General features: G+C 65.5%; 49 protein-coding genes and 1 tRNA gene (1 of these 50 running past the window's edge). 28 read left to right on the forward strand and 22 right to left on the reverse strand.

The features are described from left to right. The 4 genes from GM672_RS11475 to pepN all read right to left on the reverse strand — a co-directional run. A partial coding sequence (locus tag GM672_RS11475; protein ID WP_155470664.1) for a type VI secretion system Vgr family protein occupies positions 1-1693 on the reverse strand: 1693 nt, incomplete at its 3' end. 340 nt (positions 1694-2033) lie between these two features. Beyond that, positions 2034-2109 (reverse strand) — tRNA-Thr (locus GM672_RS11480). 176 nt (positions 2110-2285) lie between these two features. Beyond that, positions 2286-3287 (reverse strand): class 1 fructose-bisphosphatase, encoded by a 1002-nt coding sequence (locus GM672_RS11485; RefSeq protein ID WP_155470665.1) that lies wholly within the window; start codon positions 3285-3287, stop codon positions 2286-2288. Between the two features lie 58 nt (positions 3288-3345). Beyond that, positions 3346-5979 carry an aminopeptidase N gene (gene pepN / locus GM672_RS11490; protein WP_155470666.1) on the reverse strand — a complete coding sequence of 878 codons (2634 nt, stop codon included), beginning with the start codon at positions 5977-5979 and terminating at the stop codon, positions 3346-3348. Between the two features lie 197 nt (positions 5980-6176). Here pepN and GM672_RS11495 point away from each other — a divergent pair, with 197 nt between their 5' ends. Next, positions 6177-6833, forward strand: a complete 657-nt coding sequence (locus GM672_RS11495) for a DUF4136 domain-containing protein (protein ID WP_155470667.1) — start codon at positions 6177-6179, stop codon at positions 6831-6833. Positions 6834-6875: 42 nt separating this feature from the next. On the opposite strand, the gene GM672_RS28320 is transcribed toward GM672_RS11495, so the two are convergent. From GM672_RS28320 to GM672_RS11510, 4 genes are read right to left on the reverse strand one after another with little or no spacing between them, the layout of a single operon-like run. Then, positions 6876-7016, reverse strand: a complete 141-nt coding sequence (locus tag GM672_RS28320; protein ID WP_170300023.1) for a hypothetical protein — start codon at positions 7014-7016, stop codon at positions 6876-6878. After that, the gene (locus tag GM672_RS11500; RefSeq protein WP_155470668.1) at positions 7016-7993 is read right to left on the reverse strand and encodes a quinone oxidoreductase family protein; all 978 of its coding nucleotides are present in this window, start codon (positions 7991-7993) and stop codon (positions 7016-7018) included. The genes GM672_RS28320 and GM672_RS11500 overlap by 1 nt, the downstream gene beginning before the upstream one ends. A 13-nt stretch (positions 7994-8006) precedes the next feature. Beyond that, positions 8007-8408: a methylglyoxal synthase gene (locus tag GM672_RS11505; RefSeq protein WP_155470669.1), complete on the reverse strand. Its 402-nt coding sequence runs from the start codon at positions 8406-8408 to the stop codon at positions 8007-8009. Between the two features lie 37 nt (positions 8409-8445). Continuing rightward, the gene (locus GM672_RS11510; RefSeq protein WP_155470670.1) at positions 8446-9369 is read right to left on the reverse strand and encodes a DMT family transporter; all 924 of its coding nucleotides are present in this window, start codon (positions 9367-9369) and stop codon (positions 8446-8448) included. 224 nt (positions 9370-9593) lie between these two features. On the opposite strand from GM672_RS11510, the gene GM672_RS11515 reads away from it, so the two are divergent. From GM672_RS11515 to GM672_RS11565, 12 genes are all read left to right on the forward strand, one after another. Further along, the gene (locus tag GM672_RS11515; RefSeq protein ID WP_170300024.1) at positions 9594-10493 is read left to right on the forward strand and encodes a DUF4214 domain-containing protein; all 900 of its coding nucleotides are present in this window, start codon (positions 9594-9596) and stop codon (positions 10491-10493) included. Between the two features lie 89 nt (positions 10494-10582). Further along, the gene (locus tag GM672_RS11520; RefSeq protein WP_155470672.1) at positions 10583-11308 is read left to right on the forward strand and encodes a YebC/PmpR family DNA-binding transcriptional regulator; all 726 of its coding nucleotides are present in this window, start codon (positions 10583-10585) and stop codon (positions 11306-11308) included. Between the two features lie 181 nt (positions 11309-11489). Further along, positions 11490-12758, forward strand: a complete 1269-nt coding sequence (gene purD, locus GM672_RS11525) for a phosphoribosylamine--glycine ligase (protein ID WP_155470673.1) — start codon at positions 11490-11492, stop codon at positions 12756-12758. Between the two features lie 23 nt (positions 12759-12781). Beyond that, positions 12782-13693, forward strand: a complete 912-nt coding sequence (gene hemF / locus GM672_RS11530) for an oxygen-dependent coproporphyrinogen oxidase (RefSeq protein WP_155470674.1) — start codon at positions 12782-12784, stop codon at positions 13691-13693. Positions 13694-13701: 8 nt separating this feature from the next. After that, positions 13702-14370: a nicotinate (nicotinamide) nucleotide adenylyltransferase gene (gene nadD / locus GM672_RS11535; protein ID WP_155470709.1), complete on the forward strand. Its 669-nt coding sequence runs from the start codon at positions 13702-13704 to the stop codon at positions 14368-14370. A gap of 6 nt (positions 14371-14376) precedes the next feature. Further along, positions 14377-15099, forward strand: coding sequence for a ribosome silencing factor (gene rsfS, locus GM672_RS11540; RefSeq protein ID WP_155470675.1), 723 nt, complete (start codon positions 14377-14379; stop codon positions 15097-15099). A 6-nt stretch (positions 15100-15105) separates the two neighbouring features. Further along, on the forward strand, positions 15106-15576 hold the full coding sequence (gene rlmH, locus GM672_RS11545) for a 23S rRNA (pseudouridine(1915)-N(3))-methyltransferase RlmH (RefSeq protein ID WP_155470676.1): 471 nt from the start codon (positions 15106-15108) through the stop codon (positions 15574-15576). Positions 15577-15742: 166 nt separating this feature from the next. After that, complete coding sequence (locus GM672_RS11550; RefSeq protein ID WP_155470677.1) at positions 15743-16363, forward strand: Maf family protein; 621 nt, start codon at positions 15743-15745, stop codon at positions 16361-16363. Then, positions 16360-17823 carry a ribonuclease G gene (rng, locus tag GM672_RS11555; RefSeq protein ID WP_155470678.1) on the forward strand — a complete coding sequence of 488 codons (1464 nt, stop codon included), beginning with the start codon at positions 16360-16362 and terminating at the stop codon, positions 17821-17823. The genes GM672_RS11550 and rng overlap by 4 nt, the downstream gene beginning before the upstream one ends. A gap of 10 nt (positions 17824-17833) precedes the next feature. After that, a complete protein-coding gene (locus GM672_RS11560; protein ID WP_155470679.1) occupies positions 17834-18157 on the forward strand; it encodes a low molecular weight protein tyrosine phosphatase family protein in 324 nt (107 codons plus the stop codon). An 81-nt stretch (positions 18158-18238) separates the two neighbouring features. Further along, a complete protein-coding gene (locus GM672_RS29555) occupies positions 18239-18361 on the forward strand; it encodes a hypothetical protein (RefSeq protein ID WP_260098938.1) in 123 nt (40 codons plus the stop codon). Positions 18362-18466: 105 nt separating this feature from the next. After that, positions 18467-18664 carry a YqaE/Pmp3 family membrane protein gene (locus tag GM672_RS11565; RefSeq protein ID WP_155470680.1) on the forward strand — a complete coding sequence of 66 codons (198 nt, stop codon included), beginning with the start codon at positions 18467-18469 and terminating at the stop codon, positions 18662-18664. A 130-nt stretch (positions 18665-18794) separates the two neighbouring features. Here GM672_RS11565 and GM672_RS11570 read toward each other — a convergent pair whose 3' ends face one another. Together GM672_RS11570 and GM672_RS11575 are read right to left on the reverse strand one after the other, a co-directional pair. Beyond that, positions 18795-19328, reverse strand: a complete 534-nt coding sequence (locus GM672_RS11570) for an FxDxF family PEP-CTERM protein (RefSeq protein ID WP_155470681.1) — start codon at positions 19326-19328, stop codon at positions 18795-18797. A gap of 326 nt (positions 19329-19654) precedes the next feature. Beyond that, entirely contained in the window at positions 19655-20008 is a 354-nt protein-coding gene (locus tag GM672_RS11575) for a hypothetical protein (protein ID WP_155470682.1), read from the reverse strand. A 148-nt stretch (positions 20009-20156) separates the two neighbouring features. Between GM672_RS11575 and GM672_RS11580 the strand changes: the two genes are divergently transcribed. Further along, complete coding sequence (locus GM672_RS11580; RefSeq protein ID WP_155470683.1) at positions 20157-20603, forward strand: SRPBCC family protein; 447 nt, start codon at positions 20157-20159, stop codon at positions 20601-20603. Here the strand turns inward: GM672_RS11580 and GM672_RS11585 are convergent. Genes GM672_RS11585 through GM672_RS11595 form a run of 3 tightly spaced genes read right to left on the reverse strand, consistent with a single transcriptional unit; the run spans position 20593 to position 24250 of the window. Further along, a complete protein-coding gene (locus tag GM672_RS11585) occupies positions 20593-22134 on the reverse strand; it encodes a sensor domain-containing diguanylate cyclase (protein ID WP_155470684.1) in 1542 nt (513 codons plus the stop codon). The genes GM672_RS11580 and GM672_RS11585 overlap by 11 nt on opposite strands. Positions 22135-22179: 45 nt before the next feature. Continuing rightward, on the reverse strand, positions 22180-23241 hold the full coding sequence (waaF, locus tag GM672_RS11590; RefSeq protein WP_155470685.1) for a lipopolysaccharide heptosyltransferase II: 1062 nt from the start codon (positions 23239-23241) through the stop codon (positions 22180-22182). A gap of 1 nt (position 23242) precedes the next feature. Next, positions 23243-24250 carry an O-antigen ligase family protein gene (locus GM672_RS11595; RefSeq protein WP_229427728.1) on the reverse strand — a complete coding sequence of 336 codons (1008 nt, stop codon included), beginning with the start codon at positions 24248-24250 and terminating at the stop codon, positions 23243-23245. Between GM672_RS11595 and GM672_RS29950 the strand changes: the two genes are divergently transcribed. The 3 genes from GM672_RS29950 (at position 24239) to GM672_RS11605 (ending at position 25918) form a co-directional block, all read left to right on the forward strand. Continuing rightward, positions 24239-24478: a hypothetical protein gene (locus GM672_RS29950; RefSeq protein WP_229427727.1), complete on the forward strand. Its 240-nt coding sequence runs from the start codon at positions 24239-24241 to the stop codon at positions 24476-24478. The genes GM672_RS11595 and GM672_RS29950 overlap by 12 nt on opposite strands. A gap of 65 nt (positions 24479-24543) precedes the next feature. After that, positions 24544-25416 (forward strand): glycosyltransferase family 2 protein, encoded by an 873-nt coding sequence (locus GM672_RS11600; protein WP_155470687.1) that lies wholly within the window; start codon positions 24544-24546, stop codon positions 25414-25416. 271 nt (positions 25417-25687) lie between these two features. Continuing rightward, positions 25688-25918: a DUF6139 family protein gene (locus GM672_RS11605; protein WP_155470688.1), complete on the forward strand. Its 231-nt coding sequence runs from the start codon at positions 25688-25690 to the stop codon at positions 25916-25918. A 1-nt stretch (position 25919) separates the two neighbouring features. On the opposite strand, the gene GM672_RS11610 is transcribed toward GM672_RS11605, so the two are convergent. The 3 genes from GM672_RS11610 to dnaE form a co-directional block, all read right to left on the reverse strand. Further along, entirely contained in the window at positions 25920-27128 is a 1209-nt protein-coding gene (locus GM672_RS11610) for a hypothetical protein (RefSeq protein ID WP_155470689.1), read from the reverse strand. Between the two features lie 2 nt (positions 27129-27130). Beyond that, positions 27131-28663, reverse strand: a complete 1533-nt coding sequence (locus tag GM672_RS11615; protein ID WP_155470690.1) for an MBOAT family O-acyltransferase — start codon at positions 28661-28663, stop codon at positions 27131-27133. Between the two features lie 147 nt (positions 28664-28810). Next, entirely contained in the window at positions 28811-32368 is a 3558-nt protein-coding gene (gene dnaE, locus GM672_RS11620) for a DNA polymerase III subunit alpha (RefSeq protein WP_155470691.1), read from the reverse strand. Positions 32369-32560: 192 nt separating this feature from the next. Here dnaE and GM672_RS11625 point away from each other — a divergent pair, with 192 nt between their 5' ends. Further along, a complete protein-coding gene (locus tag GM672_RS11625; protein ID WP_155470692.1) occupies positions 32561-33478 on the forward strand; it encodes a sulfurtransferase in 918 nt (305 codons plus the stop codon). A 68-nt stretch (positions 33479-33546) separates the two neighbouring features. On the opposite strand, the gene GM672_RS11630 is transcribed toward GM672_RS11625, so the two are convergent. The 6 genes from GM672_RS11630 to GM672_RS11655 all read right to left on the reverse strand — a co-directional run bounded on the left by GM672_RS11630 (position 33547) and on the right by GM672_RS11655 (position 44313). Further along, positions 33547-34881 carry a TolC family outer membrane protein gene (locus GM672_RS11630; RefSeq protein ID WP_229427726.1) on the reverse strand — a complete coding sequence of 445 codons (1335 nt, stop codon included), beginning with the start codon at positions 34879-34881 and terminating at the stop codon, positions 33547-33549. Further along, entirely contained in the window at positions 34882-36240 is a 1359-nt protein-coding gene (locus GM672_RS11635) for an HlyD family type I secretion periplasmic adaptor subunit (RefSeq protein WP_155470693.1), read from the reverse strand. A 2-nt stretch (positions 36241-36242) separates the two neighbouring features. Continuing rightward, complete coding sequence (locus tag GM672_RS11640) at positions 36243-38096, reverse strand: type I secretion system permease/ATPase (RefSeq protein WP_155470694.1); 1854 nt, start codon at positions 38094-38096, stop codon at positions 36243-36245. A 227-nt stretch (positions 38097-38323) separates the two neighbouring features. Beyond that, positions 38324-39946, reverse strand: a complete 1623-nt coding sequence (locus GM672_RS11645; protein WP_170300025.1) for a DUF4214 domain-containing protein — start codon at positions 39944-39946, stop codon at positions 38324-38326. A 134-nt stretch (positions 39947-40080) separates the two neighbouring features. Then, entirely contained in the window at positions 40081-42645 is a 2565-nt protein-coding gene (locus tag GM672_RS11650; protein WP_155470696.1) for a DUF4214 domain-containing protein, read from the reverse strand. Positions 42646-42993: 348 nt separating this feature from the next. Then, positions 42994-44313, reverse strand: a complete 1320-nt coding sequence (locus tag GM672_RS11655; protein ID WP_170300026.1) for a FecR family protein — start codon at positions 44311-44313, stop codon at positions 42994-42996. 172 nt (positions 44314-44485) lie between these two features. Between GM672_RS11655 and GM672_RS11660 the strand changes: the two genes are divergently transcribed. The 10 genes from GM672_RS11660 to GM672_RS11705 form a co-directional block, all read left to right on the forward strand. After that, positions 44486-46348, forward strand: a complete 1863-nt coding sequence (locus tag GM672_RS11660; protein WP_229417687.1) for a CHASE2 domain-containing protein — start codon at positions 44486-44488, stop codon at positions 46346-46348. Then, a complete protein-coding gene (locus tag GM672_RS11665) occupies positions 46345-47598 on the forward strand; it encodes an AfsR/SARP family transcriptional regulator (protein ID WP_229417688.1) in 1254 nt (417 codons plus the stop codon). Before GM672_RS11660 ends, GM672_RS11665 begins: the two co-directional genes overlap by 4 nt. A 63-nt stretch (positions 47599-47661) precedes the next feature. After that, positions 47662-47982, forward strand: coding sequence for a VanZ family protein (locus GM672_RS11670; protein WP_229417689.1), 321 nt, complete (start codon positions 47662-47664; stop codon positions 47980-47982). Between the two features lie 33 nt (positions 47983-48015). Next, positions 48016-48750: a Crp/Fnr family transcriptional regulator gene (locus GM672_RS11675; protein ID WP_155470699.1), complete on the forward strand. Its 735-nt coding sequence runs from the start codon at positions 48016-48018 to the stop codon at positions 48748-48750. 166 nt (positions 48751-48916) lie between these two features. Then, on the forward strand, positions 48917-49717 hold the full coding sequence (locus GM672_RS11680) for an ABC transporter permease (protein ID WP_155470700.1): 801 nt from the start codon (positions 48917-48919) through the stop codon (positions 49715-49717). Beyond that, on the forward strand, positions 49714-50991 hold the full coding sequence (locus GM672_RS11685) for an ABC transporter ATP-binding protein (RefSeq protein WP_155470701.1): 1278 nt from the start codon (positions 49714-49716) through the stop codon (positions 50989-50991). Before GM672_RS11680 ends, GM672_RS11685 begins: the two co-directional genes overlap by 4 nt. Positions 50992-51003: 12 nt before the next feature. Next, complete coding sequence (locus tag GM672_RS11690) at positions 51004-52053, forward strand: FkbM family methyltransferase (protein ID WP_155470702.1); 1050 nt, start codon at positions 51004-51006, stop codon at positions 52051-52053. After that, a complete protein-coding gene (locus GM672_RS11695; protein WP_155470703.1) occupies positions 52050-53381 on the forward strand; it encodes an FkbM family methyltransferase in 1332 nt (443 codons plus the stop codon). The genes GM672_RS11690 and GM672_RS11695 overlap by 4 nt, the downstream gene beginning before the upstream one ends. 5 nt (positions 53382-53386) lie before the next feature. Further along, entirely contained in the window at positions 53387-56527 is a 3141-nt protein-coding gene (locus tag GM672_RS11700) for a glycosyltransferase (protein ID WP_155470704.1), read from the forward strand. A 62-nt stretch (positions 56528-56589) separates the two neighbouring features. Next, positions 56590-57671, forward strand: the 5' portion of a protein-coding gene (locus GM672_RS11705) for a UbiA family prenyltransferase (RefSeq protein WP_155470705.1). The gene runs 364 nt beyond the window's last position; only the first 1082 of its 1446 coding nucleotides appear in the window; it begins with the start codon at positions 56590-56592; its stop codon lies off the right edge, out of view.

A 57671-nucleotide genomic window follows, 5' to 3' on the forward strand; every position in this document is an offset into this window, starting at 1 on the left:
CCGACGGCGCGTGGTCGCCGGCCGGCTGGAAGACGGCCGCCGGGTCGTCACCGTCTGCCGCTTGCCCACCGGGCGTGGGGGCGTGGCCGCCCTCGCCCTGGCCGTTGTACAGGGCGCCGATGACGATCGGGCGGTCGATGTCGTTCTCGATGAACTGCACCAGCACTTCCTGGCCGATGCGCGGCAGGAACTGGCTGCCCATGCCGCCGGCGGCGGTTCTCTGCGCCACCCGCACCCAGCACGAGGCGTCGCTGCTGTCCTGCCAGTGGTAGCGGATGCGGATGCGGCCCAGCGCGTCACAGTACAGTTCATCGGCGCCGCTGGCTTGATCGCTGCCGTCGGCACCGATGACGATGGCGCTTTGCGCGCCGTGCGCCGTCGGTTTCGGGTGGCTGCGGGCGTCGCTGCCCGGCAGTTCCGGGCGCCACGGGACCTCCGCCGCCAACGCGTCGAAGCGGTTGGCGTAGCCGAGTTTGCGGGCCTGGTCGATCACCAGGGCCATGTCCTCGTCGGCCAGGTCGGCTTCAAGGAGCACGTCTTCCAGCAGTTCCGGGATGGGGCCGAACAGTTCGGCCAGGGCCCGCACGGCCGGTGACGGCAGGTTGTTTACGCCGACGCTGGTTACGCGCAGGATCGTGTAGCTGGCCGGGGCGTCGCCGAACATGGCCAATGGCCCCTGCGTGACGTCAATGCGGGTGCCGGCGGCCAGCGTGCGCACGGTCGAACGGCCTTGCCAGGGCTGGCTGCGTGCCTCGCGCGCTTCCATCTGCAGTTCCGCATAATGCTGCGCCAGGGCGCCGCTGGCAAACGCGTACTGGCCCGGCACGTCGTAGCTCTCCAGCACCGGTAGCTTGGCGTACTGTTGGCGCGACGGGACGCTGGCACCGACGGCCTTCTTGGCCTTGTAGTCGTAGCTGAGGAGGGTCGCCAAGGTCGAGACGACCTTGCGGCGTTTTTGCAGGGCCTGGATGCTGTCCTGCTTTTCCGCCGTGCGGGCGCCGTGGAAACGGATGCCGCCGTTGGCGGCGCTGCTGGCATCTTCCGGCACCGCGCAATGCTGCGTGCTGTCGGCGAACAACACCATGCACGAGCCTTCCGTCGCCTCCTCGAAGCGCCAGGCCAGGCCCTCCTCAGACAGCAGGCGGCGCACGAAATCGTAGTCCGATTCCCGGTATTGGCAGCAGTAGCTGCGTGCCGGCACGTTGGCAAGGAAAGTATTCGTCTCCTCGCTCCAGCGCCACTGGGCCAGCGGTTGGTAGGCCGACAGCACGTCGTCGACGATCTCGACGACCGCCTTGTCTTGCCACACGCGACTGTTCCGGACCTGGCTCAGCCGCCACAACCACGGTGTCAGCCGCAGCCGGTAGCGCGCCAGGCCGCCTTCACTGCCCAGCGCCGCGGTCTCTGTGATATCGCCGGAAAAACTGGTGCGCGTGCCGTCGGCAAGGCTGACCTGGAGACTTGCGGAACGGCCCAGCAGGCCAGGCAAATCGACATTGGCGCTGGTGGACAGCACGATCAGGTCACGCGGCCCCGTTTCCTGGAGCGCATCCATGGCAACAAACGCCTCCACCAGCAAGCCGCCGCTGCCGAGATCCGCGTCCACGGAGGGAATGGCGAGTTCGTACAAGCGGGTCGCGCTACTGAATTCCGCCAGGGTGGCAAAAACTTTTTCGACAAGAGAAGTGCTCATGTATCGGCCTGTTTTCCGCTACCGTCGCAACGCGCAGCTTGGTCTTCAGGTACTGGATACGCATTCCAGCACCGCGTGGGTCCAGAATTATAATTCGAGCAAGACAACCCGTGCTAGTGGCGCACTCGACGGTTACATTTGACGGGGTTTTCGGGCGACTGGCAGCCTGGTAATGCACGGATATGCGATTCCAGATCTGCGCTTACCGACCGGGACTCGCGTGCACGTCAAAAAACCGGCGCAACTGGACGACAGGACGAGATGCTCGGATATTCGCACCCGAAAAAGCAAAAGGGCTACACGCATGAACGTGTAACCCTATGCTTTTACAACCAAATCTTGGTGCCGCTGACCGGAATCGAACTGGTGACCTTCGCATTACGAATGCGCTGCTCTACCGACTGAGCTACAGCGGCTAAACCTGAAAACCTGTCTAGCTTTGTTTCCTTCGATCAGTGCTGCATCGAAAGAGGCCACATTTTAGCAACAGATCCGGCGGTTGACTAGGGTGTGTAGCGAATATTTTTGCTGGCGGCGAAAAAAAGCACGGAAACCTGCCTGGAAAGCGCATGCGCCCGTGCCTTTGTTGCCCTTACTCGTGGTGGTAACCCGTTACCACCGCCACCTCGTCACGCGAGCCCAGGAAGACTGGCACGCGCTGGTGCAGCTTTTCCGGCTGGATGTCCATGATGCGGTGCTTGCCATCCGTTGCCATGCCGCCGGCCTGTTCGACGATGAAGGCCATCGGGTTGGCTTCGTACATCAGGCGCAGCTTGCCGGGTTTGCTCGGGTCGCGGATGTCGGCCGGGTACATGAAGATGCCGCCGCGGTTCAGGATGCGGTGCACGTCGGCCACCATCGAGGCGATCCAGCGCATATTGAAGTCGGTGCCGCGCGGGCCCGTCGTGCCGGCCAGCAGCTCGTTGATGTAGCGCTGCACGGGCGGGTGCCAGTGACGCTGGTTCGACATATTGATGGCGAATTCCTTGGTTTTCACGGGAATCTGCATGTTGCGCTGCGTGAGCACCCAGGAGCCCATCTCGCGGTCCAGGGTGAAGCAGTTGACGCCGTTGCCGGTGGTGAGCACCAGCATCGTCTGCGGACCGTAGACGGCGTAGCCGGCGGCGACCTGCTTGCTGCCGGGCTGCATGAAGTCCTGCTCGGTCGGGTTGGCCATGCCTTCCGGTGCCTTCAGCACGGAGAAGATGGTGCCGATCGACACGTTGACGTCGATATTCGACGAGCCGTCCAGCGGATCGAACAGCAGCATGTATTCGCCCTTCGGATAGCGGTTCGGAATCTGGTGGATCGATTCCATTTCTTCCGACGCCATCGCCGCCAGGTGGCCGCCCCACTCGTTCGCTTCCAGCAGGATTTCGTTGGAGATCACGTCCAGCTTCTTCTGCACTTCGCCCTGCACGTTTTCCGATTCCAGCGCGCCCAGCACGTCGCCCAGCGCACCCTTGCCGACCGAGTGGCTGATGGTCTTGCAGGCGCGCGCCACGACTTCGATCAAGAGGCGCAGTTCGGCCGGGATCGTGTTGTGCTGGCGTTGTTCTTCCACCAGGTGTTGCGTGAGGCTGATTCTTTTCATGGATTCCCTTAGTTTGCTTAACTTATGGCTTGGACTTCTGTTTCTTGATTCAGGCGCTTCAGTTCGACAGGGCCTTGCTGACCACTTCCAGCACGTCGTTCGACAGCTTCGGCGCGGCGGCGACCCGCTCCAGCGCCGTGCGCATGTGCACCTGCAGGGCGGGGTCGTAACGGCGCCAGCGGTCCATGCTGCGGGCCAGGCGCGCCGCCACCTGCGGGTTCAGCGCGTTCAGCTTGATGACATGCTCGGCCCAGAATTCGTAGCCGCTGCCGTCCGGCGCGTGGAACTGGGCCGGGTTGCCGTTGCAGAAGCTGAACAGCAGGCTGCGGGCCCGGTTCGGCGTCTTCAGGGTGAACGACGGATGCTGCATCAGCTCGCGCACGCGCGCCACGTCCGTGTTCGGTGCGCCGGCCTGCATGGCGAACCACTTGTCGATCACCAGCGCTTCGCCGTCGAACTGCTGGTAGAACGCTTCGAGCTGGGCGTCGACATTGGCGCCCGTGTGGATCAGGGCGACGAGGGCGCTGGCCCGGTCCGTCATGTTGGTGGCGCCTTCGAACTGGCGGAATGCCAGGGTCAGCACGTGTTCGTCCGGCGCGGCGCACAGGTAGGCCAGGGCCAGGTTCTTCAGGCCGCGCTTGCCGGCCGACACGGCATCCGGGCTGTATTCGCCGGGAGTGTCGTTGGCCGCATAGGCGTTCAGCAGCTCGCTGCGCAGCACCGTGGCGATGGTCTTGCGCATGAACTGGCGCGCCGTGTGGATGGCACGGGGGTCGACCACTTCCATGCGGTCGGCCACCACCGATTCGGACGGCAGGATCAGGGCCTGCTCGCGGAAGGCCGCGTCGAGCGTGTCGTCCAGCAGCAGCGCGCGCTGGGCGGCGATGAAGCCGTAATCGAGTTCCAGGCCGGCGCCCTGCTGCACGGCGGCCGTCAGGTCCAGCAGGCGCGACATGGCCAGGCGCTGGCCTGCTTCCCAGCGGTTGACGGGGTCGCTGTCATGACGGAACAGGTGCACCAGTTCCTCGTCCGTGTACGGATACTCCAGGATCACGGGGGCCGAGAAACCCCGCAGCAGCGACGGCACCGGCTGTTCGGCGATGCCCTCGAAGCGGAACACTTCGCGCTCGCCCATCAGCTCCAGGATCAGGGTGGTGTCGCCGTCGGCATTGAGCGGCAGGTCGCTGCCCTGCGCGCCCAGCAGGCCGAAGGCCACGGGAATATGGAAGGGCAGCTTGGTCGGCTGGCCCGGCGTGGGCGGGCATTGCTGGGCCAGCGTCAGTTCGTAAACCTGGTTTTCCGCATCGTAGGTGCTGGTGGCCGTGACGACGGGCGTGCCGGCCTGGCTGTACCAGCGCTCGAACTGGCTCAGGTCGCGCCCGCTCGCATCGGCCATGGCCTGGCGGAAGTCGTCGCAGGTGACGGCCTGGCCGTCATGCCGGGCGAAATACAGGTCCATGCCCTTGCGGAAGGCGTCGCGCCCCAGCAGGGTCAGGTACATGCGCACCACTTCGGCGCCTTTTTCGTAGACCGTGACGGTGTAGAAGTTGTTGATCTCGACGAACGAGTCGGGCCGCACCGGGTGCGCCATCGGGCCGGCATCCTCGGGATACTGGGCCTGGCGCAGCGTGCGCACCTGGTCGATGCGGGTGACGGCGCGGCCGCTGTCCGTGCCGATCATGTCGGCCGAGAATTCCTGGTCGCGGAACACCGTCAGGCCTTCCTTCAGCGACAGCTGGAACCAGTCGCGGCAGGTAACGCGGTTGCCGGTCCAGTTGTGGAAGTACTCGTGGCCCACCACGGCCTCGATGCCGGCGTAGTCGACGTCCGTTGCCGTGGCCGGATTGGCCAGCACGAACTTGGTGTTGAAGATGTTCAGGCCCTTGTTTTCCATCGCGCCCATGTTGAAGTCACCCACGGCGACGATCATGAAGCGGTCCAGGTCCAGTTCCAGCCCCCACCGTTCCTCGTCCCAGCGGATCGAGTTCTTCAGCGACTGCATGGCGTAGTCGGTCTTGTCCAGGTTGCCGTCCTCGACCCACACCTGCAGCAGCACCTCGCGGCCCGACTTCAAGGTGTAGCGCTCTTCCTGGCACACGAGGCGCGCCGCCACCAGGGCGAACAGGTAGGAAGGCTTCTTGAACGGGTCCTCCCACTTGGCGTAATGACGCCCGTCCGGCAACGTGCCCTCTTCCACCAGGTTGCCGTTCGACAGCAGCACGGGGTATTTTTCCTTGTCCGCGCGCAGCATCACCGTGTACACGGCCATCACGTCGGGGCGGTCGGGGAAATACGTGATGCGGCGGAAGCCCTCGGCCTCGCACTGGGTGTAGAAGCTGCCATTGGAGACGTACAGGCCGGACAGGGTGGTGTTGTCCTGCGGCGCGCACAAGGTCTCGATTTCCAGCACCACGTTCAAGGGTGCGCCCTTGATGGTCAAGGTCGTCGCCCCCAGTATGTACTGACCTGGGTTGAGCTCGGTGCCATTCATGCGGATGGCGACCAGTTCGATGTCCTCGCCATGCAGCACGATATCGCGGTTCTTGCTGTCCGGGTTGTGGCGCATCGTGACGCGGTTGGCGACGATGGTGCGGGCGGGATCGAGATCGAAGCCCAACTCCACGGTTTCCACCAGGTAGCTGGGCGGGGTGTAGTCTTTACGGAAAATCGTTTGCGGGCTGTCGGTTCTCATGAGAGTGGCCAGGGAGAGGACAAAAGGATATTTTACCAACACCGCCACCGGGCGACGTTCGTTTCTTTTCAGCTTATCCACCAGCCGTAACATTCTGTAATAATCGCGTAGCGCCAACGGGCCGGATTTACACTCATTTTGCGCTAATTGTGAATTTATTGAGTAGCGTCAGCACAGACATCCATTGGGAGCAGATCATGAAAAGTTTAGCCATCCTTGCCGCAGCGGGCACCCTGCTGCTGACCGGGTGCGCGACGACTATCCGCAGCGACGTCACCGTGTTCCACCAGTGGCCCGCGCAGTTGCAGGAAAAATCGTATGTGTTCGGCACGCCGGCGCCGGCCGAGGACACGCTGGAATACCGTAGCTACCAGCAGTTGGTGGCGGCCGAACTGAACACCCTCGGCTTCGCCCAGGCCCCATCGCCGGCGCAGGCGAAGCTGCGCGTCGAGATGGCCTTCTCGACGACGGACCGGCCCACCCGCCACCTGCAGGCGACGGACCCGTTCTGGGGCATGTCGCCCTACTGGGGCCCGTATGGATGGCCGTACCGGGGTTATTACCCGTCGCGCTACCGCTACCGCCATTTCGGCTTCCGCCCGTATTACGACCCGTGGATGTACGGCCCGATGGAGTTCCGCGAAGTGATCGTGCACAACTACGAACGCAAGCTGAACGTGACAATCAACGACATGGCCGGCGCCAAGCTGTATGACGTGACGGTGCAGAACACCAGCCGGCGCCAGTCGACGCCGCAGGTGATGCCGCTGCTGGTGAAAAGCGCGTTCGCCGGCTTCCCCGGCGAAAGCGGCAAATCGAAGCGGATCGAGCTGGAGCTGCCGCCGTCGCAGTAAACATTGCTGCAAAAATGGGGTCTGTCCCCATTTTTGCGGCAACTATTTCACCCATGCCTCGCTGGCCACGGTGATCACGCCGATCAGCGCCACCGCCAGCAGCAACACGATCAGCAGGCGGCCGAACTTCGGGCTGCCGTCGCTGTCGTCGCTGTCGTCCTTGTTGTCGGTCGGCGTACCCATCAGTGCGGCAGCAGGATCGACGAACCGGTCGTCTTGCGCGACTCCAGGTCCGTGTGCGCGTGGCCCGCGTCCTGCAGGCGGTAGCGCTGGTTGATGGCGACCTTCACCTCGCCGCTGGCGATGACGCCGAACAGCGAGCGGGCCGTCGCTTCCAGGTCTTCCCGTCTGGCCACGTAGTGCACCAGGGTCGGGCGGGTCAGGAACAGCGAGCCGCGCGATTGCAGTTCCGACGGCGCGAAGGCCGGCACGGGGCCGGAGGCGTTGCCGAAGCTGACCATCAGCCCCAGCGGTTTCAGGCAATCGAGCGAGCCCGTGAAGGTGTCCTTGCCGATCGAATCGTAGACCACCGACACGCCCTCGCCGTTCGTCAGCTCGCGCACCTTCTCGGCGAAGTTTTCGCGCTTGTAGTTGATTACGTGGGCGGCGCCATGCTCGATGGCCAGCGCCGCCTTTTCTTCCGAACTGACGGTGCCGATCAGGTTCACGCCCAGCACCTTGGCCCACTGGCAGGCGATCAGGCCGACGCCGCCCGCGGCGGCATGCCACAGCACCGTGTCACCCGGCTTCAGGTGGGCCGTGCGGTGCAGCAGGTACTGCACCGTCATGCCCTGCAACATCGCCGCGGCAGCCGTCTCGAAGCCGATATTGTCCGGCAGCACGACGAGTATGCCGGCCGGCACGTTGCGCGCCTGGGCATAGGCGCCGTTGGGCCGGGCCGCGTAGGCCACCCGGTCGCCCACCTTGACGTGGGTGACGCCTTCGCCCACCGCTTCGACGGTGCCGGCGCCCTCCTGCCCCAGGCCGCTGGGCAGCGCCTGCGGGTACAGGCCCGTGCGGAAGTAGATGTCGATGAAATTGACGCCGATGGCCTCGTGCCGCACGGTGGCCTCGCCCGGCCCGGGCGCACCGACATCGACGTCGACCAGTTCCAGTACTTCCGGGCCGCCCGTGCGGCTGAAACGGATTGCCTTGCTCATCACAGTACCTCCATCAGGTTGGGGTTGCTTCCGGGCCCGCCATCGCCGCCTCCAGTTGCGACAGCACCAGGTGAGCCGTCGCCACGTTCGTTGCACACGCCACGTTGTGGACGTCGCAGGCGCGCACCAGCGCATTGATGTCCGGCTCGTGCGGCTGCGGGGTCATCGGGTCGCGCAGGAAGATCACGGCGTCGATGCAGCCCTCGACCAGCAGCGCGCCGATCTGCAAATCGCCGCCGAAGGGGCCGGAGTGCTTGCGCTCGACCGCCAGACCCAGTTCGTTGACGAGGCGCCCGCCCGTGGTGCCCGTGGCCGTCAAGGCGCAGCGGCGCAGGAAGTCCACATATTCGCCGGCCAGCGCGATCATGTCGTCTTTTTTCTTGTCGTGGGCAATCAGGGCGATGCGTGGAATCATGGTGGTCTCGTCGTTGTGGTTATCGTTATCGTGAAATTCAGGTGGCGCGCTTGACCCGCGACAGCAGGTAGATGCCCGTCAGCACCAACGCCGTGCCGGCCAGCTGCCAGCCCGTGATGGCCTCGCCCAGGATCACGGCGCCCAGGAACAGGGTCGAGACGGGGCCGATCATGCCGGCCTGCGACGCGATGCCGGCGCCGATGCGCTGCACCGCCGTCATCGTCATGAACACGGGCGCCACCGTGCATAAGAGGCCGTTGACGAGGGACAGCCAGTACACGGGCGCAGGCTGCACCAGCATGCCGGCCGGGCGCAGCAGGAAAAACTGCAGCAGGCACGCGGCCGTCGACACGCACATGGCATAGGCGACCAGGCGCAGCGCGCCGATGCGCTGCACCATCTCGCCGGACAGCAGCAGGTAGACGGCATAGGCGGCCGCCGAGCCCAGTACCAGGAGCGAGCCGAGCATGACGTTGCCGCCGCCCTGCAGGTCGTGCACGAACACCAGCACGATGCCGCCGTAGGCGATGAGCAACGCCAGCCACTGCAGGCGGCCGATATGCTGCTTCAGCAAGGTGGCCGACAGCAGCAGCACGAAGGTGGGCGTGAGGAACAGGATCAGGCGTTCGAGCCCGACGGTGATGTATTGCAGGCCGAGGAAGTCGAGCAGGCTGGACAGGTAATAGCCGACCAGGCCCAGCCCCACGATGCGCCAGCGATCCGGCACCGACAGGGGCGGTCCCGCGCGCATCTGCCACACGGCGACGAGGGCGAACACGGGCAGCGAGAACAGCATGCGGAAGGCGATCAGGGTAACGGCATCGATGTGGTAGCGATACAGCAGCTTGGCGATGACGGCCTTGGTGGAAAACAGGATCGCGCCGCCCACGGCCAATGCCATCCCGCCCAGGTAACCGGCCTTGGCAACCGGCACGGCCTTGTCCGCTATGCTTTTTGTCATCCGGCCATTGTAAGGCCAAATCGGCAACGTCGCTGGCGGCTGCCCGGCGCCCCGACGCCGCGCCCCGATGTTGTGATTTTACAAATTGCCCAGCCGGCTTTTCGAGGGTGAGACGCCCGCCCGGAGCTCATGCACGATTGAAAGCCAGTCGACGCCCCGGCGATTTCAAGGTAGGCTGTGATTACAATTATGATATTTTGATTTTATTAACAAGGATTACGGATATGGCAGATACTTTCGGCAACTTCCCCGGCGGCGCAGGCAACGACTTCTTGCCGGGCACCAATAACGCAGACATCATGATCGGTAATGGCGGCGCCGACACGCTGCTGGGCAACGGCGGTGATGACCAGCTGTGGAGCGGCTCGACCGACGACAAGGCCGGCAGCTTTGACACGATCGGCGACTTGCTCGACGCCGGCAGCGGCAACGACCAGGTCTACGGCGGCGCCGGCAACGACACCTTGCGCGGTGTGGACGGCAATGACACGCTGACCGGCAACGCCGGTAACGACTCGCTCGACGGCGGCAACGGCGACGATATCCTGATCGGCGGCAGCGGCAGCAATGTCTTCAGCGGTGGCGCCGGTCTGGACAAGGCAATCTTTGCCGGCACGCGTGGTGACTTCACGATCGCGCTCAAGGACGGCTCGGTGGGCGTGACGTCGGCTGCGGGCGGCGTCAATACCCTTGATGCGACGGTGGAACGTGTCGTGTTCGACGATAGCGCCATGGCCTACGACATCAATGGCAATGCCGGCAAGATGTTCCGCCTGTACCAGGCAGCCCTGGACCGCGCACCGGACGTCTCGGGCCTGGGCTTCTGGATCAGTGGTGCCGACCGCGGCGCGGAATGGGAAAAACTGGCGGAAGGTTTCACCCACAGCGCCGAATGGAATGCGAAGTACGGCGAAAACTCGAGCAATGAAAGCTTCCTGACCAATCTCTACCAGAATGCCCTGCACCGCGATCCGGACGCCGGCGGCTTCTCGTTCTGGTTGCGCGCGCTCAATGAAGGCTTCTCGCGCGAGCACCTGCTGGTGCAGTTCTCCGAAAGCGCGGAAAATCACGCCCAGGTGATCGGCAGCATTCAAAACGGCATCGAATACGTGCCATACGCGTGATCGCAAGCCTTCCCCTGGCGGCGTAATCGATGGAGGGCGGTATGCTAGAATACCGCCCTCGATTGCACACCGTCTAAGGAAGAGTGAACATGGCTGGACACAGCAAATGGGCCAATATCAAGCATAAAAAGGCTGCAACGGACGCGAAACGTGGCAAGATCTGGACGCGCCTGATCAAGGAAATCACGGTTGCCGCGCGCATGGGCGGCGGCGACATCAACGCCAATCCGCGCCTGCGGCTGGCAATCGACAAGGCGGCCGACGCCAATATGCCGAAAGATAACGTGCACCGCGCGATCACGCGCGGCACGGGCGGCGAAGACGGCGCCGCATACGAGGAAGTGCGCTACGAAGGCTACGGCATCGGCGGCGCGGCCATTATCGTGGACTGCATGACGGACAATCGCGTGCGCACGGTGGCCGAAGTACGCCACGCTTTCAACAAGCACGGCGGCAATATGGGCACGGAAAACTCCGTGTCCTTCATGTTCAAGCATTGTGGCCAGTTCCTGTTCGCCCCCGGTACCGACGAAGCAACCCTGATGGAAGCGGCCCTCGAGGCAGGCGCCGAGGATGTCGTGGCCGACGACGAAGGCGGCTTCGAAGTGCTGTGCGCACCGAACGACTTCGCCAGCGTCAAGGATGCACTGGAAAAGGCCGGCTTCAAGGCCGAAGTGGCCGAGATCATCATGAAGCCCGCCACCGAAACGGTGTTCACGGGCGAGGATGCGGCCAAGATGCAAAAGCTGCTCGACGCGCTGGAAAACCTGGACGATACCCAGGAAGTCTATACCAACGCCATCGTCGAAGAATAAAAGACCGGCCGCGCGCGCAATGGCAGCATGCCTGCGCGGCCAAACGATACGGCGGCCCACGGGCCGCTTTTTTAGCTCATGGAGCGCGTTCCCCCGGGCCGCTCCGGCAAGCGTTTTCCACATGGCGTGCCCCCGCTGGCCATGTTGAAGAAGCTTCCCCAAACTTGAACGAACGGTCCCTATGAAAATCCTGGTAGTCGGCTCCGGCGGCCGCGAGCACGCGCTGGCTTGGAAATTGGCGCAATCGGAACGTGTGCAGATGGTCTTCGTCGCCCCCGGCAACGGCGGCACGGCGCGCGACCAGCGGCTGCAGAACGTGGCGATCACCGACCTGAACGAACTGGCCGACTTCGTCATCCGGGAACACGTGGCCTTCACCGTGGTGGGCCCGGAGATTCCGCTGGCCGGCGGCATCGTCAACCTGTTCCGCGCGCGCGGCCTGAAGGTGTTCGGCCCGTCGAAGGAAGCGGCGCAGCTGGAATCGTCGAAGGACTTCGCCAAGGCCTTCATGAAGCGCCACGGCATTCCCACGGCCGAATACGAGACCTTCAGCGATGCGGCCAAGGCCCACGCGTATATCGACGCCAAGGGCGCGCCCATCGTCATCAAGGCCGACGGCCTGGCCGCCGGCAAGGGCGTGGTGGTGGCCGAGACGCTGGAAGACGCGCACCAGGCGGTCGACCACATGCTGTCCGATAACCGCTTCGGCGACGCCGGCGCGCGCATCGTCATCGAGCAATTCCTGGCCGGCGAGGAAGCGTCGTTCATCATCATGTGCGACGGCAAGAATGTGCTGCCGCTGGCCACCAGCCAGGATCACAAGCGCCTGCTGGACCAGGACCAGGGCCCGAACACGGGCGGCATGGGTGCCTACTCCCCTGCCCCCATCGTCACGCCCGCCATGCATGCACGCGTGATGCGCGAGATTATCAACCCCACCATCCAGGGCATGGCGAAGGATGGCATTCCGTTCTCCGGCTTCCTGTACGCGGGCCTGATGATCGACTCCGCCGGCAACCCGCGCACCCTGGAATTCAACTGCCGCATGGGCGACCCGGAAACGCAGCCCATCATGGCGCGCCTGAAGACGGACCTGGTGACGGTGATGGAACATGCCGTCAACGGCACCCTGGACGCGGTCGGCCTGGAATGGGACCGCCGCACCGCCGTGGGCGTCGTGCTGGCCGCCGCCGGCTATCCGGACGACCCGGTCAAGGGCACCCCGATCGACGGCATCCCGGCCGACACGCCGGAATCGGTGACGTTCCACGCCGGCACGGCCGACGCGAACGGCCAGCTGGTCACCAGCGGCGGGCGCGTGCTGTGCGTCGTCGGCCTGGGCGACTCGATCAAGATGGCGCAGAAGCAGGCTTACGAGACGGTCGAAAAGATCCACTTCGACGGCATGCAGTACCGCCGCGATATCGGCTGGCGCGGCCTGAAGCACTGATCCCACCGACGGAAAGAACCAGCATGTCCCAGCCCGCCCCGGAACTCGTCAAGACCTACCTGCTCGACCTGCAGGCCCGCATCGTCGGCGCCCTCGAAACGCTCGACGGCAATGCCTTCCTGCGTGACGCATGGGAGCGCCCGGAAGGCGGCGGCGGCGTGTCGCGGCTGATCGAGGAAGGCGCCGTGCTGGAACGGGGCGGCTGCAATTTCTCGCACGTGATGGGCGCGAAACTGCCGCCGTCGGCGGCCGCGCACCGCCCCGGCATCGGCGGCCGGGCATGGGAAGCGATGGGCGTGTCGCTGGTGCTGCACCCCCGTAATCCGTATGCGCCGACGGTGCACATGAACGTGCGCTTCTTCTCCACCAGCGCCGAAGACGGCACGCCCGTGTGGTGGTTCGGCGGCGGCATGGACCTGACGCCTTACTACGGCAACGAAGACGACGCGCGCCACTTCCACCGCAGCTGCCGCGATGCGCTAGCGCCCTTCGGCGACGAACTGCATCCCCGCTTCAAGGCCTGGTGCGATGAGTATTTCTACCTGAAGCACCGCCAGGAAGCGCGCGGCGTGGGCGGCATCTTCTTCGACGACTTCAACGCGCTGCCGTTCGACGGCAGCTTCGCCATGATGCAAAGCGTGGGCGACTCGTTCCTGGGCGCTTACCTGCCGATCCTGCAGGCGCGCAAGGACACGCCATACGGCGAACGGGAACGCGACTTCCAGGCCTACCGGCGCGGCCGCTACGTGGAGTTCAACCTCGTGTTCGACCGCGGCACCCTGTTCGGCCTGCAGTCGGGCGGGCGCACCGAGGCGATCCTGATGTCGATGCCGCCCGTCGTCAAGTGGCGCTATGACTGGCACCCGCAGGAAGGCACGCCGGAAGCTGCGCTGTACACAGACTTCCTGCCCCACCGCGACTGGCTCGCTGCGTGAACGCTGGCATGGCCCCGCGCGAGCGGCCGGCGGCGCGCTGCATCGCCCTGTTGGGCGGCAGCTTCGACCCGGTACACAACGGCCATGTGGCGCTGGGCCGGCGCTTCGTCGAGCTGCTGGGCGCCGACCAGCTGCGCGTGATCCCGACCATGCCATGGCAGAAGTCCGCCCTGGTGGCCAGCCCGGCGCAGCGCGCCGACATGGCGGCGCTGGCGTTCGCGGACCTGCCCTGCGAGGTCGTCATCGACCGCCAGGAAATCGAGCGGGGCCGCGCCACCTATACCGTCGACACGTTGCGGGCCTTGCGCGCGGCGCTCGGCAACGATGTTTCGCTGTGCTTCCTGATGGGCGCCGACCAGCTGCAACGGCTCGACACCTGGCATGCATGGCGCGACCTGTTTTCCCTGGCTCATCTTTGTGTGGCGGCCCGCCCCGGCTTCGCACTGGACGGACCGGATATTCCACCCGAGGTGGCCAACGAATTCAAGGCGCGCTTGTGCGCGCCGGAGCAACTGTGCTCGCAACCGGCTGGACGCACCACCTTGGCGCCCGACCTGGCAGTGGACGTCTCGTCCACCCGCATCCGCGCTGCACTGCAGGGCGGTAATGAGGCAAACTCGCTCATTGCGCGGGTAGTGCTAGACTATATCGAACAACACAATCTCTATAAGAAGTAGAACTGAATGGACATCAAAAAACTGCAAACCCTCGTCGTCGATGCACTGGAAGACGTGAAGGGCCAGGACATCGTCGTGTTTGACACGACCGGCCTGACCAGCCTGTTCGATCGCATCGCGATCGCATCCGGTACCTCGAACCGCCAGACCCGCGCGCTGGCCGCGTCGGTGCGCGACAAGATCAAGGAAGCCGGCGGCGACGTGATCGGCGTCGAAGGCGAAGATACCGGCGAATGGGTGCTGGTCGACCTGGGCGACATGATCGTCCACATCATGCAGGCGCCGATCCGCGCCTACTACCGCCTGGAAGAAATCTGGGGCGAAAAACCCGTTAAGCTGGGCGCCGCCAAGCGCAAGTCGACCACCGAGGGCAAGCTTGCCGAAGCGGTCGACGCGGCGCCGAAGAAGAAGTCCGGCCACCTGGCCGCGAACAAGGTCGAGAAGGCCGCCGAACCCGTGGTCGAGAAGAAGGCCGCACCGGCCCGCAAGCCCGGCACCGTGAAGGCTGCCGCCGCTGCCGGCGCCGCCGCCAAGAAAGCGGCCGTCAAGAAGGCACCGAAGGTCGAGGCGCCGGAAGGCAAGAAGGTCAAGGTCGCCGCCTCCAAGTCCGCCACGGCTTCGGCCAAGGCAGCCAAGGAAGCGAAGGTCAAGGATGCGGCCAAGGCAGGCGGCGTCGCGCCGGCCAAGACCGTCATCAAGCGCATCAAGAAGCCGGCCGCGGAAGAGTAATCCCGCATGCAGCTGATTATCGCTGCGGTCGGCCATAAAATGCCGGCCTGGATCGAAGCGGGGTTTGCCGAGTACACCAAGCGCATGCCGCCGGAGCTGCGCATCGTGCTGAAGGAAATCAAGCCCGTCGAACGTTCCGGCAGCAAGACCGCCGCCACGGCGATGGCGCTGGAGCGCGAGCGCATCGAGGCGGCCCTGCCGAAATCGGTGCGCATCATCGCGCTCGACGAACGGGGCCGCGACCTGACCAGTGTCGGGCTGTCGCAACAGCTCGAACAATGGCAGCAGGACGGCCGCGACACAGCCTTCCTGATCGGCGGCGCCGACGGCCTCGACCCGGGCCTGAAGGCCAGGGCCGAGGGTCTGATCCGCATCTCCAGCATGACCCTGCCGCACGGCATGGTGCGGGTGATGCTGGCCGAGCAGCTGTACCGCGCCTACACCATCACCCAGAACCACCCCTACCACCGCGTCTGAACCCCGGCAAAACCGGGGACAGTCCCCTGTTTCAAGGCAATCTTGCCTGGGAATGGGAGACTGCCGGATCGCCAACCCGCCCCGTTTTTACTTCCGCCTTGCCCTGTCCCTCCGCCGCCTTAGCTGGTATCGTTTCACTACTCTGAAATTTTCAACAATAACAACGATGAAACTGGTCGAACGAAAAATCTATCTTGCCTCGAAGAGCCCCCGGCGGCGGGAACTGCTGCGTCAGATCGGCGTCGATTTCGAATTGCTGCTGCTGCGCAGCGACGGCCCGCGCGGTGCCGACGTCACCGAGGAAGTCGCCGTCGACGAGCCGGCGTACGACTACGTGACGCGGGTGGCGAACGAGAAGGCCGGTTTCGCGTTCGACCTGGTGCGGCGCCGCCACCTGAAGCCGCGTCCGATCTTGTCGGCCGACACCACTGTTGCCGTGGACGGCCAGATCCTGGGCAAGCCGGCCGGCAAGGAAGAAGCCGAGGAGATGCTGAACCGACTGTCCGGCCGCACCCACCAGGTGCTGACGGCCGTGGCGGTGCGCACCTACGATTTCGAAGGCTGCGTCACGCAAGTGTCGGACGTGCGCTTTGCCAGCCTGACCCCGGCGGCCATCCAGGCCTACTGCGCCAGCACGGAGCCCTACGACAAGGCGGGCGGCTATGGCATCCAGGGCCTGGCGTCGGTCTTCATCGAGCATATCGAAGGCAGCCACTCGGGCATCATGGGCCTGCCCCTGTACGAGACGGCGGGCCTGCTGCGCCAGGCCGGGCTGAAATTGCCATGAATGAAGACATCCTGATCAATATCACGCCGCAGGAGACGCGCGTGGCGCTGGTGCTGCAGGGCGCCGTGCAGGAGCTGCATATCGAGCGCACCCTGACGCGCGGCCTGGCCGGCAACGTCTACTCCGGCAAGGTGGTACGGGTGCTGCCCGGCATGCAGTCGGCCTTTATCGACATCGGCCTGGAACGCGCCGCCTTCCTGCACGTGGCCGACATCTGGGAGGCGCGCCCCCACGATGGCCAGGCCGCCGTGCCGGTGCCGATCGAAAAGCTGCTGTTCGACGGCCAGGTGCTGACGGTGCAGGTCATCAAGGACCCGATCGGCACGAAGGGCGCGCGCCTGTCGACGCAGATCTCGATCGCCGGACGCATGCTGGTCTACCTGCCGCAGGATTCGCATATCGGCATCTCGCAGAAGATCGAGAAGGAAACGGAGCGCGAGGCGCTGCGCGCGCGCATGCAGGGCCTGCTGCCGAAGGAAGAAAAAGGCGGCTACATCGTGCGCACGCAGGCCGAGGACGCCAGCGATTCGGACCTGCAGGCCGATATCGAGTACCTGCGCAAGACGTGGGCGACGATCACCCACGGCGCCCGCACGCGCCCGCCCACCAGCCTGCTGCACCAGGACTTGAGCCTGGCCCAGCGCGTGCTGCGCGACTTCGTGCACGACGAGACGGCCACGATCCAGGTCGACTCGCGCGAGAATTTCCTCAGCCTGAACGAATTCGGCAAGGTCTACACGCCCAGCGTGCTGCCGCGCCTGCAGCACTACACGGGCGAGCGCCCGCTGTTCGACCTGTACGGCGTGGAAGAGGAAATCCAGCGCGCGCTGGGCCGCCGCGTCGACCTGAAGTCCGGCGGCTACCTGATCGTCGACCAGACCGAGGCGATGACGACGATCGACGTCAACACGGGCGGCTACGTGGGCGGCCGCAACTTCGCCGACACCATCTTCAAGACCAACCTGGAAGCGGCCCACGCCATCGCCCGCCAGCTGCGCCTGCGCAACCTGGGCGGCATCATCATCCTCGACTTCATCGACATGGAGAACGCCGAGCACCGCAACGCCGTGCTGTCGGAACTGAAGAAGGCCCTGGCGCGCGACCGCACCAAGGTCTCCGTCAGCGGCTTCTCGGCCCTGGGCCTGGTCGAGATGACGCGCAAGCGCACCCGCGAATCGCTGGCCCACATCCTGTGCGAGCCCTGCCCCGCCTGCAGCGGCAAGGGCCAGGTCAAGACCTCGCGCACCATCTGCTACGAAATCCTGCGCGAACTGCTGCGCGAAGCAAAACAGTTCAATCCCCGCGAATTCCGCATCCTCGCCTCGCAGGAAGTGGTCGACATGTTCCTGGAAGAGGAATCGCAGCACCTGGCCATGCTGGGCGACTTCATCGGCAAGAAGATTTCACTGCAGGTGGAGAATGCTTATCACCAGGAGCAGTACGACGTCATCCTGATGTAGGGGCAGATCCATGAAACGCGCATTGTTCATCTGCAGCCAGAATCGCCTGCGCAGCCCCACTGCCGAGCAGATTTTCGCGTCATGGCCCGGTGTCGAAACCGACTCCGCCGGGCTGGGCGGCGACGCTTCCGTACCGTTGGCGCCCGAGCAACTGGCTTGGGCCAATATCGTCTTCGTGATGGAAAAAGCCCATCGTAACCGTCTCGCCACCCGCTTCCAGGCGCACCTGAAGAATAAACGCGTGATCTGCCTGGATATACCGGACGACTACGAATATATGCAGCCCGAACTTATCAAGCTGCTCGAGGCGAAAGTGGGCAAGTTCCTGCGCTGACACTTACTGCCTGCCGTCCCATCCCTGGATCGTTTTCGCCCCACCCTGCGTTTTCCTCGTTTGCGAAGCTGCCGCGCCGGCATGTATGCCACGGCCGCGTATGCGAGGACCAGCGGCGGCAATACGGTCGCGCTGGCCCGCGACGAGGCCGGATTCGGCCGCCTGCGGCGCAGCGTGTTCTTGGGCATGCAGCACCGCTTCTGATGCTTCGATAAAAAAGCAGCGCTGGGCGCCGTGCCAGTAGAATATGGCAGGCCGGTCCGGTTGGACCGGCAGCGAACCGTTGTGATCTTTCGAGAGAATCCGCCCATGCGCCTGTTAATTGCCCTGTTCCTTCCGTGGCTGACCTTCTTCACGATCGGCCGCCCCATCGCCGGCGTCATCTGCCTGATCCTGCAGATCACGCTGCTCGGCTGGCTGCCGGCCGCCATCTGGGCCGTGTATGCACTGAGCCAGTACAAGACGGACAAGAAGATCGAACAGGCGCTGGGACGCCGGGAGGGCTAGCGGCGCCGCAGGCCAATGACGACCGAAGGCCCTGTTCAGGGCCGGGTCGTGAATCGACGAAGGTAGACGCCCGCAGCGGAACTCAGCGGCGGCGGGAGGTAGTGCCGCAGGCGTCCGGAACTGCGCCTGCTTACTTGCTCGACTTGCGGCGTGCCACCACGCCCAGCAGCGCCAGGCCGCCCAGCATCATGCCGTAGGTGGTCGGCTCCGGTACCGGCGTCACGGCGAGGGTCACGCCATAGTTGCCGGCTGCTTGCGACAGCACGCTGCCTTCCACTTGCACGTAGTAGCTGCCCGACAGGCCGGCCGTGCTCAGTTGCCACTGGTCGGTCCTGCCCGTTTCCAGCTGGGTGCCGCTGCTGACCAGCGTGCCGTCGATGCGGTACAGGCTGAAGCCCGTGATATCCAGGCCATTCTTCGGATTGCCGCTGACGGAGAACAGGTCGGCCACGATCGACGAGCCGGCGCCCAAGTTGAAGCTGTACTGGTCGGCGAAGGTGTCGCCCGAGTGATTGCCAGTGATCAGGCGGCCGAAGAAGGCAGCGTTGTCTTCCAGCGTGATCGCTTCGATCGGATTGCTGATGTCTTCCGCCATGGCGGCCTGGCTCGTGAAGGCGGCGCAGGCGAGTGCAATGGCTGATGCAAATTTCTTGGTCTTGGTCATGTGTTGCTCCTGAAAACGTATCAAATGGTTGAGACCGCTGAGGAGCGCTTAAGGTAGCAAAACTCCAAGATGCAAAAAATCTGGCATTACATGCGCTTACAAGTTGAGTTCGGTCAATGAAACGACCTTAACCGGCTCTTAGGCACAAGAAATCCTTTGAAATCATGATGTTACCGATTAAGGAAACATCTGTTTTCCCCGCCGTCAGATTGATCCTACGTGTAGACGCGATTTCTTTACACGTCGGAAAACGACGACTATAAGCGGCGCATAAGGATATGCACTTGACGCATTACGCGGAAAGTGACCAATTGGCAGTCAATACGTCATTGAAGTCCTTCGGCCAGCGGCGCCGGCTGCAGCGCTGCATACCATGCGGCATAAGGGGTATTGACCACCAAGCGCCGGTTGTAGTCGGGCGCGCCGTCGGTCCACCAGACGGGACCCCGCTCGCCCAGGCTGCGCTTGGCGGCATCGACGGCGGCACGCGCCGCGCGCTCGGCTGCGGCGTCACCCGCCTTCTTCGCCGCCCCTACCTGCCGCCGCGCCGTCATCAGCTGCCCGACCAGCACCTGCCTGGTGTCCGGGACCAGGGCCGGATTGCTCGTGCGCCAAAGCCGGCCTGCCACGACGAAGTAGCGCCCATCCGGCGTGACGGGATATTTGCTGGAAGATGTCATGGCCTTCAATATACCGTTGCGCAGGCGGTGGCCGCGTTCGTGCAGGCCAAGCGGGGCACACGAAATTCGTGCCCGCCTGTCGAATCCGGGCGGTGCCGTTCGTCGTCGTCAGGAGGGTCGTCCTCTGTCACCCCAAAAGGAAATCATCATGTCCACCAATGCCGTCGAGTTCCACCGCGTCCTGAAATCCACGTCGGACCGGGTCTACCGCGCCTTCGTCACGCCGGGCGCCTTCGCCAAATGGCTGCCGCCGCACGGCTTTATCGGTACTGTCCACGAGATGGATGCCAGGGTCGGCGGGCGTTACCGGATGTCGTTCACCAATTTCACGACGGGCGGCAGCCATGCGTTCGGCGGCGAGTATCTCGATCTCGAGCCGGGCAGGCGCGTGCGCTACACGGCCGAATTCGACACGCCCGAACTGCCGGGCCGGATGGAAACCGCCGTCACCTTACGCGACGTGTTCTGCGGCGTGGAACTGCGCATCCGGCAGGAGGGCATTCCCGCCGCCATTCCCGCTGAATCGTGCTACCTGGGCTGGCAGGAGTCGCTCGCACTGCTGGCGCAACTGGTCGAGGCCGAGATCAGGGAGTGAGCACCGGCGCCAGCCCCAGGTCCGGCGCTACCCGGTTGCGCCCGGCCGACTTGGCGGCATACAGGGCTTTATCGGCCGCTTCGATCAGGGTGGTGGCGGCATCGACGCCACGCTGAGGCACCAGGGCGGCGACGCCGGCGCTGATCGTCACGATGCCCTGGGCGCTGTCCGCATGGGGCAGCTGCAGCGCCGCCACGGCCTGGCGCATGCGCTCGGCCACGGCCCAGGCGCCGGCGATATCGGTATTGGGCAGCAGCACGGCCAGCTCTTCGCCGCCATAGCGGGCGGCCAGGTCGCCGGCCCGCTTCGGCGTCTGCTGGCGGATGGCGCGGCTGATGGCGCGCAGACAGTCGTCGCCGGCGCTGTGGCCATAGCGGTCGTTGAACAGCTTGAAGTGATCGACGTCGATCAAGGCCAGCGCCAGCGAGGCGCCCTGGCGCGTGGCGCGGCTGAACTCATTGCCCAGCGAGACATCGAGCTGGCGCCGGTTGGCCAGGCCCGTCAGGCCGTCCTGCAGCGCCATCTTTTCCAGCGTCGCATTCAGGCTGGCCAGCGCGTCGCGGGCCTGGCGCAGCTCCCGTTCCGCCTCCAGGCGGCGCCGCATCTGGCCGATCAGGCGCTGGCCGAACAGCGCCAGCAAGGCTGCCAGCGCCACCACGCCGAGCGAATGCAGCCACGTGTCGCGGCGCCAGTGCGCCAGTGCCTCCTCCTTCGACAGCGCGGCCGTGACGAACAGCGGGTAGTTCTGCAGCGGGCGGTAGCTGTTCAGGCGCACCTGGCCGTCCTGGGTCGAACGGAACATGCCGGTGCCGGTGGTGCCCGAACGCGAATAGGCCTGGTACAGGGGCGTGTCGACGATGCTCGCGCCGATGCCTTCGGCGCGAAACGGCCGGCGCACCAGCATCACCCCGCGGTTCGACAGCAGCGCCACGGCGCCGTTGTCGCCGATATCGAAGCTGGCGTAGAAGCGGCGGAAGTAATCGATGTCGATCGTGGCCAGCACCACGCCGCCGAAGGCGCCATCGGGCTTGTCGATGCGGCGCGACACGGGAATGATCCATTTGCCGCTGGAGCGGCTGATCACGGGCAGGCCGATATGGGGGCCCTTGTCGCGGTTCTCGCGGTGGAACCTGAAGTACTCGCGGTCGGCATTGTTGGCCTTGCGGTCCAGGGTCGGCTGCGAGTTGACCATCCAGCGCCCCGCTTCGTCGTAGGCATACAGGCCATCGAGCTGCGGCAGCGCGCGCACCTGGCCCAGCATGACCTGGTGCAGCCTGGCCAGCTGGCCTTCGTGCAGGCCATCCATTTCGATGCGTTCTTCCAGGTCGGCCAGGCTGGTGTCGGCCGCCTTGATGGTGTCGTCGGCGTGCTGGCTCATGGCCCGCGCCAGGTTCGTGCTGGAACGCTCGGTCTCCTCGAGCAGCACGCCGCGCGCGTTCCAGCTGCGCCAGAAGTCCAGGCTCACCAGCGCCACGCAGACCACCGTCACGAAGACGGTGGCCCAGAAGGTGATGGGAAGGCGCTTCAGCATGGCGGCTTGGTGCGGACGATGACGCCCGGATGGGGAATCAAGCGGTTATACCGCAAAGCCCCCGGCCGGCGTCGCATGGCTGGTGCCCAGCATCGGCTGCAGCGTATGCCAGACCTGGTCGGCGTCGATGCCGCGCATGCAGTTGTGGTGGCCCAGCGGGCACTCGCGCTGGCGGCATGGCGAGCAGTCCAGCCGCAGCGACAGCGAGCGCGCCATGCTGGAAAATGGCGGCGCGTGATCGGGATCGGTGGGCCCGTAGATCGCCACCACGGGGCGGTCCAGGCTCGAGGCCACGTGCAGCAGGCCCGAATCGTTGCTGACGATGGCCGCGCAGCGGGCGATCAGGGCGATGGCCTCGGCCAGGCTGGTCTGCCCGGCCAGGTTGAACACGGCGCCGGCGGCGCTTCTGCCGGCCAGCGCGGCCATGATTTCGTCGCACACGGGGCGGTCCTTCGGTGAGCCCAGCAGCGCCACCTGCGCGCCCGGCACACCGGCAAGGATGGCCTGCGCCAGGCCGGCGAAATGCTGCGGCGGCCAGCGCTTGGCCGAGCCGAACTCCGCGCCCGGCGCGAACACGATCAAGGGCCCGTGGCCCAGGCCCGCCTTGCTTGCGGCGGCGTCCATCTGCTCGCGCGATACCTGCATGGCCGGGCGGGGCACATCGGCGCGCAGCGGCGCGCGCGGGGCATCGGCCAGCGCCGCGTAGAACGGCACCATCGGGCGCGGCGGCACATCGTCGAAGTGCATCACGTTGATCAGCCCATGGCGGCTCTCGCCCTTGTAGCCGACCCGGCGCTTGATCCCGGCCAGCCAGGGGATCAGCGCGTATTTCAGTGTATTGGGCAGCACATAGGCTTCGGCATAGCCGCGCGCCTTCAGCAGGCGCGCATAGCGCCACCGCTCGCGCAGCTGCAGGGCGCCATGGCGGAACGGCGTCTGCAGCACTTCGTCGACCTCGCGCATCTGGCGCCAGGCCGGTGCCACCGCGGGTGGCGCCAGCACGTCGATCGGCCGGTCCGGATGGCGCGCGCGCAGCAGCTGCAGCAGCGGCTGGGCCATCACGGCGTCGCCGATCCAGTTGGGAGAAATGATCAGGGTACGCTGCATGTCAGTTCCCGTCGGCGGTCTTGGCGTTCAGGCATAGGCCCATCGTCACGAACAGCATCAGCGCATAGAACATCGCGCTGCGCACGGACCAGAAGATCACCTCCGTCAGCCCGAAGCTGAAGTAGCTGACCACCAGCAGCAGGCCGGCCAGGGCCGGGGCGATCAGGCGGGGGCTGGCCGTTTCGTGCGACTGCAGGATGCGCAGGAAGAACAGGAACGGCATCAGCAGGGTGCCGAACCAGCACAGGAAGCCGATCACGCCGCCGAACACGAGCACCTGCAGCGCGTCATTGTGGAAATGCTCGGCTTCCAGCACGAAGGGCTGCAGCTTGCCGGCATCGACCAGTTCACGCAGTTCCTCCTTGACCTGGGCGTTGCTGGACGGCGCCCACGGGTGGCGCGCCACCAGCATGCCGGCGCCCTTCCACAGTTCCAGGCGCACGCCGACATTGGTGAAGGCGCCGCCGCCCGTGTAGTAGGTGCGCACGTCGTCGATACCCTGCCCCAGCCGCTCGCTCACGCCCGTCTGCGGTACGAAATAGGCGCCGAACATCACCAGCGCCACCAGGCCGGCCGTGCCCTTGGCGAACTTGCCGCGCAGGTAGTGGCCGTATTTCAGGAACAGCAGTGCGGCAAAGAGAATGGCCACCCAGCCGCCCCGCGTGCCCGTGGCCAGGGTGCCGACCAGGCCCGCGACGGCGCCCAGCGCGGGCCAGATGCGCTGGCGGCCGCGGAAATCGAGCACGCCGGCCAAGGACATGAGGCCCATGCAAAGGACGATGTCGCCGAAGGTGATCGCGTTCATCATGCCGCCCGGCCGGTCCACCCCTTCGAACCAGCGCTGGTAGCCGGCCACGCAGGCGCCGGCCACGGTGCCGCCGATCAGGCCCCACCACAGGGCATTGCGATCGGGCCGGCATGCCAGCACGGCAAACAGGGCGCTGGCAGCCAGCAGCATGCGGCTGGGCTTCTCCCAGTTGCGCAGGTTGACATCGCCGTGCAGCAGCACGACGAGGCCAAAAAACAGGAAGGCAAGCCCGAACGCTGTCAAAACGCCGCGGATATCGCTAAGATGACGGCGCCACTGCGGCGCGCCTTCTCGCCAGCACCAGAACGCGGCGAGCAGGAAGCCGAAGCTGCACAGGCCGACGCCGGCGCTCGTGATCAGGGTCAGGAAGGGCAGAAGGAAAACCAGGCAGGTGACAGTGACAGTTTTTACGTCGGCATTCTTGGTTAAAGTATTATTCATCAATGTTTTTGTGAGCGTTTCTTGCAAAAATCAACACGGGCAGCATCGACTTCATGCAACAAGCGTCAAAAATCTCTGTCATTGTCACGACATACAACCGACCGGACGCCCTGACGGCGGTGGTCGAAGCCTGCTTCGCGCAGGACGATACCAATTTCGAAATCATTATCGCTGATGACGGCTCGACGAACAACACGCGGGACTGCGTGGCCGCCCTGGCGGCCCGTTCGCCCGTGCCGCTGCGCCATGTCTGGCAGGCCGATGAAGGCTTCCGCGCCGCCCGCGTGCGCAACCTGGGCACCCTGGCCGCCACCGGCGACTACATCGTCTTCCTCGATGGCGACTGCGTCCCGCAGAAGAATTTCGTGTCGCGCCACCGCAAGCTGGCGCGCCCAGGCTTCCTCGTTTCCGGCAGCCGCGTGTTGCTGAGCGAACAATATACCCGCGAGCTGCTGCAGCGGCGCCTGAACCTGCACACCCTGTCCGTGGCCGAACGCCTGCGCCTGCGCCTGGGCGGCCATTTCAATAAATTTCTGCAGACGGTGCTGGTGCTGCCCGACGTCGGCCGCGAACGGCGCCGCTTCTCGTGGCGCCGCATCAAGAGCTGCAACCTGGCCGTCTGGCGCAGCGACCTGGACCTGGTCAACGGCTTCGACGAGAGTTTCCAGGGCTGGGGCCACGAGGATTCGGACCTGGTGGTGCGCCTGTTCAACGCGGGCGTGCTGCGCAAGGACGGCGCCTTCGCCACCGAAGTGTTCCATCTGTGGCACCGCGAAAACCAGCGCGACCAGGCCAGCAGCAACCGCGCCGTCGTGCTGCAGCGGGCCGTCGACCGCACCACCCAGGCCACCGCCGGCCTGCGCGAGTTGGCGGCAAGCAATGCCATCCAACGGGAACCGGCCCCCGCGCCCGGAACCATTTCCTAGGCAAATTCTTGCGCATCGAGACGCGACGTTGCTCGAAAACGGGACGGTCCGCCGTAGCGGTCTGACACCGGTTTTCCGGCAATGCTGGTGATACCTGCAATAGGTATCTGACACCGAATTGGGCGTGTGTAAATCCGTAATAGGTATCTGACACTGAATTCGGGGTCGGAGTAGAATCGGCGGGATTGCGGCGGCATGTGCGGTACCGAACGGTGCTTGCATCCTGGTACTGTCAAGCTGGCAACTCGATCCCAACCACAAGGAGAACGCGATGCGCCTGGATATTTACCGACGGCCTGAACACGATGGTATTTTTTCCTATCTGGCCGTGCCAGAAGGAAAACCCATTCCGCAGGAAGCCATCAATACCGACTGGGAACCGGAAGCGAAAGCGCTGGAAGTCGATGACGATGCCGACATTCTGCCCGATTTCCATATCGAGCACCTGCCCCAGCAGATCGGTACCAAGGGCTACGCGATCACGAGCCTGAAAGACATGTAAGTCATCCGGGGCGCGATGCCCCATCGAACAAGGCCGGCTGGCGTGCCCTGCACGCAGCCCGCTCCGCCGCGATGCGGTGGCGGTTCGCCATGCCGTTGGCCGCTTCCAGCGGCACGCCGAAGCCTGCGTCGCCCTGCATGCCCTCCCCTGCACCTTCCCGCCCGCGCGCCAGCAGCCGCGCCAGCATGACTTCCCCCAGCGCCGCCTTGAAATGCCCTGCTTCCCAATACCAGCGGGTCGCCGCGTCGCTGCCGGGCGCCGGAATCGGTTCGCACTGCCGATCGCCATAGCCGCTGAAATCGACCAGCATGATACGGGCGCGCGGATGACGCTTGCGGGCCGCCGCCACTTCCTCGACCAGCACCGTTTTCCACGCCTCGAAGCGGGGCCACAGGCCATGGCGTTCGAACGCCGCCAGCAGTTGCGCATGGTAGGGATAGATCAGCAGGTCCAGCGCCACGGCCGGGTTGCCCTGGGCCGCCGCATCGGTCAAGGCGCGCAGTTCGGCCCGCAGCGTGCCCTCGTCCAGCCCACCCTGCGCGAAGCGCGCCAGCTTGCGCTCGTTCTCCTGCTCGCGCTGGCGGAAGATAGCGGCGTAGCCCTCCACCCTGGCCGTCCTGTGGTACTCCCGCAGCGGATTGAAGCCGCGCAAGGTCGCCATCGGAGCCTCCTGGTCATGCTGCAGTGCCACGGTGCGCAGCGCATCCTTCAGCGATGCCGCCGACAGCAGCGCATCGGCCTGCCAGGCGTGCCCAGGCGGTGCCACCCGAAGCGGCGGCACGGGGCCGGCCCTGACCGGCGCCGCCGTCAGCGCATCGACGAAATCGACGCCGGCGACGACGTGGCGCGGCCCGATGCCCTGGGCCGCCAGGTAACGCAACTGGCTCACGGCCGTGACGGTACCGGTGCCGGCCAGGCCCAGGTTGACGGCGTTCGTCCCCTGCAGCGCCGGGCCGTCCGGATCGAGCCCTGCCTCCACGCGCGAATTGCCGACGATGACGAGGCGTGGCTGCAGCCGCAGCGCGCGCGCCAGCTTGATTTCGTTCTGGTGGCGCGTCAAAGGCGGCTTGACCCGGTTGACGCCGGCCTTCTCGTACCAGCCGTACAGGCCATACGGATCGACCAGCAGCACGGCCAGCGCCGCCAGCACGGCCGTGGCCAGCATGACGCCGGCCAGCCAGCGCAGGTAGAGGGCGTGGCGGGCGTCCATCGCTAGAACTGGAAGTAAAGGAAGTCGCTGGGCTGGTTCAGCGACAGCACGCTCAGCACGGCCAGCACGCCCAGGACCACCGCCTGGCGCCGCCCCGGCTGCCAGGCCAGCCAGCCCGGCCCCCCTTGCGCCGGGCGCGCATCGAGCGCCGGTTCCCAGCGCCGCATGATCTGCTGCGTGTTCGGCATGGCCAGCGCCAGCACTGCGCCCAGCGCCACCCAGCTCCACGTTTCCACCAGCCGCGTGCCGCCGCCCAGATACCAGCTGACCCCGAGTCCCTCCAGCACCTGCTGCAGGCCGCCCAGGCGCATGCCGATGGCGGCCGGCAGTGCGACACCCTCGGCGCCGACCATGCCGCGCAGGATGGCCAGTGCGCCGGCCACGTCGGGGGCGCGGAAGAAGACCCAGGCCACGCAGACGGCGCCGAAGGTCAGGGCCCACGCGCACAGGCGCCAGGCGCGCCCCGCGCCATTGCAGCCAAGCCGTTCGCGCAGGGCCGACCAGCCATGGGCGACGACCAGGTAGACGCCATGCAGCGCGCCCCAGATGACGAAATTCCAGCCGGCGCCGTGCCACAGGCCGCCCAGCAGCATCGTGGCCAGCAGGTTGACGTGGCGGCGCAGCGGGCCCTTGCGGTTGCCGCCCAGCGGCACGTACAGGTAGTCGCGCAGGAAGCGCGACAGCGTCATGTGCCAGCGCCGCCAGAACTCGGTGATCGTGACGGCCTTGTAGGGCGAATCGAAATTGAGCGGCAGCCGCACGCCGAACAGCCGCGACAGCCCGATCGCCATATCCGAATAGCCGGAGAAATCGAAATACAGCTGGAAGGTGTACGCCAGCACGCCGCCCCACGCGACCAGCAGCGACACCCCTTCCGGCGCGGCGAACAGCACGTTGGCATGGGGCGCCAGGCTGTCGGCCACCAGCACCTTCTTGGCCAGGCCGATGACGAAGATCGAGCCGCCGATGGCGAAGTTGGCGGCCCGTGGCGCCAGGTTGGCCGGGTCGGCGAACTGCGGCATCATCTCGCGGTGGTGCAGCACGGGCCCGGCCACCAGGTGGGGGAAGTAGGTGACGAACAGCAGGTAGTGCAGGAAGCGGCTTTCGTGCACCAGGCCGCGCGCCGTATCGACCAGGAAGGCGATCTGCGTGAAGGTGAAGAAGGAGATGCCGACCGGCAGGACGATGTGTACCAGCGGCACCTGCCAGCCCGTCAGCTGGCCGGCCGCCTGGGCGAAGAAGCCGGCATACTTGTACCAGCCCAGCAGCGCCAGGTTGGCCGCCACGGCCGCCGCCAGCCAGCGCGACCGGGCCTGCCCGGCGGCCGCGCGGATGCGCAGCGAGCAGCCGTAGTTGATGGCGATGGAGGCGAGCAGCAGCGGCAGGTAGCGCACGTCCCACCAGCCGTAGAAGAACAGCGAGGCCGCCGCCAGCACGGCATTGGCCGCGTCGCCGCCGCGGCGGGCTGCGGCAAAATACGCCAGCAACACGACCGGCAGGAAGCCGAACAGGAAGGCGTGGGAGTTAAACAGCATGGCAGGCGCGCATGAACACTCCGAACGTTGTCGTTTGGAACATTATCTGACGTCGATCGTGCGTCTATTTGCGCCAGATCAATACCCAGCTAACCAGACTCAAGAACTGAGATCAAGAACTGAAAAACACCCCGCCTGCTTGCCGCTTCAGTACTCCACTGCCACCTCGCGCGCGCCCAGCACCTGCTCCAGCGCCACCGTCAGCGCGTCCGAAGGGGCCACGCGCCAGTCGTCGCCCAGCTGCAGCACGCAGTCGATGCCTTGCGGCCGGATGCGCATCTGGACCGGCAGGCCGTAGTCGTCGCGGTGAGGCGTCAGCACTTCGCGCAGCTTCGCCGCCGGCACGGCCTCGGGCAGCATCCAGCCCATCTGTCGGCCGAACTGCAGGCGCGCGGCGACGATGTCGTACACCTTCTCGGCCGAGATGCGCAGGCCGCCCGTGAAGCGGTCCTCGGACACCTTGCCCGTCACGGCCAGGAACTCGTCCTCCTTGAAGCACTTCTTGTTCGCTTCAAAGATCTCGCTATACACCGTCACCTCGACAACGGCGCTCTTGTCGTCCAGCGACACGATCAGGATCTTGCCACGCTGCGTCATCTGCGTGCGGATGCCCGTGATGACGCCGCACAGCATGCGCGGCTCGCGCGACGGCTCCAGTTCCGACAGCTTGGTGCGGGCAAAGCGCCGCGCCTCGTTCGCATAGATGTCGAACATATGGCCGGACAGGTAAAAGCCCAGCGCGATCTTTTCCTCGGACAGCTTCTGGCGGTCCGTCCACGGCATGGCCTGCACGTACTCGGGCGGCGCCACCAGGTCGCTGTCGTCGCCGCCGAACAGGCTGACCTGGTTGGCCGCGCGGGCTTCCTGGTCGGCGCATTCCATCGCGAAGCCGACGGACGCAAACAGCACGGAACGATCGACCCCGAAGGCGTCGAAGGCGCCGGAGCGGATCAGGGCCTCGATGGTGCGGCGGTTGATCTGCTTCTTGTCGACCCGGCGGCAGAAGTCGAACAGGCTGGTGAACGGGCCGTCCGCGTCGCGCGCGGCGATGATGGCCTCGATCGCGTTCTGGCCGGCGCCCTTGACGCCACCCAGGCCGTAGCGGATGTTGGTGACCTTCTTGCCCGTGACGGAAGGCGGCGGGCCGTCCGGACGGAAGCGGTAGGCCGACAGGTTGATGTCCGGCGGCAGGATGGTCAGGCCGCACACCTCGATCGAATCCTCGACGAGGATCTTGACCTTTTCCGTGTCGTCCATCGCCAGCGACATATTGGCCGCCATGAACGCGGCCGTGTGGTGCTGCTTCAGGTAGGCCGTGTGGTATGACAGCAGCGCATAGGCGGCCGCGTGCGACTTGTTGAAGCCGTAGCCGGCGAACTTCTCCATCAGGTCGAAGATCTCGTCGGCCTTTTCCGTCGTCAGCCCCCGTTCGGCCGCGCCCTTGCGGAAGATCTCGCGGTGCTCGGCCATCTCCTCGGCCTTCTTCTTGCCCATCGCCCGGCGCAGCATGTCGGCGCCGCCCAGCGAGTAGCCGCCGATGATCTGCGCCATCTGCATGACCTGCTCCTGATAGACCATGATGCCGTAGGTCTCGGACAGGATGCCTTCGGTGCGCGGGTCCGGATAGTCGAACTTCTCGCCGTGCTTGCGCTTGCAGAAGTCCGGAATCAGGTCCATCGGGCCCGGGCGGTACAGCGCCACCAGCGCGATGATGTCCTCGAAGCGGTCGGGCCGGGCGTCCTTCAGCATGCCCTGCATGCCGCGCGACTCCAGCTGGAACACGGCCACGGTCTTCGCCTTGGTCAGCAGGTCATAAGACCCCTTGTCCTTCAACGTCACCGTGGCCAGGTCGAAGTCGGCCATGGCCGGATCGAGCTCGCGGATGTAGTTGACCGCCCGGTCCAGGATGGTCAGGGTGGTCAGGCCCAAAAAGTCGAACTTGACCAGGCCGACGGCTTCGACGTCGTCCTTGTCGTACTGCGACACGACGCCGCCCTCGCCGCCCTGCGTGTACAGGGGACAGAAGTCGGTCAGCTTGCCCGGCGCGATCAGCACGCCGCCGGCGTGCATGCCGATGTTCCTCGTGATGCCTTCCACCTGCTGCGCCAGGTCCAGCAGCTGGCGCACTTCTTCCTCGTTTTCCAGCCGCTCCTTGAGCTGCGGTTCCTCGTCGATGGCGTCGGCGATCGTCACGGGCTTACCCGGTTTGAACGGAATCAGTTTCGAGATGCCGTCGCAGAAGTTGTAGCCGAAGTCCAGCACGCGGCCGACGTCGCGGATGGCGCCCTTGGCCGCCATCGTGCCGAAGGTGGCGATCTGCGATACGGCGTCCTTGCCGTACAGTTCCTTGACGTGCTGGATGACGCGGTCGCGTCCTTCCTGGCAGAAGTCGATGTCGAAGTCGGGCATCGAGACCCGTTCCGGGTTCAGGAAACGCTCGAACAGCAGGTTGTAGCGCAGCGGATCGAGGTCCGTGATCAACAGCGAATACGCCACCAGCGAGCCGGCACCCGAACCCCGGCCCGGGCCCACGGGCACGCCGTTATCCTTGGCCCACTGGATGAACTCGGCCACGATCAGGAAGTAGCCGGGGAACTTCATGTTGATGATGGTGTTGTTCTCGAACTCGAGGCGCTCCTCGTAGCGCGGGCGCTGCTTCTCGCGCTCGACCGGATCGGGATACAGCTGCAGCAGGCGCGCCTCCAGGCCCTTCCTCGTTTCCGCCACGAGGAACTGGTCGATTGTCATGCCGGGCGGCGTGGGGAAGTTCGGCAGCTGCGGCTTACCCAGGGTCAGGGTGACGTTGCAGCGGCGTGCGATCTCGACGGAATTCTCCAGCGCCGCCGGCAGGTCGGCGAACAGGATCTCCATTTCTTCCTGCGTCAGGAAGCGCATCTGTTCGTTGAAGCGCTTGGGCCGCTTGGCGTTGGCGATCATCTCGCCTTCGGCGATACAGATGCGGGCCTCGTGGGCGATGAATTCCTTCTCCGACATGAACTGGACCGGGTGCGTCGCCACCACGGGCAGGCGCAGCTTGGCCGCCAGGGCCACGGCGTGGCGCACCTGCGCCTCCTGGTTCGGCTGGCCGGCGCGCTGGATCTCGATATAGAAGTGGCCGGGGAAGATGGCGGCCCACTTGGCTGCGTGGCGTTCGGCCAGGTCCAGGTTGCCGTTGTCGATGGCGCAGCCGATGTCGCCGAACTGGGCGCCGGACAGGGCGATCAGGCCATTGGCGCCGCTCTCGCCGGGGAAGATCTCGTAGGTTTTCGTGGCCAGCTCGGCCAGCCATTCCGTGCGTACTTCGGCGCGGCCCTTGTACTGGTTGGTCAGCCACGCCGTCGACAGCAGTTCGCACAGCTGCAGATAGCCCACGCGGTTCTTCGCCAGCAGCAGCAGGCGGCACGGCTTTTCGCGGTTGTCGTCGTTGGTGATCCACACTTCGCAGCCGATCACGGGCTTGATGCCCTTGCCGCGCGCCGTTTTATAGAACTTGACCATGCCGAACAGGTTGGACAGGTCCGTCACGGCCAGCGCGCCCTGCTTGTCCTTGGCGGCGGCCTTGACGAGGTCGTCGATCCGCACCAGGCCGTCGACAATCGAATACTCGGAGTGCACGCGCAGGTGGACGAAGCCTGGTCCGGCGGGTGTTGCGGGGTCGTCCGGCAGAACGACTGCGCGATCCTGTTCGATGGTGTCGATGCTCATTTGCTAACGCTGGTAACGGATGGGAAGCCGCTATTTTACCGCCGCGCGGCCGGAGGCACCCGGCATTATTCAGCAGCCGCGATGTTGCCATAGGACCATTCCCGGCCCGTGGGACGGCCCGGCGGCAGCCGCCGGCCGCGGCGTTGCCTTATAATGGCGGCTGTTCCGGAAAAATCTCCTCCCTATCCCACTATGCAAGCAAGCACTCTCGACGCGCCGGCAACCGCAGGCGCGGCAGCGGCGCATTCGGCGCAGCCTACCGCCGGCCAGTTCGTCAATATCGCCGCCTACAAATTCATTACCCTGGACGCGCTGGAAGAACTGCGCCCGCAGTACCAGGACATCACGACGCGCCTTGGCCTGAAGGGCACGATCCTGCTGACGCCGGAAGGCATCAATATGTTCCTGTCCGGCACCCGGGCGAACATCGACGAGTTCCTCGCGTGGGTACGCAGCGATGCCCGCCTGGCCGACCTGGAAGTGAAGGAAAGCCTGTCGGTGGAACAGTCGCACAAGCGCATGCTGGTCAAGATCAAGGCCGAGATCATCACGATGCGCATGCCGCTGATCAAGCCCGAGGAAGGCCGCGCCCCGTTCGTCGAGGCGCACACGCTGAAACGCTGGCTCGACCAGGGCCACGACGACAACGGCAAGCCCGTCGTCATGGTCGATACCCGCAACGATTTCGAAGTGGACGTGGGCACCTTCGACCGGACGGTCGACTACCGCATCAAGAAGTTCACGGAATTCCCGGAAGTGATCGCCGCCCACAAGGACGATTTCGCCGGCAAGACGGTCGTTACCTTCTGCACGGGCGGCATCCGCTGCGAAAAGGCGGCCATCCACATGCAGAACATCGGCTACGACAATGTCTACCAGCTCGAAGGCGGCATCCTGAAGTATTTCGAGGAAGTGGGCGGCGCCCACTACACGGGCGACTGTTTCGTGTTCGACTACCGCACGGCGCTCAACCCGCAGTTGCAGCCGACGCAGACGGTGCAGTGCTTCGCCTGCCGCGCCGTCGTCACGCCGCGCCAGCAGCTGGCGCCGGAGTATGTATATGAAGTGTCATGCCCGCACTGCTACGGCAAGACGGACGGCCAGGCCTGACCGGGAAGCGCAATCAAAGACGCACGATAAAAATCCGGGAAATTCCCGGATTTTTTTTTGCACCACGATCAACGGAAATACAGGGCAATCTCCCTGATATCGTCCGGCCCCAGCGTGCCGGCCGCGGCGCGCAGCCGCAGCAGCGCGAGCAGGTAGTTGTAGCGCGCCTGTGCCAGGTCGCGTTCACTGGCATACAGCTGCTGCTGTGCGTTGAGCAGGTCGAGGTTGATGCGTACGCCGCCCTTGATGCTCTGCTCCGTCGCCGTCATCAGGAGCCGGCCCGACGCCACGGCCTTTTCCAGCGCACGGATGCGCGATACGCCGCTGACCACGGCGCTGTACTGCTTGCGCAGTTCCACCAGCGTCTTGTCCGTTTCCACCTGGAGGTCGGCACGGGCACGCTCTTCGCCCGCGACGGCCTGGCGGGCAATCGCGCTGACATAGCCGCCCTGGTACAGCGGCACCGTGAGCTGCACGCCCAGCACCCGCGCCGTGGAATCCTGCGTATAGGTATTGAGCGTTTCCGCGTTGGCCTTGCTGAATGTGGCCACCAGGTCGAGGCGTGGCGCGTGACCGGCCTTGGCCTTGTTGACCTCCTGGTGCGCGATCTCGATGCCGAACGTGCGCGACAGCAGGTTCGGATTGTTTTCCAGCGCGATCTTGCGCCAGGCCTCGAAGCCGCCCTCCTGCATCGGCACAAGGCGGAAATTGGGCGCCAGTCCATCGAGCTCGCCCGGTTCCTGGCCGATGATGCCGGCCAGCGCGGCGCGCGATGTCGCCACATTGTCCTGCGCTTCGAGCACGGCGGCTTCCGCAACGTCCAGCCGGGCCTGGGTTTCCAGCATATCGGTGCGGGTGCCTTCGCCCTTGGCGAACAGCCGGTCGTTCACGTTGCGCTGCTCGGCCAGCGCGTCGCGCTGGGCCGTGGCCAGCCGCAGCTGCTCGTTGGCGAACAGGCCATCCGTATAGGCCTGCACCACGCGCAGCACCATTTCCTGCTGCCGCACGGAGAACAGCGCCGCCGACGAATCGCTTTGCGCCTTGCCCTGCTTGAAGCGCGCCCACGCATCCATGTTGAACAGCGGCTGGCGCAATTGCACGGACGTCGAACCGCTCAGGTAGCGGGGATGGGTGGTGTCCTCGCCCCGCAGGCCTTGCTGCGTCAAGTCGGCCCAGTTCTTGTTGCGGTAATAGCTGGCCTGCAAGGTCGGCAGCAGCGCCGAGCGGCCGATATTGCGGTACTCGATGCCCTGCGCGTTTTCCGCCAGCGCCGCCTTGTACTGCGGGTCGTTCTGCAGCGCGGTCTGGTAGGCCTGCAGCAGGCTCATGGCGCTGGCGCCGCCGGCCGACAGCAGCCCGGCGGCGGCCAGCAGGGCCGGAAGCAATTTACGGATGGTCTGCACTTACTCCTCCGACATCGACGTCTGGGCGCGGTCGTACACCGGCTTGAGCAGGTAGCTCATCATCGAACGCTCGCCCGTCTTGACGAACACTTCCACCGGCATGCCGGGCAGCACGTCGAGCTTCTTCTGGGCGATCAGGCGCGCGCCTTCCGGCGTGACCTTGGCCTTGACCAGGTAATACGGCATGCCCGTCTTCTCGTCCACGGTACGGTCGGCCGCGACCTGCGTCACCACGCCGGGGATATGGGGCGTCTTGTTCGTATTGAACGCCGAGAACATCAGTTCCACCGGCAGTCCCTTGTGCACCCGGTCCACCAGGTTGACGGGCAACTGGCCATCGACGATCAGTGCGTCGCCGGCCGGCACCACGTCCATCATGTGCGCGCCGGGCGGCACGACACCGCCATTGGTAAACACGTTCATGCCGACGACGACGCCATCGGCGGGCGAACGCACGGCCGTGTTGTTGACATCGTATTCCAGCGCGCGCAGGCGGCTGCCGACGGCTTCCACGTCCTTCTGCACGTCGGCCAGCTGGGTGCGCACTTCCTTCTGGTACTCCTGCATCCGTTGCGAGCGGCGCAGCGAGATCTCGACGATCTGGCGACGTCCGCGGCCGATATTGCCGATGTCTTCCGAGATCGAGCCATTGATCTGCGCATAGGTGCGTTCCAGGTCGAGCAGGCGGTTGCGGGCGACGTAACCATCCTTGGCCAGGTCGCGCATGCCGGCCAGCTGCTCCTTCAGCATTGCCAGTTGTTCTTTCTTGCTGTTGCGCGATTCATCCAGGCCCGCCGTCTGCATTTTCAGGCCGGCGATGTTTTCGTCGTACGCGGACAGCTCGCTTTGCAGCGCCATCGTGCGCGACGTGAACAGTTGCCGCTGCAACGCCATGCTTTCGGCCGCGCGGGGATCGTTCTGCATCGATTCCAGCTCCGCCGGGAAGGTGATGCTCTTGGCGCCATCGCGTTCGGCCAGCAGCCGTGCCTCGGTGGCACGCGAGGCGAAGTACTGGGCCCGCGCCGTGTCGAGCTGCGAACGTGCCACCACGTCGTTCATTTCCACCAGCACCTGGCCGGCTTTCACGTGAGCGCCATCCTGCACGAGAATGCGCTTGATGGTGCCGCCGGCCTGGTGCTGCACTGCCTTGCGGTTGCCTTCCTTGGCGACGGTGCCCTGCAGCGGCACGCCCTTGTCGAGCGGCGCCAGCAATGCCCACAGCAGGAAGCCACCCACGCCCAGCAGCACGATGATCCAGCCGATCCGGCTGTAGGAGCTGGGGTCCGTATGGACGGTCAGCGGCTCGACGTCATGGCTGATGACCTCGACTGCGTCTTTTTTGGTCGTTAGTGCTTTCATGCTCATTCCTGTTCCGAAGTTGCCGCGGGCTGCCCTGCCGGGGCGGCCGGGGCCGCTGGTGGGTGGCCGGGCTGCCCTGCCGGCGCAGCCGGCGGCTGGCCGGGCTGCCCCGCGGCGGGCTGAGCTTGCGCCGCAGCCTGCGCCTGCTGCAACTGCTGTTGCTGTTTCTGCTGCTTCTGCTGCAACGCTTGCAGCACTGCGTTGGTGGGGCCGAACATTTCCACGACACCGTCACGCAACAGCAGCAACTTGTTGGTGATGCCGATGGCGTTGGTGCGGTGCGTGATCAGCACGATCGTCTTGCCGCGCTGGCGCAGGTCGCCGATCGCGGCCAGCAGGGCCTGTTCGCCGACGTCGTCCAGGTTCGAGTTGGGCTCGTCCAGCACGATCACGGCCGGGTCGCCATACATGGCACGGGCGAGGCCCAGGCGTTGCTTCTGGCCGCCGGACAGGCCGGCGCCGCCGTCGCCCAGCGGCGTGTCGTAGCCCTTGGGCAGGTGCAGGATCATGTCGTGCACGCCGGCGCGCTTGGCGGCCAGCACCACTTTTTCCGCATCCACTTCGCCGAAGCGGGCGATATTGTCGCTCACCGTACCGGCGAACAATTCGATATCCTGCGGCAGGTAGCCCAGGTGGGGGCCCAGTTCGGCCTTGTTCCACTGGTAGATGTCGGCACCGTCGAGGCGCACCTTGCCCATCGCCGAAGGCCAGACGCCCACCAGCAGGCGGGCCAGCGTGGACTTGCCCGAGCCGCTCGGCCCGATCACGCCCAGCACGTCGCCGGGGGCGATGCCGAAGCTCACGCCACGCAGCACGGCGGCGGCAACGCCCGGTGGCGCTGCCGTGACCTGTTCGACGGTCAGGTTGCCGGTCGGCGTCGGCAATTCCATGCCGACGGGACGTTGCGGGTTCAGTGCCAGCAATTCACACAGGCGGTCATAGGCGCTGCGGGTGCTGCTCCAGCTTTTCCACACACCGATCACCTGCTGCACGGGGCCGAGCGCGCGGCCGACCAGGATCGACGCGGCGATCATCATCCCCGGCGTCATCTTGTTCTCCAGCACGAGCAGTGCGCCGAAGCCCAGCACCAGCGATTGCTGCGTGAGCTGCACGAATTTCGTGACGGCCTGGATGCGGCCAGCCTTCTCGCTCGCTTCGGCCTGTGTGTGCAGGAAGCGGCCATGCAGCTTGAACCAGCGGTTCATCAGGTTGGGCAGCATGCCCATCGACTCGATGACTTCAGCATTGCGCAGGTTGTTCGTCGCGATCGTGCTCGAAGCAATGGCCAGCGTGTTGGCTTCGGCCAGCGGCTGGCGCACGGCCCGTTCGTTGAGGAAAGCCAGGCCGATCAGCACGAGCGTGCCGGCCAGTGCGAACACGCCCAGCTGCCACTCGAACAGGAAGATGACGACGAGATAGATCGGCACCCAGGGGGCATCGAAGAAGGCGAACAGGGCGTTACCCGTCAGGAACTGTCGAATATTCGTCAGGTCCGTCAGCGACTGGCCGGCCGGCCCCCCTGCCCGCTTCAGGTTCTGCTCGAACGCGGCCGTGTAGACGCGCTTGTTCAACTCCATGTCGAACTTCGCGCCCACGCGGATCAGCACGAAGCTGCGGATCAGTTCCAGCAGCGAGATGACGATGTAGGCACCGACCATCAGCAAGGTCAGCATCAGCAGCGTGTATTCGTTTCGGCTCGTCAGGACGCGGTCATAGACCTGCAACATGTACAGCGACGGCGCCAGCATCAGCAGGTTCGTGATGGCACTGAACACGCCCACCGTCACGAAGCTGCGCTTGAGCGAATGCAGTACGTGCTCGATCTCGTTTTTCGGTTTGAAGAATTGGTTTTTCATTAATACACGCAATGCAAGGTAGGGCCGCTGCCGCGGCGAGGACTGCAGTCGGCACGGCGTGGCAGGACGCGTGCGCGCACCCCCGGAAGGGCTGCGATATTATGCACCAAAACCCGGCAATATGTGACGTAAATCACAAATCATGCAGATTTTGTGCCGATCAGCAACTGCCATTACCCGCATCGGCCCTGCAGGACACTGCCTGCAGGGCATTGTGCACGTGGCCGTCAGGCCGGCGTGAACGGGACGGTGAAGTCGGTCACGCCGACGATGCGCACGGCCGCATCGTCGCCGTCGAGGGCGCCGGCGGTCGTCCCCGTGTCGGCGAACAGATAGGTCGAATTCTCATAGGTGAACTGGACCAGCTTGCCGACTGGCGCCACGCTGGCGGCGTGCACGAAGGCCAGCGCGAGGGAAGCGTCTTTTGCCGCCGACATCTTGACGATGTCGGCATTGGCAGTGGCGCCGTCGATGGTAATGCCGCCGAAGGTCATCACGTCCACCGTCGACGCCAGGTCGTCCGTCTCCTTGTGGCGGTCGAAGCCGGCGACCGCATCCATATTGGCATAGGTCGAACGCAAGTTCAGTACGTCGTGCCCGCTGCCCAGCGTGATCTGCTCCGTCACATTGGCATTGCCGGTAAAAGTCAGGCCGCCCGTGATCTCGCCGCTGCGCGCGCCGACGGTCAGTGTGCCGCCCAGCCCCCCGGCGTCGATCGTGGCCAGCGCCGTGGCGGCGCCCGGCGTGCTGCCGGTATCGTTGCTGTTGTCGACAGTGACGGAACCATTGCCCGCCAACTTCAACGCCTTCAATGCCGCCAGGCTGTTGCTGTCGCCGCTGACGATGGTGATCGTCGCGCTGGCCAGCGTATCGGCCGTCGCCGTCTTGGCATCGACCGCGTTGACGACATTGACCGTCAGGCTCGTGCGCAGGTCGCCATCGATGGTGGTGTGGACGTCGCCGTCATACGCCGGCAAGGTGCCGGTACTGGCCGCTGTCGCCGTCACGTTGACGGTGGCGGTGTCGCCCTTGAGCGTGAGCGTATTGGCATCGCGGTCGGCGCTGACCTGCAGATCGCCGCGGTAGGTCACCGCGCCGCCGTCGGCGACGGCATAGCCGGCAGCCGTTGCATACAGGTCGCCGTGCGCCAGCAGCTTTTGCGAGGCATTGACGATCGATGAATCCTGGCCGAAGACGATGGACGGGAAGTGTGCCAGGCTGGCGCCATCGACGGTGAGGACGGGCGAAGCCGCAAAAGTAAGGACGCCGGCGCTGTACGCCGCACCGGGGGGCATGTCGAGCAGCCTGGCCAGGGTCGTCGTCTGCAGGCTCGCCACGGCGGCGGCCAGGGTCGTTGCATCGACCACGCCGTGCAGGTAGGCCTTGGCGATCTCGCCGGCGCCTTGCCGGCCATATGCAGCGGCAATGACGGGATCGGCGATGGTCAGCTCCGTGAATGCAATCGCGGCCTTGACCTTGCTGTTGACGGCGCCCGTGTCGGCCGGCGACACGGTGGGATTGTCGACGGCTGACGAAGCGATGGCATCGACCACGTACGACGGGCTCAGCGCGCCGGATGCCAGGTGGCCTGCCCAATACTTCAGGCCCGTGGGGTCGGGGGCGCGGTTGAACAGGTTGTCGTAGATTTTCGTGACGATCTGCTCCGGTGTCAGGCGGTCGAACTGCGCCTGGTATTCGGGGGTTTTCGAAAACGCGGTGCTGATATCCTTCAGCGACCCGCCGTTTTTCGTAATGGCATCGACCCAGAACTTCAGGCCACCGGGCTCGGCGGGTCGATTGAAATAGGCAAGGTACAGTTGCTGTACTGCTTCGGTAGGGGTTTGGGCCATCTCGGTCTCCATCTGCTCGCGCGGAGCATGACACTAGCGATATGAAAGTAAAGTACTGACAGAATAAAAAAACGGCCAGACAAAGTCTGGCCGTTCTTGCATCAGCCGAACCGAAGTCCGGCCAACCAGGCTACTTAGGCAGCTGCGACGCCGAAGGCGGTCGTCAGGTCAACGGTACCAACCAGCTTGACGGCGAAGTCGGTAGCGTCCAGCGAACCAACCGTTGCGCCGTCGTCAGCGAACAGGTAGGTGTTGCCTTCGAACACGAACTGAGCGATCTTGCCAGCAGCGGTGTTTGCACCGGCGTTGGCGAAGGCCAGTGCCAGCGACGTGTCGCCGCTGCCCAGCGTCAGCTTGACGACGTCGGTGCTGGCGGTGGCGCCATCGATCGTCACGCCGCCGATTTCCAGCACGTCGGTCGTCGACTTAGCATCTGCCGATTCCTTCGTCACATCCAAGCCGGTGATCGTGTCCATGGCTTCGTAGGTCGAAGCCAGCGTCAGCATGTCATGACCAGCACCCAGCTTGATGGTTTCAGCCAGGGCGGCGTTGCCCGTGTAGGTCAGGCCGCCGGTGATGTTGCCGGCGTTGGCGCCGAAGGCCAGCGTACCGGTCAGTGCCGAAGCATCGACCGATGCCAGCTTGGCGTCAGCAGCGCTGCTGTCGACGGTCACGGAACCGTTGCCGGCCAGCGTGACGGCCGTCAGGGCCAGCAGGCCGGTATCGACAGCACCGATGGTGATGTCAGCCGAAGCCAGCACGTCAGCGGTCGGGCTGGAAGCCGAGTCAGGACCGTTGGTGACATTGACGGTCAGGCTCGTTTTCAGATCGCCCGAGATCGTGGCAGCAGCAGCAGCCAGGTCGGTCACGACATTGACGGTTGCCGAGTCAGCGTTCAGGACGACGGCGCCGGCAGCGGCGTCGGTCGTCACGTTCAGCGAGCCGGCGTAGGTGGTCGCGCCGGAGGCTGGGTTGGCGTAGCCGGCAGCCGTGGCGGTGATGTTGTCATGGGCGGTCAGGGCCTGGTTCGCCTGCACCTTGGTGATCACGCCAGCGGCGTCGAATTCCAGCGACGTGAACTGGTCCAGACGGGAACCGTCGGCAGCCGTCACGGCAGCGCCGAATGCCAGCGTTTCGATGTTGCTGATGGCTGCGTCGAACAGAACGTAGTTGCCTTCGGTCAGAGCGATCGTACCGCCGCTCGTCAGGTTCAGCGTGTCAGCGCCTTCGCCGCCGTCGACCTTGAACTTGGCCGTCAGATCGGCGGCTGCCATCGAGATCGTGTCGTCGCCGGAGCCGGCGTTGACGGTGACATTGCCTGCGCCGGTGGTGGCGACGGTGATGGTGTCGTTGCCGGCGCCGGTCGTCAGCGATGCTGCCTTGGTCGACGTGGTAGCGGTGTTCAGCGTGACGGTGTCGTAGCCAACGCCGGTGGCGATGGTGGCGACGGTGGTGCCGTTACCGACGATCTTGATGCCAGCTTTCGAAGCCGAAGCGTCGATGGCGGTCAGCTTGTCCAGGTCGGTGATGTCCAGTTCCGTGCCGGTCGTCACTGCAACGTTCAGCTTGGTGATCGTGCTGGTGGCGGTCGAATCGACCAGCGTCAGTACGTCAGCCGCGCCAGCGGTGGCGTGAGTCGAGCCTTCGACCGACAGCGTGGCCAGCTTGGCGCCGCCCACGGTGATCGTGCCGGACGTGTTCGACAGGCCGATGGTGCCGGCGGTAGCGGCCGCATCGTACGTTACGCCGTTCGCAACAGCGGCTTCGCCGGCGTTGAACACGACTTTCTGGGCGGTGACGCCGGTCACGGTGGTGGCAGCGCCGTCCACGGTGATCTTGGTCGAGCCGGCGAAGAAGTCAGCAGCGGTGGTGCCTGCGTCCAGCTTGTCGGAACCGGTGATGTTGATGTTCTCGACGCCCTTGACGGTGCCGACCAGCGAATCGTTGATGCCGGTGTCGACGTTCAGGTTCAGCGTGTCGTTACCTGCGCCGCCATCGATGGAGTCGTAGGAAGCCAGCACGTTCGAGATGGTGCCGTCGGTTGCCTTGACAACGAAGGTGTTGAACGTGTCGTTGGCGCTCGTGCCAACCAGGACGTCCTGGCCGATCGTCAGGGTCTGCGTGCCGCCGACTGGCTGGCCGGCCATCAGGATGGCTTCAGCGGTCGTGGTTGGCAGGTCGGCAACAGCCAGGTTGTACGACGCTTCGTCGGTCACGCTGTGGATGTAGGCCTTGGCGATTTCGCCAGCTTGTGGGTTGCCGTATGCCAGGCGCAGGGCGACGTCGTTGTTCAGCAGGTTCGTGAACTGGACGGCAGCTTTCACCTTGTTGGTGATGGCGGCGGTGTCGGTTGGCGACACGGTTGGGTTGTTGACGGCCGAGTTGGCGATCGTGTCGACGATGTTCGAAATCGTCAGTTCGCCGGACTGCAGCTTGCCGCTCCAGAAGTCCAGGCCCGATGGGTCTGGCAGGCGGTTGAACAGGTTGTCGTAGATCTTGGCGATGATCTGGTCAGGGCCCAGATTCGCGAATTGCGCCTGGTATTCGGTGTCACGTGCGAACGCGGCGCTCACGCCGGCCAGGCTGCCACCAGCTTCAACGGCATCGGTCCAGAATTTCAGGCCGGTTGGCTCTGCAGGACGGTTGAAGAAAGCGATGTACAGTTGTTGGACTGCGTTGATAGTTTGAGCAGAAGCCATCTATTGTTACTCCTAAGATAAATCATTCAAAAGTTGAACCCACGATGCGCCGGACCTACCGGGGCAAGAGCACGCATCGAATCATGGCAGAAGAAACGAAGTGAAAATGTGACGGTCATCACAAATCAAACCATTCCCCATCGATTCTTGACGTTTTTTTACGACAGAAATTACCACAACGGCATTATCCAAGAAGCGATTGTCAAAATCAATGATTAATACCAATGCAGGAAATGCGGAAAGAGTTTAATTGAAACCCTGCCGCCACGGCGCGCGGATGAGGCTTCGATAAACAGGTATAAAAAATAAAACGCTGCCGAAGGCAGCGTCTCGTGGCGTGGTCCGCGATCAGCGGGCCCAGGTAGTGACACCGGAAACGATCTTGCCCGGTCTCAGCGCACCCTGGAAAAGGTAGGTCGCGCCATTATTATTATCCAGCGCGCCAAAGATGGAGATATTGTTAGCAGGTGTATATTGATTGCTATTGCTGAATAGACCATCTTTTTCCACCCTGCCGCTCGATGCCAGCCGATAATCCTGGCTATCGTGCCGCAAGTCGAAACCGGTGGTGTACCGGGCATTGCCGAAATCGATCATCAACTGGCCGTTCGATATCGTCGCCGCCGTGCGCACCTGGGTCGCCATGTCGCGCACATACGCTTCGCCACCCGTCAGCACGAAGCCGGCCGTGCCCCGTTCCGGCAGCACATACGGATCGCCGGCACGGTTCCGGAACAGCACATAGGTTTCGTTATTGTCGAGACTGTCCGCGCCCGCTTTCGTCAGGCGGGAGTTGGCGTCCTTGTCATAGACCGCCTGCCAGCGTCCCCACGACACTTCCCGGCCCTGGCGGACGATCTCCACCACCACGGGCGGCACCGGCGGAGTCACCACGGGGATCTCCGGCTCCTGCGGCGGTGGCTGCACCGTCGCGTTCAAGGCCTGTTGCGCCAGCACGCCGGACTTGTGGGCGTCCAGCAAGGAAGCGTCGGCGCCCTCCTTCTCCTTGCCCAGCGGCTCGTCCGTACGGGGCGGCGCCACAATGTCCGGTGCCACGGCGCCACCCTGCATCAGCCGCGGCGTGGCCTGGCCACGGCGCACTTCCAGCAATTGGCCACGCTGCAAGGCCGACAGCTCGCTGCCGCTGCCGCAAGGCCCCGTACCACCGGGTTGGCAGCCGCCACCGAACGAACTCATGGTAATGGCGCCGGAGATGACGGCCACGCGCGACGTCTCCTGGTCGGTGAATACGGTGAAGTCGGTGCCGCGCACGCCAATGGCGGCGACCGGCGTGTTGAAGCGGAAATTCTGGCGCGCGGCCTTGACGGCCTTGCCGGACTGGCTGCGGGCCACGCCCTTCGTCAGCTCCAGCTTTACCTGGGTGCGCGACGGCTCGACCTTGTCGACATGATAGGTGACGATCTTCGCTTCGGACTGCGGGCGCAGGATGAACAGGCCTTCGTCCACGGTCTTGATATACAGGTAGCCGTCCGCTCCCGTCACCAGGGCGTCGCCCTCCTGCACGGCACTGCCGTTCGACGCGGGCACGCCTGCGACCTGGACGTTGCCGGTGACGAACACGATCCTGCCGGCCTCGGCGGCGCCTGCCGGCGCGGCGACGGCCAGGACGGCGGCGATGATGGGGGTGGCAAAGATAGCGCGCGACATAAATTTCCTCATTTGGCCATTATCCGCGTGGCAATAGCAAGTTCCGTGACGGCTATCACATTCTAGCAAATACGCTACAGGCAGCCGCGATCTTTACATCTTGTAGCATCTGCTTGGTCGGTGCTGCGTGGCAAGTTATACTTTTGTTTTTATACAATAGCCGGGTCTGCCCTTGAGCGCCATCGTCCGCAGTCTTGCCGCGCGCACGCCAACCATGCTGGTGCGGCTGGCAATTGCCGCCGTGGGCGTGCTGCTGGCCGCGGCGGCGCAGTGGACACCTGGCATCAAGGTGCCGGACGAGTGGCTGCGCGACCAGCTGATCCGGCGCCATGTGGTCGCGACGCCCGAACCGCGCGTGCTGGTGGTCGATATCGACGAAGCGAGCCTGGCCAGCCATGGTGACTGGCCGTGGCCGCGCGGCCAGTTGGCCGACCTGGTGGAAATCCTGATCGGCGACTACGGCGCGAAAGGCGTCGCGCTGGACATCGTATTGCCGCAGCCGGCCGACCCGGCCGGCGACCTGCGGCTGGGCATGCTGGCCCGCCACGGCCCCCTCGTGCTGGCCCAGGCCTTCGACTACAACGCGCTGCGGCCGCAGCACCTGCGTGCCGGCGTGCCCGCCGGTGGCCGGCCCGGCACGGTGCCGGGCGCACTCCAGGCCAGCGGCTATATTGCCAATCAGCCAGCCTGGGCCGACGTTCCCCATGTCGGCAATATCGGCTTCGTCCCCGATCCGGACGGCGCCCTGCGCCGCCTGCCCATGTATACCAGCTTCGCCGGGCGCAGCTATCCGGCCTTGAGCCTGGCCCTGGTCAACTGCTGCAGCGGCGGCGCCGTGCTGACGCCGCCGCCCGTGCTGCGGGTGGACTTCCGGCGCGACTGGACGGCCTACACGGTCGTCTCCGCCGGGGACATCCTGGACCATGCGATTGCCGCGCGCGACGTCGCCGGCCGGCTGGTGATCGTCGGTTCCTCGTCGCTCGGCCTGGGCGACCGGGTCACGACGCCGCTGGCGGCCAGCCGTCCCGGCCTGGGCGTGCAGGCGACGATGCTGTCCACGCTGCTCGACCAGCAGGCCGGCACGCATCCCGCGCCATGGCCGGGGCACTGGATCGCGCTGGCGTTCGCCGGCGCCGTCGCATTGCTGACAATGCTGGCATTCCCGCGCCTGCCCGCCCTGGGCAGCGCCGCGCTGCTGGTCGCCGCCGCCGCACTGTGGCTGTGGCTGGCGGACGGTATCGGCGTGCATGACGCCACGTTCTCGCCCGGCGGCCCGCTGCTGGCGATCCTGTGGCTGCTGGCCGTGGGCGTGCCCTACCAGTGGCAGCTGGCACAGCGCCGGTCACGCGCACTGCTCAACACGCTGCGCCAGTACGTGGCGCCCGGCGTCGTGCGCGAGCTGCTGCGCAGCGACATGCGCGATCCGCTGGTGCCGCGCGAACTGGACGTGACGACGCTGATCGCCGACATGGAAGGCTACACGGCGCAGGTGGAGGCGATTCCCGTAGCCGAGGCGGCGGCGCTGACGCGCGCGTTCCTCGATTGCCTGACCGGGCCCGTGATCCGCCACCAGGGTACGCTGGACAAATACACGGGCGACGGCCTGGTGGCCTTCTGGGGCGCCCCGTTGCCCCAGCACGACCATGCCGACATGGCCCTCGACGCGGCGCGCGAAATCCTGCAGCAGGTGCGCGCACTGAGCGAGCAGCGCCAGCGCGACGGCCACCCGCCACTGCGCGTGCGCATCGGCATCGAGAGCGGACTGGCAGTGGCCGGCGATTTCGGTACATCGTTCCGCAGCATATATACTGCCGTCGGCGACAGCGTCAACACCGCTTCCCGGCTGGAGCAGGCGGCGCGCGATTTCCCGCACGACGTGATCGTCGGCGCCGGCACGGTCGAGCGCTCGCGGCGTCACCAATTCCTGTCGCTGGGCGAGCGCCTGCTGCGGGGCAAAGAAAAACCGGTCATCCTGTATACGATAGATTCCACCATGAGCACCCCCGCCCCCAACGTTGCCGGGCCCGCCACATGACGACACGCCCGTTTGCCGGTATCCGGCATGCCGTCCTGACGCTGGCTGCCGTCCTCGCCGCTGCCCTGGCCCTGCCCGCCATGGCACAGACGGCCGCCGAGCAGTCCGCCGAGATCGAGCTGATGTACCGCGATGCCCTGCGCTCGATCGCCGAAGGCCGCAACAGCGATGCCAGCGATACCTTGCGCCGCGTCGTCGACAAGGAACCGCTGCACGCGGGCGCCTGGCTCGACCTGGCACTGGTCCAGTGCGGACTCGGCCACGAAGACGAAGCGGAACGCCTGTTTCGCGCCATCGAACAGCGCTTCGATCCGCCGCCCGGCATCCTGCAACTGATCGGCGAGGCCCGCGCGAAGGGCTGCGACCGCTGGCAGCCGCGCAGTTCCGGTTCGATCCAGTTCGGCCGCGGCATCGACCAGAATGTCAACCAGGGTACGAGCAACCCCCTGTACGATGCCGGCGACGGCGTCGAGCTGCCGCTGTTGCCCGATTTCCTCCCGCAACACGACCAATACAGCATGCTGTCGCTGGACTACATGCGCGACCTGACGCCGAACGGCGCGATGGGCTTCGTCCAGCTGCAGGGCCGGCGTAACGACACGATGCGCGACTATGACAGCAACGCCCTGTTCCTCGGCGCCGAAACGCCGTGGCGGATGGGCCGCTGGACCTTGCGCGCCAGTGCCCTGGGCGGCGTCGTCACGCTGGGCGGCAAGAGCTACCAGCGCGTGGGCCAGCTCCAGGCGCAGGTAGGCGTGCCCCTGCCGCTGCCGCCGAAATACCGCTTTACCGTGCTGGGCGGCGTTACCCGTGCCAATTACCTGACGCTGGCCAATTTCGACGGCATGACCACGGAGCTGCGCGGCCAGCTGGTACATCGCGACGACAACCATTACTTCAGCGCCAGCTTCGCCTTCAGCAATGACCACGCCCTGGACGCGCGCCCCGGCGGCAACCGCCACGGCAACACGGCAACGATACTGTGGCGCCAGCCATTGGCGGCAGGCATCAACGGCGAATTCGCGTACACGCGCCAGCAATGGCGCGGCAGCACCGCCTACGCGCCGGGCCTGATCAACATCGCACGCGACCAGCGCACCCAGATCGCCCGCGCCACGTTCAGCTATCCCGTCAACCGCAACAACAACGTGTTGCTGGAACTGCGCAAGACGCACAACGAGGAAAACATTTCGCTGTTCCAGTATCACAGCGGCCAGATGCAGCTGAGCTGGCAATGGCTGACGCCCTGATCCGGTACAATGTCGGCCGCGTGCGCGGTGCACGGTCTGTGGGCGTACGCTATGAAGCTGGAAATGTGGGGTCTGATCACGCTGGGCATCGCGCTTGTCGCCGGGTGCCTGGTCCCCAACCGCTGCCTGCCGCGCCTGCCTGACGATAAACTGATGCACGCCGGCGCGTTCGGCGTGCTGGCGTGGCTGGCACTGGGCCTTGCCACGGGGCCGGTGTCGGCCGCCGCATGGATGGCCGGCCTGGCCGTGGCGGGCTGGCTGATCGAGTGCCTGCAGGCGCTGGTGCCCGACCGCGGTTTCTCGTGGGGCGATATCGGCGCCAACCTGGCCGGCATCGGCGTGGCGATACTGGTCCGGGCACTGTCCCATCATTTCATGCCATAGTAGATTTTTTGCCTTGCGATCAAGAGAGCGCCGATGAAAGTGAGCAGCACGCCAGCCGATTCTCCCAGCATACCGCGCGGCAAGGGCGAATTGCAGATTCACCTGCGCAACATCCCCCTGCTGGCCAACCTGACGGACGAGGAAATCGTGCGCGTCAAGGCCGATATGCGCGTGCGCTCGTACGCCAAGCGCGACGTGGTGCTGCACAAGGGTGGCAGCGGCGACGGCCTGCTGTTCCTGCTGACTGGCCAGCTGCAGGTGATCGACGTGACCGAGGATGGCCGCGCGATCGGCCTGCGCATGCTGGCGCCAGGCGATTTCTTCGGCGAAATCGCCCTGATCAATAATTCCACCCGCTCCGCCTCCGTTGTGGCGATGACGCCGGTACTGGTCGGCTTCCTGCCGGCCGCCACGGCACTGCACCTGTTCTCCCACTCGCCGTCGGTGGCGCGCCAGATGCTGCAGCACCTGGCGCAGAAAATCCAGCGCGATTCGGAATTCCGTGCCTTGCTGTCCATCAACAATACGACCAAGCGGATCTTTACCTACCTGCTGCTGATGGTGCAGACCGATGCCGACGGCATCTCCATCGTGAAAAACCTGCCCACGCACCAGGACATTGCCAACATGATCAATACCAGCCGCGAGACCGTCACCCGGGCGCTGCTGACGCTGGCACAACAGGGCATCATCGAAAAGGAACAGCACCGCCTCGTCATCCTCAATCGGGCCGCGCTGGAGCGGCTGGTGCACGGCGACAGCGCCTGAGCCTGCCGCTCCCGCGCTTGCGCGACTTAGCCGATCAACAACCCGATCGAGTATAATTTTGCGCTCATCAATCCGGCGCCCCCCAACCTGGCGTCGCTACAGCGCACATGACCATTACCTTTGCAACCACTCCCACCGCGCCGGTCCGGCTGCGGCAGCCGGCAGCATGAGGGCGTTCGCCCTGCTGGGCGCCGCCTGGGCCTACCGTGGCTTCATCATGGGCAGCGTACGCCGCGAGTTCCAGGCAAAGTATGGCAATGCGATGCTGGGCGCCGCGTGGACGCTGTTGCAGCCGCTGGCGATGATCGTCGTCTACACCGTCATCTTCGCCCAGGTCATGCACAGCAAGCTGCCCGGCAATGCGTCGACCTTCGCCTACAGCATTTACCTGTGTGCCGGCATTCTCACGTGGGGCCTGTTTGCCGAGATCCTGGCGCGCGCGCAGACGATGTTCCTCGATAACGCCAGCCTCATCAAGAAAATCAGCTTTCCCCGCATCTGCCTGCCGATCATCGTCGTGCTGTCGGCGCTGCTGAACTTCGCCATCATCTTCGGGCTGTTCGTCGTCTTCCTCGTCCTGTCCGGCACGTTCCCCGGCCTGGTCTTCTTCACCATCCTGCCGGTGCTGCTGGTGCAGGTGCTGTTCGCCGTCGGCCTGGGCCTGCTGGTAGGCCTGTTGAACGTGTTCTTCCGCGACGTCGGCCAGCTGTTTTCCATCGTGCTGCAATTCTGGTTCTGGTTCACGCCGGTCGTGTATCCGACGTCGATCCTGCCCGAAGGCATCCGCGCCCTGCTCGTCTACAACCCCATGGCCGCCGTCATCGGTGCCTACCAGACCGTGCTGGTCGATGCCCGGGCGCCCGACTGGCCGTCGCTGCTGCCGGTCACCGTGGCCGCCCTGCTGCTGTGCGTGCTGGGGCTGCGCATGTTCCGGCGCCGCGCCGGTGAAATGGTGGACGAATTATGAACGGCCGCATTACCGTCCAACAGCTGGGCAAGGCCTATCGCCAGTATCCCGCGCGCTGGTCGCGCCTGGCCGAATGGATGTTGCCATTCGTCGGCCCGCTGCACCGCCTGCACTGGGTGCTGCAGGATGTCGGCTTCGATATCGCCCCGGGCGAATCGGTGGGCCTGATCGGCGTCAACGGCGCCGGCAAGAGCACGCTGTTGAAACTGATCACGGGCACCACGCAGCCCAGCGCCGGCTTCGTCCAGGCCCATGGCCGCGTGGCCGCGCTGCTGGAACTGGGCCTGGGCTTCCAGCCCGACTTCACGGGACGCCAGAACGTGCTCGTGGCCGGCCAGCTGCTGGGCCTGGGCGTGGACGAAGTGCGCGCGCTGCTGCCCGGCATTCTCGAATTCGCCGACATCGGCGACTACATCGACCAGCCCGTGCGGGTCTATTCCAGCGGCATGCAGATGCGCCTGGCCTTCGCCGTCGCCACCTGCGTGCGCCCGGACGTGCTGATCGTCGACGAAGCGCTCGCCGTCGGCGATGTGTTCTTCCAACAAAAGTGCTTTGCCCGCATCGAGAGCTTCACCAAGGCGGGCACCACGCTGCTGTTCGTATCCCACAGCGCCGGCACGGTGCTCAACATCTGCGACCGCTGCATCTTCCTGCGCAACGGCCGCGTCGCCTTCGACGGTGCCCCGGCCGATGCACTCGACCTGTACCAGGCCGAACTGCTTGGCAGGCTCGACCAGGCACCGGATGGCATCACCGTCCAGAATGGCGAACCGGCCCCGGTACCGGCCGGCATGGCTGCCCTGGCGGGCAAGACTGGCAGCATCACCACGCCGCTGGCGGACTGCGTGGGCGTACGCCTGATCGACCAGCACGGCAACGAACGCAACGCCCTGCTGGCCGACCAGCGTGCCACGCTGCAGATCGATTACCTGCTGCACCAGGCGGCCGACGATCCGCACGTGGGCTTCAAGATCCGCAACCGGTTCGGCGCCGTGCTGTACGAAACGAACAGCTACTGCATGCGCCAGGCACCGGGCCCCGTGCCGGCCGGCAGCGTGCTGACGGCGCAGTTCACGATGCCGCTGGCCCTGTTTCCGGACGAATACACGATTACCGTCGGGCTCGGCGACGGCGGCTACGGCGAAGGCTCGTTCCGCCAGGTGCTGAACTACCTGCACGAAGTGACCAGCTTCGCCGTGCTGCAAAATCCCGATTCGCCCGTCTGGAGCGGCCTTGTCAACCTGGCGCCGCAACTGCGCCTCAGCAAACATTAACTTTTTTCGCCCATGTCCGAACACAGCGCATCCCAAGCATTGCCCGATCCGCACACCGAGCTGGTGCGCGGCCTGTACCGCGGTTTCCTGGGCCGGGAACCGGATGCCCCCGGACTGGCACACTGGGCCGCGAAACTGCAGGCCGGCACCGCCGGCAGCGCGCTGCTGGAGGCGATCCTGGCCTCGGACGAGTACCGCGCCATCGTAACCGGCGAGCGGGACGGCGAGCGCGTGCGCGCCTGCGTGGCCGCCGCCGCCGCGCCGCTGCTGGGCCCGCTGTCGATCGTCGATATCGGCGCCCAGGAACTGGAAGGCGAACAGCACGTCTACGCCCCGCTGCAGGCGGCCGGCGTGCCTTGCCAGGTAACGGGCTTCGAGCCGCAGGAAGACAAGATCGCGGCAAGCCTGGCCAAGCATCCGGACGGCAGCCTGCGGCTGTTCCCCACGTTTATCGGCGACGGCGGCCGGCACACCTTCCATATCAATAACGACGATGCGACGTCGTCGCTGCTGCCGCTGAACGAAGCGTTGACCCACGAGCTGGTGGACTTGAGCCACCTGCGCGTGGCGCGTACCGTCGACGTGGCCACGAGCCGGCTGGACGACGTGCTGACGGACGGCGCCACCGTCGACTTCCTGAAGCTGGACATCCAGGGCTTCGAGCTGGCGGCGCTGCAGCATGCGCCGCACGTGCTGCAGCGTACCAACGTGATTCACTGCGAAGTGTCGTTCATGCCGATCTACGCCGGCCAGGCCTTGTTCAGCGACATCGAGGCGCTGCTGCGCGCGGCCGGCTTTGCATTCATGGATTTCAGCTCGCTGTGCCGCTACCCCTACCATGGCGTGGCCGACAGCACGTCGCGCGACCGGCTGGGCTGGGGCGATGCCGTGTTCTTCCGCGTCGGTGCCGGCCTGGTGCCGCGCGACCTGCTGGCCCAGAGCCTGATCGCCCTGCTGGTATACGGCAAGCCATCCTATGCGGAGTACCTGGCACGGCAATACGACAGCGCCGCCGGCACGGCGCTGGCTTCGCTGTTCCGGCCGCAGGGAGAGCCGGCATGACGTTCATCACCTACGCGCAAAATGGCGAAGACATCCTGCTGTGGCGCGCGCTCGGCCATGTGAAGCAGGGCTTCTACGTGGACGTGGGCGCCAACGACCCGATCGAGCACTCCGTCACGAAAGCGTTCTACGACGCGGGCTGGCGCGGCATCAATATCGAGCCGCTGCCGTCGTTCCACCAGCGCTTCGAGCAGGACCGGCCGGGCGACATCAACCTGGCTATCGCAGCCGGGGCCGCCGACGGCGAACTGAAACTGTATGACGTGCCGTCCGTGAACGGCTGGGCGTCGCCCGATGCCGGCGTGGCCGCCGCGCACCGGGCCGAGGGCTTCGACGTGGTCGAGCTGACGGTGCCCGTGCGGACGCTGAACGGCGTGTGGGACGAGCACGTGCGCGGCGACGTGCACTTCCTGAAGATCGACGTGGAAGGTTTCGAAGGCGAAGTGCTGCGCGGCTTCGACCTGTCGCGCCATCGCCCGTGGATCCTCGTGATCGAGGCCACGCTGCCGAACAGCCGCGTGACGAACCACGAAACATGGGAACCCCTGGTCACGGCACACGGTTACCGCTTCGCGTGGTTCGACGGCCTGAACCGCTATTACGTGGCGGACGAACACGCCGAACTGCTGGCCGAACTGACCGTGCAGCCGAATGTGTTCGACGAGTACCAGAGCCATCACCTCATCTATGAGCGGGCCCAGGTCGCCGCCGCGCGGGCCGCGCACGCCGATGCCCTGCAAGCCTACGAGAACGCGCTGGTGCAGATCGAGAACGCGCTCGGCCAGGTTGATGCCGGACGGGCAGAACTGGCCGCCGCGCAGGAACAGATCGAAGGACTGGACGAACGCCTGCGCGAAGCGCACGCCACCGTGATCAGCCGCGACCGCGCGCTGGCCGAAACGAGCGCCTATGCCGAGCTGCTGGAACGCGAACTGGCCGCCGCCAACCTGCGCACGGTCGACGTCGAGTACCGCCTGAATGAAGTGCTGACGAGCCGTTCGTGGAAAATCACCGAGCCGCTGCGCGCGGCCAATGCCGGGGAACTGGGCGCCTGGGTCCGCGCCCGCGCCGCCGAGCGGGTACGTCGCGTCGTGACCCGGCTGGTCGAAAACGAAGGCCTGCGCCGCCGCGTGATTCCCCTGCTGGCCCGCTATCCCGCGCTGAACCACCGCGTGCTGTCGCTCGTCGCGCGCTTGAAGCGCCGTCCGCCCGAAGTGGCGCAGGAGGCGCGCGAAGGCAATGTTGCCCCGCACTTGCGCGACCTGCCGGTCTCGGCGCGGCGCGCCTTCGCCGACCTGTCGCAGCGTCAACATCCCCCGGAGTCCTAATACCCATGCGTATCATCATCGACCTGCAGGCCTGCCAGCACGGCACGCCCGTGCAACGGGCAGCCGCGCGCGGCCTGGCCCTGCAGCTGGCGCAAGACGCCGCCCCGCACGAGATCTGGCTGGCCCTGAACGGCCATTTCCAGGACAGCATCGCCGAGCTGCGCCATGCCTTCGGGGCCCTGGTGCCCGCTGCCCGCGTCTTCGTCTATGACGTTGCCACGCCCGATGAAGCGCTGGCAACGAACGGGCACTGGCTCAACGTGGCGGCCGACGCGCTGCGCGCCGGCGCCCTGGCCGCCCGCACCCCGGACGTGGTCCTGGCGCTGGACTACCACGCCGCGCCGGTGCGGTACCTGGCGCAGGGCATCAGTACCCATTTCGACCGTCACGCCAACGCGATCCGCGTTGGCGACGTGGCAGCACTGCAGCACAAGGCCAAGCGCGCCGTCAGCGAGGCCGCGCTGGCAACGCTGGGCGCAGCCGACCTGCTGCTGGTGGACTCGGAAGCGGACCGCGTGGCACTGGCGGCACTGCTGCCGGACAGTACCATCGCCCTGCTGCCCGCCGCCGCCGCAACGTTGTGGGAACGCGTGCAGCCGGCCGTGGCAGCCCGCATGCCGGCGCCGGCGCCGGCAGCCAAGCCGCGCCTGGCCTTCATCTCGCCCCTGCCGCCGGAAAAGTCCGGCATCGCGGACTACAGCGCCGAGCTGCTGCCCGAGCTGGCGCGATACTACGACATCGACGTCGTACTCGACCAGCCGGCCGTGGACGCACCGTGGGTGCAGGCCAACCTGCCGATCCGCACCGTGCAGTATTTCGACGAGCACGCGCAGGACTACCCGCACCGCCTCTACCACTTCGGCAATTCGCCGATGCACCAGCATATGTTCGCGCTGCTGGAGCGGCATCCCGGTGTCGTCGTGCTCCATGATTTCTACCTCGGTAACATCCTGCACCGGATGGAGGATACCGGCTACGTGCCGCATGCGCTGCGCGATGCACTGTTGCGCTCGCATGGCTTCGGCGCCCTGTTCGAACTGGAGCGCCAGGGCAGTGCCGTGGCGTGGCAATACCCGTGCAACAAGCCCGTGCTGGACGCGGCCACCGGCGTCATCGTCCACTCGGCGTATCCGAAACAGCTGGCCGAGCAGTGGTACGGTCCCGACGGGGCCGCCAACTGGCACACGCTGCCCCTGTTGCGCGGCCACCCCGGCGGCGACCGCGCGGCACTGCGCGAAGCGGCGCGCGCGAAACTGAACCTGGCGCCAAGCGATTTCCTCGTCTGCTCGTTCGGCCTGCTGGGTCCGACCAAGCTGAACCACCGGCTGCTGGACGCTTGGCTCGATTCGTCCCTGGCGGACGAATCCCACGCGCGCCTGGTGTTCGTCGGCGACCTGGGGACCGATGCCTATGCAGCCGACCTGCGCGCCAGGCTGGCGCCGGCCCGCGCCGGCGAACGCATCGCCGTCACGGGCTTCGTCACGCCCGCCGACTACCAGACCTACCTGGTGGCATGCGACGTCGCCGTCCAGCTGCGCAGCAACACGCGCGGCGAAACGTCGGCGGCGGTGCTCGATTGCCTGTTGCACGGCGTGCCGACGATTATCAATGCCCATGGCGCGATGGCGGAACTGCCTGACGACATGCTCGTCAAGCTGGACGACGACTTCGCCACGGCCGACCTGTCCGTCGCCCTCGTCGACCTGTACCACAACCTGCCGCTGCGGGCCCACCTGGGCCAGGCGGCGGCGGCCTATATCGCACTGCATCACTGCCCGCAGCAGGTGGGCGCGCAGTATCACGCCACCTTGCAACGCCTGGCGCAGGACAACCCCCTGCTGCATTACCGGCGGCAGGTGCAGGCTTTGCAGGCCGTCATGCCGCCGGCTGGCCAGCCGCTGCAGGATGACCTGCTGCGCTGCGCCCGCGCGCTGGCGGCGAACCAGCCGGCACGCGGCCCGCGCCAGCTGCTGGTCGACGTCTCGGCGATGGTGCAGACGGACTTACGCACCGGCATCCAGCGTGTCGTGCGCAGCATCCTGCAGGCGCTGCTGGCCGAGCCGCCGGCCGGGTTCATCGCCGAACCCGTCTACAGCCCGGGCAACGGCCAACCTTACCGCTACGCCCGCGCGTGGCTCCAGCGCGGCCTGAAGTCGCCCGTCCATGGCCTGGACGATGCGCCCATCGAACTGGGTGCAGGCGACATCTTCCTGGGCCTGGACTTGATGATGCACGGCATCACGCAGAACCGCGCCCTGCTGCAGGGATACCGAAACCGTGGTGCCCACGTGTATTTCGTCGTCTACGACCTGCTGCCGGTGCTGCGTCCGGAATTCTTCCCGTTCAATTCGGACCAGGTATTTGCCGACTGGCTCGATACGATCGCCACCGTGTCGGACGGCCTGATCGCCATTTCCCGCGCCGTGGCCGACGAGATGGCAACGTGGTTCGACGCCCATCCGCCGGCCCGGCTGGCGCCGCTGGCACTGAGCTATTTCCACCTCGGTGCCGACATCGAGGCCAGCACGCCCACGGCCGGGCTGCCCCTGGATGCGACGACACTGCTCGAGACGCTGTCGACGCGCCCCGGCTTCCTGATGGTCGGCACGCTCGAGCCGCGCAAGGGCCACCGCCAGGTGGTCGACGCCTTCGACGAACTGTGGCGCACCGGCCATGACGTCAACCTGATCATCGTCGGCAAGAAGGGCTGGATGGTGGACGACCTGGCCGAGCGGATGACGCAGCATCCGGAAGCGGGCAAGCGGCTGTTCTGGCTGCAGGGCGTATCGGACGAGATGCTGTTGAAGCTGTACCAATCGGCTGCCTGCCTGCTGGCCGCGTCGGAAGGCGAAGGCTTCGGCCTGCCGCTGATCGAAGCGGGGCAAAAAGGCATCCCGATCATCGCGCGCGCCCTGCCCGTGTTCCGTGAAGTGGCTGGCGTCCATGCCCACTACTTCGACGGCGACAGCGGCGCTGCGCTGGCCGACGCCATCGCGGCCTGGCTGAAACTGTCGAGCGAAGGTGCAGCACCGCAATCGACGGGCATGCCGTGGCTGACATGGCGCGACAGCGCCTGCCAGTTCAAGGCGGCGCTGGCCGGGGAACGACCTTACCGCAGTGTAATATTTTCAGAAGAGACGCCGTGATAACCGTGTTATCATTCTGCAATTAATCAGGCCGTGTTCGCGGCCTCATCCAAAATTTCGCAATGTATTCATCCGACGTCTTGTCCCAGCGTACCGACGGCACCATGCGTCCCCTAGTCATCGACCTGGACGGCACGCTGATCTATTCCGACCTCCTGTGGGAATCCCTGCTGCTGTTTCTCAAGCAGCACTTCTGGCAGGCATGGCGCCTGCCGTTCTGGCTCCTCGGCGGCAAGGCGGCGTTCAAGGAACGCCTGGCGCAGGCGGTGGCGTTCGATCCGTCCACGCTGCCGTACGACCAGCACCTGCTGAAGGAAATCCGCGCCCAGCGGGCGCTGGGGCGCACGATCGTCCTCGCCACCGGTTCGCAACGGCGACTGGCCGAGCAGATCGCCGAACACCTGCAACTCTTCGACCTCGTTGCCGCGACCGGTGACGGCATCAACCTGACGGGCCGGCACAAAGCCACCCACCTGAACAGCCTGTATGGCGACCGCAATTTCGACTATGTCGGCAATTCCCGTGTCGACATTCCTGTCTGGCATGCCTCGCATGGTGCCTACTCCGTCACGCACAAGCCGTTTCGCCTGCCGGACGGGCGCAGCACCAGCCAGCTGGGCAGCCACCGTCCCGGCGCCGCGCGCTACCTCCTCAAGGGCATGCGCCCACGGCAGTGGCTGAAGAACATGCTCGTGTTCGTGCCGATGCTGACGGGCCATGCGTTCGGCCTGACGACGCTGACGCAGTCGCTGGTGGCCTTTGTCGCGTTCTCGCTGTGCGCCTCCAGCGCCTACCTGCTCAACGACGCGCTCGATGCGGGCGACGATCGCCGCCATCCCACCAAGTGCAAGCGTCCCATCGCGGCCGGCTTGCTGCCGCTGCCGCTGGCGCTGCTCACGAGCCCGCTGCTGGCGCTGGTGGCCATCGCGCTGAGCGCCCTGTTCGACCCGCTGCTGCTGCTGACCCTGAGCTTCTACTTCGTCACCACGGTGTGCTATTCCCTGTACCTGAAGCGGCTCTTGATGATCGATATCGTGACGCTGTCGATGCTCTACACGCTGCGCATCCTGGGCGGCAGTGCCGCCACGCACATCACGCCGTCGTTCTGGCTGCTGGCATTCTCGTTCTTCATCTTCCTCAGCCT

The sequence above is a fragment of the Pseudoduganella buxea genome (genome assembly GCF_009720835.1).
GTDB classification, from domain to species: Bacteria; Pseudomonadota; Gammaproteobacteria; order Burkholderiales; family Burkholderiaceae_D; genus Rugamonas; species Rugamonas buxea.

Excerpts from the sequence above, each read along its gene's own strand:
- GM672_RS11510 (WP_155470670.1), bottom strand. The coding sequence starts at position 9,369 with ATGACAAAAAGCATAGCGGACAAGGCCGTGCCGGTTGCCAAGGCCGGT.
- nadD (WP_155470709.1), top strand. The coding sequence starts at position 13,702 with ATGGCCCCGCGCGAGCGGCCGGCGGCGCGCTGCATCGCCCTGTTGGGC.
- hemF (WP_155470674.1), top strand. The coding sequence starts at position 12,782 with ATGTCCCAGCCCGCCCCGGAACTCGTCAAGACCTACCTGCTCGACCTG.
- purD (WP_155470673.1), top strand. The coding sequence starts at position 11,490 with ATGAAAATCCTGGTAGTCGGCTCCGGCGGCCGCGAGCACGCGCTGGCT.
- GM672_RS11700 (WP_155470704.1), top strand. The coding sequence starts at position 53,387 with ATGCGTATCATCATCGACCTGCAGGCCTGCCAGCACGGCACGCCCGTG.
- rng (WP_155470678.1), top strand. The coding sequence starts at position 16,360 with ATGAATGAAGACATCCTGATCAATATCACGCCGCAGGAGACGCGCGTG.
- GM672_RS11520 (WP_155470672.1), top strand. The coding sequence starts at position 10,583 with ATGGCTGGACACAGCAAATGGGCCAATATCAAGCATAAAAAGGCTGCA.
- GM672_RS11505 (WP_155470669.1), bottom strand. The coding sequence starts at position 8,408 with ATGATTCCACGCATCGCCCTGATTGCCCACGACAAGAAAAAAGACGAC.
- rlmH (WP_155470676.1), top strand. The coding sequence starts at position 15,106 with ATGCAGCTGATTATCGCTGCGGTCGGCCATAAAATGCCGGCCTGGATC.
- GM672_RS11570 (WP_155470681.1), bottom strand. The coding sequence starts at position 19,328 with ATGACCAAGACCAAGAAATTTGCATCAGCCATTGCACTCGCCTGCGCC.
- GM672_RS11655 (WP_170300026.1), bottom strand. The coding sequence starts at position 44,313 with ATGTCGCGCGCTATCTTTGCCACCCCCATCATCGCCGCCGTCCTGGCC.
- GM672_RS11690 (WP_155470702.1), top strand. The coding sequence starts at position 51,004 with ATGTCCGAACACAGCGCATCCCAAGCATTGCCCGATCCGCACACCGAG.
- GM672_RS11485 (WP_155470665.1), bottom strand. The coding sequence starts at position 3,287 with ATGAAAAGAATCAGCCTCACGCAACACCTGGTGGAAGAACAACGCCAG.
- GM672_RS11680 (WP_155470700.1), top strand. The coding sequence starts at position 48,917 with ATGAGGGCGTTCGCCCTGCTGGGCGCCGCCTGGGCCTACCGTGGCTTC.
- GM672_RS11645 (WP_170300025.1), bottom strand. The coding sequence starts at position 39,946 with ATGGCCCAAACCCCTACCGAAGCAGTACAGCAACTGTACCTTGCCTAT.
- GM672_RS11565 (WP_155470680.1), top strand. The coding sequence starts at position 18,467 with ATGCGCCTGTTAATTGCCCTGTTCCTTCCGTGGCTGACCTTCTTCACG.
- GM672_RS11500 (WP_155470668.1), bottom strand. The coding sequence starts at position 7,993 with ATGAGCAAGGCAATCCGTTTCAGCCGCACGGGCGGCCCGGAAGTACTG.
- GM672_RS28320 (WP_170300023.1), bottom strand. The coding sequence starts at position 7,016 with ATGGGTACGCCGACCGACAACAAGGACGACAGCGACGACAGCGACGGC.
- GM672_RS11670 (WP_229417689.1), top strand. The coding sequence starts at position 47,662 with ATGTGGGGTCTGATCACGCTGGGCATCGCGCTTGTCGCCGGGTGCCTG.
- GM672_RS11515 (WP_170300024.1), top strand. The coding sequence starts at position 9,594 with ATGGCAGATACTTTCGGCAACTTCCCCGGCGGCGCAGGCAACGACTTC.
- GM672_RS11550 (WP_155470677.1), top strand. The coding sequence starts at position 15,743 with ATGAAACTGGTCGAACGAAAAATCTATCTTGCCTCGAAGAGCCCCCGG.
- GM672_RS11665 (WP_229417688.1), top strand. The coding sequence starts at position 46,345 with ATGACGACACGCCCGTTTGCCGGTATCCGGCATGCCGTCCTGACGCTG.
- GM672_RS11580 (WP_155470683.1), top strand. The coding sequence starts at position 20,157 with ATGTCCACCAATGCCGTCGAGTTCCACCGCGTCCTGAAATCCACGTCG.
- GM672_RS11495 (WP_155470667.1), top strand. The coding sequence starts at position 6,177 with ATGAAAAGTTTAGCCATCCTTGCCGCAGCGGGCACCCTGCTGCTGACC.
- GM672_RS11560 (WP_155470679.1), top strand. The coding sequence starts at position 17,834 with ATGAAACGCGCATTGTTCATCTGCAGCCAGAATCGCCTGCGCAGCCCC.
- GM672_RS11605 (WP_155470688.1), top strand. The coding sequence starts at position 25,688 with ATGCGCCTGGATATTTACCGACGGCCTGAACACGATGGTATTTTTTCC.
- GM672_RS11695 (WP_155470703.1), top strand. The coding sequence starts at position 52,050 with ATGACGTTCATCACCTACGCGCAAAATGGCGAAGACATCCTGCTGTGG.
- GM672_RS11625 (WP_155470692.1), top strand. The coding sequence starts at position 32,561 with ATGCAAGCAAGCACTCTCGACGCGCCGGCAACCGCAGGCGCGGCAGCG.
- GM672_RS11575 (WP_155470682.1), bottom strand. The coding sequence starts at position 20,008 with ATGACATCTTCCAGCAAATATCCCGTCACGCCGGATGGGCGCTACTTC.
- GM672_RS11610 (WP_155470689.1), bottom strand. The coding sequence starts at position 27,128 with ATGGACGCCCGCCACGCCCTCTACCTGCGCTGGCTGGCCGGCGTCATG.
- pepN (WP_155470666.1), bottom strand. The coding sequence starts at position 5,979 with ATGAGAACCGACAGCCCGCAAACGATTTTCCGTAAAGACTACACCCCG.
- rsfS (WP_155470675.1), top strand. The coding sequence starts at position 14,377 with ATGGACATCAAAAAACTGCAAACCCTCGTCGTCGATGCACTGGAAGAC.
- GM672_RS11650 (WP_155470696.1), bottom strand. The coding sequence starts at position 42,645 with ATGGCTTCTGCTCAAACTATCAACGCAGTCCAACAACTGTACATCGCT.
- GM672_RS11600 (WP_155470687.1), top strand. The coding sequence starts at position 24,544 with ATGCAACAAGCGTCAAAAATCTCTGTCATTGTCACGACATACAACCGA.
- GM672_RS11685 (WP_155470701.1), top strand. The coding sequence starts at position 49,714 with ATGAACGGCCGCATTACCGTCCAACAGCTGGGCAAGGCCTATCGCCAG.
- GM672_RS11640 (WP_155470694.1), bottom strand. The coding sequence starts at position 38,096 with ATGAAAAACCAATTCTTCAAACCGAAAAACGAGATCGAGCACGTACTG.
- GM672_RS11635 (WP_155470693.1), bottom strand. The coding sequence starts at position 36,240 with ATGAAAGCACTAACGACCAAAAAAGACGCAGTCGAGGTCATCAGCCAT.
- dnaE (WP_155470691.1), bottom strand. The coding sequence starts at position 32,368 with ATGAGCATCGACACCATCGAACAGGATCGCGCAGTCGTTCTGCCGGAC.
- GM672_RS11585 (WP_155470684.1), bottom strand. The coding sequence starts at position 22,134 with ATGCTGAAGCGCCTTCCCATCACCTTCTGGGCCACCGTCTTCGTGACG.
- GM672_RS11675 (WP_155470699.1), top strand. The coding sequence starts at position 48,016 with ATGAAAGTGAGCAGCACGCCAGCCGATTCTCCCAGCATACCGCGCGGC.
- GM672_RS11615 (WP_155470690.1), bottom strand. The coding sequence starts at position 28,663 with ATGCTGTTTAACTCCCACGCCTTCCTGTTCGGCTTCCTGCCGGTCGTG.
- waaF (WP_155470685.1), bottom strand. The coding sequence starts at position 23,241 with ATGCAGCGTACCCTGATCATTTCTCCCAACTGGATCGGCGACGCCGTG.
- GM672_RS29555 (WP_260098938.1), top strand. The coding sequence starts at position 18,239 with ATGTATGCCACGGCCGCGTATGCGAGGACCAGCGGCGGCAATACGGTC.